We start from the raw sequence: 57,671 nt of genomic DNA, 5'->3' as shown, positions 1-57,671 counted from the left end.
CATGCGGCGCATCTACGCCGAGCGCCGCAAGCTTTTCTACGAATTGTGCCAGACCGAACTGGCCGATCACATGACCCTTTCGGCGGCGGAAGCCGGAATCCAGGTCGTTGCTTCGCTTCACGGAAGTTGCGACGATCGGGCGGTCGTGCAATGCGCCGACAAACTCGGTGTCAACGCATCGCCGCTTTCGAAATATTACTGGTCATCCTCCGGGAATGGCCTCGTGCTTGGCTATGCCGCCTGCAACAAGGCCGACAGCGAAGCGGGAATCCGACGTCTGCGCCAGGCCATCGAGCAGGTACGGACTTTGTTATAAACCCGTCGGCCTGCCAGGAAGCGGGAGCCGGCATCACCTCGAAATCCTTCGCCATGACTTGCCGAACACCTGGCTGCTGACCTCACCTGGCGGGGACGGGCGCTGAACGGTCTCGGGTCGGCGTCCGACGTCGGAGTTGTCCCGATTCAGTTCGATCTGGCCCTTGCGCAAATCGTAACATCGCATTGGCCCAGGACCTGATTGGCTCACAATGGCCAAGCAAATCCCGACCAGATACCCAGTCAACCGCCTCGCATGTGCCCCCCTGTGCAGGCATAGCGGTGTCTCTGTTCATCCGCCACAGATGCGTGGCGCATTAACATACCATCGAGCGAGCCTACCGCGCCTTCTCAATAATTGCCGTTGTAGTACCGGTCATCGCACGGCGCGGTGTAAATTCGGCCGTAGCGGTCCTGGTACCGGCAGAGCTGATCCTCACGACGCTGCGGGGTGGTGGCGGAGCCGACCACTGCTCCTAGCAACGCGCCGCCGGCCGCGCCGATCACGGTGCTCTTCGTGTTGCCGCCAATAGCCTGGCCGACCAGGGCGCCGCCGGCGCCGCCCAGCAGAGCGCCCGTAGTTGCCCGCTGCTGGCCTTCCGTCTGCGTTTCGCAGCCTGCCAGAGCTGCCGTCATCAGGACAGCCAAAACCGCTTTGTTGAGTCTCATCTGAGGAACCTCCTTGAGGCCGCGAGGGCCGATCGCGCCAAGTGCTGCGGCATTGCGGCGGAACGGCGGCGGGCTGTCTCACGAAGTGAGACATGGTTTCTCGCTGGTTGAACGTTGATCTAAAACGGGCCCTAATCAGCCAGATTGTTAGGCACGACGTTCCCGTGGCGGTGCTGACAGTTTCCCTGATTGGCGCCGGTCCGGCCATTTTCCCAGCAGCGGCGTTGCATTGCTCTCAATCACTGACGTGCCGAATATTGGGATGAGCGACGGCTCTTCAGCCTTTTTCCTACCTCCAGTTTTCAGCGCTGCGATTTCTTCATCGCGCCTCGTGATGCGGCTTTCCAAGTTCGCGATGCGCTCGGTTAGAAAGTAGCGGCCGGCGACGAATCCTCCGCTCCCGAACAGAACTGAAAAGGTGGCAAACGCTATGGGGTTGCCGATGACCAATGCGGCATTCGTTTGGAAGAAGGCGATCAGGTCGTGCATGTTGAACATCCTCTTGGGTTCCGGAGGGTGGAGTTCCGGTCCGAACGACCACGTCCTTCGAACTAGCCTCGCCGCCGCCGTTTTTTGGCGCCCGGCACAAGCCTCTCCTGCTCATCTGCTTTCAGGAATAAGGAATATATTCCTGTCTCGTCAAGGCCAATCCTTGACCTTTTGTTCTTATTTTGTTCACTGCTGGCCCATGACAGGAAGGCGAACGATGAGACTTCAGCTGGAGATCGAAGGAGGTTCCTCAACAGAGGAGCAGCGCGCCATCGAGGCTACTAAGGCTGTGTTTGCGGCGGCGCGCATCTCGTCCGAGCAGGCAGCAGATGGGATGTCCGCGGTTGAAACTTGGGGCGATGCAGGCTGTCACGACGATCAAGCTCCCGTGCAGGACGAGGATATGGATGGATGCCAACAAGGCGGCGATCGAGTTGTTGGATTGATGTGGGACTGCGATCCGCCTTCTCAGAAAGAGCCGAACTCATCGTCGTCGTGGCATTCGACCGCGGCCTAGATAGAGAACTGTTCACGGGTTACGGCCCGACTGATCAGCAAAGCGAGGAGCGGGTGATTAGGATCGCCAAGGCGCTCGCCTCGAAGCATGTCGGCGTGATTGCCTGAAGCCGAGATGCGGACGCTGCATTGGGCGACTACGGCCCACAACCCTCTTCGTCATCGCCGATGCCAGACATGGAATAAGCCCAGTCACTTTTGCGCCGCGCCTCCCGGGCGGAGTTGGCACGGCAGGATCCGGTCCCATCAAAATATCGCTGGGGGCGCGTATGACTGGAGCCGGACGAATATCGTGCCGCGGCAGACCCGGTTCCGTAGGTGGCCTGCGAGGTTCTACGGCAACAGAGCAGATCGGCTTCGCGCGTTACGCAGCATCCCTACCCGATTTTCGGCCCTTGGATTTGGTGCCGCCCTTGATGCCTTCCTTGGCAAGGCTCTTGCGAAGCACCGAGGCCAGGTCGATGACGTTTTCTTTTGGCGCCGGCGCCGGCTTGGGCGGTGCTTTTCCCTTGCGCTTGGCGTCGATCATGGCAATCAACGCATCCTCGTACGTGTCTTCGAACTTCGACGGATCGAACTTGGTGACTTTCTTGTCGATCAACAGCCCGGCTATTTCAAGAAGGTCTTCATCGTATTTAGGGCTTTCCAAGCCATTGAACACGGTCTTTTCCGACGTCATCTCGTCGTGAGTGCGCAGCTCGGTCAGCAGCATCCCCTTCTGGAAGGGCTGGATCAGCACCTCGCGCCCGCGCTGGTAGAGCACCACGCAAGAGCGCGCGGCCACGCGCTTGTTCGCCATCGCGTCACGAAGAACCGAAAAGGCTTCGAGCGAGGCGCCGTCCGCCGGGATCAGATAATAGGGCTTTTCCAGATATCGAGTGTCGACATCCTCAATTGCGACAAATGAATCCACCTCAAGTGTGTGGGCCGATGTCAGCTTGAGCTTCTTGATCTCATCGGGCTCGATCTTGATGAAATGGTCCTTGTCTACCTCGTAACCCTTGACCTGATCCTCGCCCTCCACGACATCGCCAGTCTCTTCGTCGACATAAGCGCTTTTGACGGGCAGCCCATCTTTCCGGTTCAGTATCTTGAAATGGATCTTCGAGGCCTCGCTGGTTGCACCGACCATCTTCACGCCGCACGAAACCGACCCGATCTTCAGGAAGCCTTTCCAAACCGCGCGGGGTGCCGCCATGACATCGCTCCTTGTCTGCCGTCAGTAAGAACACACGAAGTCGCCACCTGTTCCGTCGGCGCACCCCGGCTCCGCTACTCGGTCGCCGCCATCGGGCTGGTAATTACGACAGCGCGGACATCCCGGGGAATGCTGTGGACCGGTAGACGACCGCGTTCGCGCATGCGCGGCCGCGACGGCGCTGCCGGTGATGTGCCCACCGTGCAACCTCATTTAAGTCAGCTCGAGCCAAGCGTAAGCCGGCCTCTCCGCGCCTGTACATGGCGCATCGACTGACCATGTCCCCAGTCGGGTTTCCCTTGCAGCATGCGAATGGCCACCGCCTATATACAGATCCGCTTTCAACGCTCTAACCGGCGGTGTTAGAGACGTGGATTAGCTGAAACGCGAATTTCTCCTGCTAGCGTCCTTGCCTCTCCGATCGGTTGGCAAATGGCGGGGTTCAGAAGTCCTAATGCCGGCAGTGTCTTGACGCCAGCAAGGTGTTCGAGTTGCATCAAAACGGCGTCCACCAGGAGTGCAACGGCTCCAGATGACCTGCCCAGTGTCGCGGAAGCAGCCGCCTTAAGGGCGATCCCTGTCCGAAGAGATCGGTGGAAACGCGGCGGGCGAGTGCCAGGTCGTGTGCGGCCCGATTTTTCGGAGGCGCTAACATTGGTGATTCCGCTGGAGCAGCTTTCCGTGTTTGTTCGCAAACGGAAAATAGGCCGCCGTAGCGGAGCCTCAAAATGATGGACCGCATACGCCGGGTCGGAGGAAGTTTCGAGGCCGCAATGATCTTGATCATGGCCCTAGCAGCAATCGGAATCGTCTTGGTCATCACCACCGACATTTTGTGAGTTCTCAGACCTCATGGCCCTGGGCAGCGTTCGCTCGCTCGTCGAGTTGCGTTCCCAAACTGGTGGCTCGCAGACCTGATCTTGTCAGCACCGAAACTGGCAAAATGTCGAAACCCGGCAGCTACGCCTCGCCGTATCACTCCGGCGGACGCGCCGGCGTGATCGCCCTCCATGGGGTTCTCCGGCGCCATTGCACCGCACTGGGCTAACTCGACAGGAACAATCAACCGATCTTCTTGTTTGACGGCGATCGCGGTTGACCATCTGCCCTTTGCGCTGCCGCGGAACAAAATCCACAGGTGGCCGAGCCTGGAGACGGTCACCGCGCGGGGCGAAACTTCTGATCGTTCAGGTTTCGCAATCGGTAGCGGGAAAAAGAGATGCTGGACAAGACCTGGCGAATTACGAAATCGAGTGTGGCCGGCTTCATCGGCGACAGCGCTTTCAGTCATGGCGCCGCAATGGCGTTCTTCGCCGTGACCTCTCTGGGACCCATTCTGTTGTTGGTCGTGGCCGTAGCAGGCCTGGTATTTGGCCAAAGCGCCGCGCGCGATGCCGTCGCGGGACAATTGACGGGCCTGATGGGCGGTCAAAGCGCGGATGTCATACAAAGCGTACTGCAAAGTGCCTCCAACCGGTCGTCTGGTGCCATCGCCACGATTGTAGGCCTGGTGACATTGTTGCTGACAGCGTCGGGCGTGTTCGGTGAGATGCAGACCGCCTTGAATGAGATCTGGAAAGCAAAGCCCCAGGGGGGCTCCGTCTCTCGCTTAATCCGTGCACGGACGGCCAGCTTGGGACTGGTGATCGCCCTTGGCTTCTTGCTGATCGTTTCGCTTGCTGTGAGCGCCGCCATTACCGCGCTAGGCGACACGATAAATCGGCTTTTGCCGTTCGGATCAATCTTGATCGAAGGGCTGAATGTCTTGATTTCCTACCTGCTGATAGCAGTGCTCTTCGCCGCCATCTACAAGGTCCTGCCGGACCGCCATCTGGAGTGGCGCGACGTGTGGTTCGAGCGTTTGTGACGGCCGCGCTGTTCACGGCTGGCAAGAGCCTGATCGGCTTGTACTTGGGTAGCAGCGCGATGGGATCGTCATTCGGAGCCGCCAGCGCGTTGATCATTGTGCTGCTCTGGATCTACTACTCCTCGCTAATTTTTCTTCTTGGTGCCGAATTCACTCACGCCTACTCTTTTGAACATGGAAGCCGGCGACCCTTAGGTGAGGCTTCATCGGGTTGAGCCACGGCCGCAGAGCGGCCGGATACGGGGCGAAGACGCGATTGGCAAAAGTGCGGGATTGTTGTTCCTGGAGCGAAGACGGATCGCCAGGGCTACGAACCATCGACTTCGCCATGGGCGACCCAGGAACCACCCGTCGTTTTCGGACCCGTCGCCAGCGGTCCCCCCGCGATACTGACACGGGTTCGAGACGACGCATGGCACAGCGGGCCTTCGTCACTTACTCTCCTATGACCCCATCGAACATGTTGCCCTACGCCTCAACGCTCAGCCTCCGGAAAAGCCGAACTGGAACCTAAACGCACAGGGCTGGTTTGATGGCAAGAAAGGAGACCTCCATGATACGCTTACTCGTTCAACTCGGCGCTCTCTGTCTGGCGTACAATTTCGGCAAACAAATTGGCCGTGAGCAGGGCCGTCTTTCACCAACGGGCCAACCGCGACGCCGCTCCTTTTCGGAGGCGGGTGCCGCGCAGACTGGTGAGCGCAACGAACAAGGTTAGCCGCTTGCAGACTGCGGCCACCTGCGAACCGCAGCGCTTCTGAGGGACCACGCGACGTCGGGCCTCATGCTGGACGAGAAACCTTAGCGGCATGGCGCTCCGCGAGATTGCCCGGCAACTCATCGGGCGGGCGTTGGGCAGGCTTTGCACGAGTGTCAGCGCGACGAGGGCCAACGGTGCCTCCTCAACCTGGTAATTGCAGAGCGTCCGACAGTAATTACACCCCCACAGTCAATCCGCACTGTCAGCTTGTCGGCTTTGCGATCGATACGGATGATATCCCCGACGAGAACGACCTCATCTCCAGCGCGGGTTTTGGGTGGCGGGTCAACCGAATAGGGTTGACCATAAGACGGAATGTTTACTTGGGCACGTCCGCTGGGCAGTATTGAGGCGACGGTGCCCTTCAAGGCGACCTCGTCACCGATCTCAAATTCCCGGGGCACGCTATAATGTAGCATGAGCCTCCTCCGGCGCTTCAAGATATCAATGCCGGCAAACTGACTTGGTTGCGTGAAATCGTAAGTCTCTCTCATCGCCCGGTGAGGCCGAGCACCCTCTCCCCGGAGGGACACAATGCGCGCGGTTAGGAACTCCAACGCTCCTGATTGACCGCCCGCGATCCAGGAACTCACAAGCGCGCGCGGTAATCGCCCGGGCGCCGTGGACGTCGTACATGTCACCCCGAGCACCGCGTTTTCTTTCCAACTCGTCTTTTCGCGGCAGCTACATGCCACTTCCTGCGAACAAACGCGGTTTCGATCCTAGCAGCCAGGCTGCCATTGCCGCGTTAGGCGCTTTGCGCCAGATAGGCCACGGTCGCAGTCCCACAGCAGAGCCGTGGTGAGGTCATTCAAGTGATCTTCTCTGAATGTGGCAGCGAAGCGACCGTTACATTCTCTTCGCCGCAAGGGCTTCGCCGTGCCGACGATCACGTCTTGACGGATTGGGTTGGCGGCCGCTGCATGCCTTCGCCGCCGGCCCGGCGGGTTCCTGACCACAACGGGGCCACGGAGTCTGTAAGGGGTTATGAAAGCAGTGGATAGTTGCCGAGCAGAGGTGTTCCGGCACGGACTGTTGTTTTAGTCTGCCTCGCCGGATTAATACCCAAGGCGGCCATGCTCGAACGGTTTAGCCCATGTCAGTTTCTGCCTTTCCTGTCAGCCGAGAGCGTGCATCGGTTATGACGTCGCCGACGCAATAGCTCGGCTTCCGAATGACGAAGCGGCCGAGCTTTGGTTGGAAACGGCTACGCATCTGTTGTCAGTCGCGATTGAACGCGGGGATGACACAAACCAGGCGCGCACTGGGGTCGTTCGGTTCTTCGATGCGGTTCAACGGATGCGAACCACGGTTTCATCAAAATAGATGGAGACGACAATCGTAGGCTGTGAAAAGCCTACAACTATGAACAGTCTCGTTTCGCACATAGTTGGCGTTTACCGGTGCCCCGGTATCCCAGCATTTGTCTGCGTGAGAGAGGGAACCAGGTGCAGTTACCTATCGCAGGACGTTTACAGAGCGTCTGGATACCAGCCCGAATTCGAGGGGCTGCCTTGGGAATCGGAATACCGGGCCGCCAGAAACCCGACAATCTTAGCAACCGATGATACGAAGCGGTAAGTGCCTAACCATACCATCATGGAACCAAGCCCAATCCGGCAGGTTCACCAACGTTATGCCGCTATACTTCTTCGACACGATTGAGAATGGACAGATCACTCGCGATGATCTGGGTGTCGAGATGAGTCTATGCGACATGCGCGAGGAAGCGAAGCGGCTTCTGCCTGCAATCGTGGCAGACCACCCGCTGCCGGCAGACCTCAACGATTTTGCGGTATGGGTCCGCGACAAGTCCGGGTGCTGTGTCTATGAGGCGAGCTTAACGCTAATCACAAGGACGCTGCTTGCGCCAGCGTAGGCCGCCCAGGCTTTTTGGCCGAACCGTGGTGTCACCTGTAGGTCGTCCAAGCGTTGCATGACGCAGCTTTTCTCGCGCTCGGACCTTTCCACGCCTGACAAGGTTTAGCCGTTAGCGTTGTCATTCGGACTGGTCCGCCGAGCTTTCCTTGCATGGTTTTCGCAAGCGCTTTTGTTTGCTAGCCTTGAAAGCGCCGAAGGCGCGCCGGGCGCAGCAGTCCGTCGCCATGAGCACCATGGCAGGCCTGCCGGACTCGCGCTGCACTCCATCGGTCGCGTTTTGATTATCCGGCAGTTCATCTTTGGCCCAGTGCGATAGGGGCTGGTGCGACGCTTGGCGACCATGCCTTGGTTGACGAGGTGAAAGACAAGTCCACCTCCAGTGCGGCGAAACACACAGCCCCGCGTTCCTCCGAGGCATCGGAGCCGACCAGGGAGAGCACTCATGAGTCGACATGGAATGGTTCAGCCTTCAGCTTCAGGCACTCAGCCGCCAGCATCGACGCACGTCTATGGTGATGATCAACTCCAGCAGAGCCGGGCCCGGCCGCCCACCGGTCCCGACAACGTCCGGGCAACTATTTTTGCGCTTTGGCCATTTTCGGGCGGTGCGTTCTACGGGGCTCCGTTCGACTATGGCGGCCGCTATTGCGGCCCGCGCTACCACAGTGACTATCCTGGTTATATGGCTCGGTATCCGCACCGCTACTCTAGGCATCACCACCGCCATTGCCGGGTCAAGCTGTTGCACCGGGACCATTACCAACTGGGTGTTGGAACGCGTGCAAATTTGCCCTTACTGACGGCCCGCCTCGGCTTCACTGATTTCTTCTCGGTTAACTGGCCCTCGTTACTTTGGTCGCGCCGATCACCGCCAAGCGACGTGTTCGACGTGCGAAGTCCATCGACAGGCGGCAATTGCGTAAAACGGTGGCCGCCACGGCACAATGAGCGCAAGTGACATGAGCGGAGGATGGGAATGATCATCTTGGCTGGCCAGCCGCCCGGCTGAGACGAGGGTCCCCGAAACACTACGGGCAAGTTGCTATTCCTATCCGAATCTGCTCTCCTCTTCCAAGGACCAGTCGCAACGCAGTTTGCTGAATCCATGGTCCCTGTCCTTGATGGCGACCGACGTTTCCCCCGCCCCCCAACCGGCGTCGGTCGCCCTGCTCTTTGGGCAGTTCAATCGCCGATGGCCATGGTTTCCGAGAACGCGGCAGACCTCCCCGCGAGAGCCGCCGGACCGGCACAGGCAATCCATCTGAAGGCAGCATTCTTCTGCGCCATCGCGGTGCTCATGGACAAAGGACGTGGAGAAAATGTCCAGCTTCGTGGGAACTGCTCGCCACCGCCATAAACATTGTGGAAAGAACAAGCCGAGCGCGTCAGATGGCCCGAGATTGGACAGCCTATCCGATTAGACCGTCGGGTTTGTTGGAGCAGCCTTGAGCATTACCCGTGCGCTTTCTAAACCGGACTTTGGTCCCGGTTGCTTCCGACCGAAGACCAGCATCGGGAACCTTCGATTCTGCGTGAAGTTGGGTCGGAGCTCAAAATTTGTCCGGTGTGAGGCTGGTGGAAGATGGCACTCTCTCGACGACTGCTGATGTGCAACATGACGTTCGAATGTCCTCATTGCGGTTTCGCGCTGAAACGGGCAGGCAGTTGGTTTCAGGTCGTTTCCTCGCGCCGCTGCGAGGGATGTCAACGCCAGTTTCGAATCACTTATACCGACAAACTCACCCTCTTCGCCAAGCATGAGCAGGAGGCAGTGCTTGAGGCTCACAGCGCTAACCGCCAGATTGCATCGTAGTGATGCCTGTTCAAGTCACGGCATTCGAGATTACAACTCCGCCCTCCCCCGCCGCCAGCCAAAGGATATGGAACGATGCTAAGTGGAGCTGTCACATCCCCCGTGCCTTGGGGATGCGCGTCGCCAGCCTTCGAGCCCGAATGCAGGCGGCCGAGATCACTGAAGACGAATTAATGGCCTTCCAGAAAGTCGTCGCGATCATGGAAAACGGACTAGGCCGTATCGATGGCGACGATCTTATTGCGGCCTCCTTCGTCGACGATCTTTCGCCGGAGAACGTAGCCGACCACGCCGACATTCAGCCGACTCTTTGACTCCCGTGCCGAAGCAGCGACAAAGTCGCAGGCGAACTTGTGGCAGCGGAATCGCCCACGTTGATCGCCGTCATGGGACCCGACCGCGACGAGTTGCTGGCTAGGGGGGCGCTCCAGCTGCCATTCTTGCGGCGGTGTTCAGGCCCGCTTGGACCTTTCGGGATTGACGCTCAGAGTGCGGGTTCTCGTCGCAGCACTTGCTAGGTGGCTTGCGCCAGCATTGCTGGCGGGCTGATCGGACTAATGTGAGCTGCGACGTTGAAGTCTCGCAGGGGGCGTCTCTGCTCCTTGCGACCTCATGCAGCGCCCAAGTTAGATGTTCCTCGTATGCAATGCTGGCCGAAAACTGGCGCACAGTGGTTTATTTTTTGAGCCGTGACAGAGGCACACGCATGGAGATTACCAACCCACCGGCCGCCCAGTCGCGCGAAATTGTGCCGTCGAGCCCAGCAATGGTTGCTTGCTCAAGCTGGGTACCGAAGCCCGAGCTGTGAGCAGGTCCATAAATCTCCGGACCTCCGGTTTCGCTCCAGATCAGAAGAAGGCTTTTGGCATCAATCATACTCAGAACATCCAATTTCCCTCCAGCGCTTGCAAAACAACCGTGTTTGGCCGCATTGGTCGCGAACTCGCTGATAATCAGCGCCAGCGATGTCATGGCACTGCTTCCGAGGGGGACATCTACCCCCTTGATGCTTGTCCCGATCTGGGGCGCATTTTTGTACGGCGCAAGAACCGCGTTGAGCAGTGCCAAGAGGGTCGTCTCGCGTTGAATTTCGGCGTCGTCCCGGAGGTCTGCCAAAATAAGATCATGGGCACGGGCCAGTGAGGCCAGCCGGTCTCGCATGTCGCCTGCCAACTCGGCCGCACTGCTCGCTGACCGCTCACTCACCGAAACCAAAGCCGACGCGACAGAAAAAAGATTCTTCACTCGGTGATTCATTTCCCTCAGCAGCAGCTTTCGCCGTTTCTCGTTTCGCCTCCTCTCGGAAATATCCCTCGCGATCTTGGATGCGCCCAGAATTGTGCCACCATTCCCCAGAACAGGCGAGACAGTCACCGAAACCTCGACCAGGCTGCCGTCTTTGCGCTTCCGAATGGTGTCAAAATGTTCGACGCGCTCGCCCCGACGTATCCTCTCCAGAATGGCATCTTCCTCTTGCCGTCGATCTTCGGGAATCAGGATGAGTATCGATTGCCCGACGGCTTCTTCGGCCGAAAAACCGAAGATACGTTCGGCGCCGGTATTCCAACTGGTGATGATGCCTTCAATCGTCTTACTCAGGATCGCGTCGGTAGAGCTCTCGACGATGGAAGCAAGCCAAGCGCGTGCGTCTTCACTGGCCTTAGCGCCGATTTCTTCATCGGGCGGAGGCGGCACCAAATAGAGAGGCACAGCGGCTGGACCAATGTCACCCTGACCGAAACGCAAAAATCCATTCCTCTTGGCAGGCAAATGAACGGGCATCCGATCTCCTTGCTTCCAGAAAAATGCAGGCGTCGAACCGCGATAGCAAGTCTGCAGAGCGTCCCCAAAGCGAAAACTTGCAGTTAATTGTCGTGGAGAACGATCATGAAGGCCGCCAAGGTGACGGCGGATCAAAGGGACTCACCCGAAGGAACTACAGGATCATTGGTTCGGGGTGGTCGGTGAAGAGCAGGCCGCGGTCAGCAAATACAGTTTGGTCGGCCGGGATGGGCGTTCCGAGCACCCTTTCACATAGCTGCCGGTCGCTTCGATCTCGGTACTGCTGACCCCGATCGCCTTGGCCGCGGAGAAAAGATTTTGGATTGCGGCGGCCACCGAGATCACGTCTGGACTGGCCAAGCCTGACAAATTGCTGCTCACTCACTTGTCCACAAAATTGACGCCGGGAGTGCTCATGCAGCCCTCAGGCGACGAACGTAAGCGAAGCTTCGTTATTTCGGTGACACGCAGCCAGTTTTTTACCTTGTGCCTCAATGTGACCGGCCGGCCGAGGTGTGCTTCTGCCGCTTTGAATGGCACCTGGGCCATGACCTGCGAAGACACAACCGACCCGCCGGCCATGATCTCAACTCGATACTCGGCCACTCACGCCCCCGCGATTGTTACCCCACCGCGATATAATTAGTTCGAGCTAAAATGGTTCCGGAACTTCGGCGGAGCCAGATGTTGCAGCCCGCGTGGAAAGGCCCATTTGACCAGGGCGGCTCGGTGGCTTGATCTCGCAGGGCAAACCGCCGAGCCTAACTGGCAACGGTTGCCAGCTTATGTGAAATTAGCATCGTGGCCATTGGCCGGCGTCGTTCAAACACACGAGCAAAGAAGACAACGCGGCGTTAGGTTCCAGTGTCGCGCGTAGCGGCACCCACCCTGAAAATTTCAAGCTTCTCGCTGTAAGAGAGCCTTACCCTTTCGCCGCATCGCTTGCAGGTGAACGTCGTTACGGACTTGACCCAGGAGCCTTTCCTGACCAGTGGGTTTTTGCAGCTCGGACACTGGAAGGTCAGGTTTTTGTCAAGCAGCTGATTGGATAGAGCCATCTCATCTTCTCCCAAGATGAAGTGGCCGTGCAAGACTGGTGCCAAAAATGTGCGTATTAGAACGACACAATTGGCGGCGGATCGGGAGGCTTGCCAGGAGTCAATGTGAGGCTGGGCACTCTCGGCAGTCGAATCACTGCCTGGCCATCCCAGTTGGTAGCGGCCGCACCGGTCTCGGCGCAACCAGGCGCGCGTGCGCGAAGCTCCTGGGATCGTCTCCCGATAGATTTCACTACTTCGTCCGACACGTCACCTTTGGAGGGCCGCCTACACTATGTTCCGGCTGAGCCTACTGGCGTGTGTCTCTGGGGCATTCTTTGAACTCGCAGGCTGGACTGGAACCAAACCGGAAAATAAGTCTTTCCCAAGGGAAGGGCTACAACGGACCCGACACAATGGATGGACATTTCGAACTGGAACTAGCCAAGGCCAGACTGAGTGTGAGCCAAGCAGAGTCGGAACTGAAACGTGTCGAGCGGACAAGCGCTAGGCGTGGGCATCGATCTCGCCCTCTGCGACACGATAAGAGGCGCCCAGCGCCGCGTCAATGAAGCAAGAGAGCACCTGGCGAGGATCAAGGTCGGCGATTCACCTGAGGTTTGCCCACGCGGGCACGGAGGCTAGTTCGTCAGGATAAGCGGTTCGGTGGATTGATCGCGCATCGGCAGGAAGACCGAGCTTAACCGGCAACCGCATCGCTTATCATCTTTCCCAGCTGAGCCTCAGATGTGCGCCATCTGCCCCCAAAGGCGCAATTGGAAGCAATTCGGATGCGACGGCTCCGTTAACTCTGGATCACAATGGCACTTCGAGTTTTGCCGCAAAATTGCCGCCGACGGCAAAGCCCGACTGCGGCGTGTAGCCGGCGGATCAACTACTAATCGGTTGCCGGCAACCCGTGAAGCGCCCTATCATCGGCACGGGGTTGGGAATGTGATGGCGCCGAGGTTCATAGCAAAACAGCTTTCTTGGCCGGCTGGGTTCGGCGGATGGCTCGTCCGAGCCGGTATGAACCGGGGCAACGCCCGACTGAACAGCTACGCTCTCGACCAATTGCAGTTGGTTCCTGAAGACCGAGTGCTGGAAGTCGGATTCGGCGGCGGCGCAGCACTGCCGCGGCTCGTTCGTGGCGCGTCATTCGTCTGCGGTGTTGACCGCTCTCAGGATGTGGCGAGCGCTGCCGCTCGCAAGTTTGCCGATGCGGTGCGCGCCGGACGAGCCGAGTTTCACGTCGGGGCAGTTGAAAAACTGCCGTTGCGGGATGCGACATTCGACAAAGCCGTCAGCGTTCACACCGTATACTTCTGGGAAAGCCTCAAGGCCGGATCTTCGGAATTGGCACGAATACTCACGCCTGGCGGGCGAATCGTGGTGGGCTTCCTTCCCAAGGCGCGTATGGATCGGATGAACATGCCAGCAGACATTTTCACCCCACGCGAGCCTGACGAGATCATCGCTGCTTTGCAAGGAGTGGGGTTCAGCAGGACCGAGCTTCGAAAACCGACCAGGGAAACGGCATGGGTCGTCGCGACAGGTGTGCGAAGCTGAGCTGTCCGCGCCGATCCAGCGCGGCAAGAAAAAAGTGCGCAGGCGTGAGCCGGCGGCCTACGAGCATCTTTGCCGAAACACGGGGTGCCGGTGGCGGCGGGATTAGCTGCAAATTGGTTTCCGTCGAGCAAGCAGGCCCGTGAGCCAGTCTGGATCCATCTGCGGCACCGAGGAGAGAAGCAGTTCGGTGTAGGCTGCGTGGGGTGGCGCGAGTACCTCGGTTTTCCAACCCTGCTCCACCACCTGCCCCTGGTGCATAACCACGACCTCGTCGGCAATTGCTCTTACCGTTGCGATATCGTGCGTAATGAAGATGTAGCTAATGCCGAGTTCGTGCTGCAAGCGCATCAGGAGCTTCAAGATCTCTTCCTGCACAATCTGATCGAGTGCCGAGGTCACCTCGTCACAAATAATAAGTTCTGGGTTCGCGGCGAGCGCGCGGGCGATGCAGATCCGCTGCTTCTGGCCACCCGACAATTCACCGGGCAGCCGGTCGAGGAAGCTTTCGTCCATCTCGATCATGTGCATGAGCTCGCCGACCCGCCGGTCGCGCTGCTGCCCCTTAACGCCCAAATAGAACTCAAGCGGGCGTGCGATTATCTCCTCGACCGTCTGGCGGGGGTTAAGCGCGCTATCCGGCGACTGATAGATCATCTGGATACGGCGCAGCAGGTCTTTCGAGCGGCGTTTCAACGAGAGGGTGAGCGGCTTGCCATCAAAGGACATCGATCCAGACAAGGCAGGCAAGAGACCCGTGACGACGCGGGCGAGGGTCGATTTCCCCGACCCTGATTCGCCGACCACTGCGACCGTTCGGCCGCGCGGAACCTTGATCGACACATCCACCAGCACCTTGACCCTTCCGGCATAAGCGGCGGTAACATTGTCGATGGTCAGTAAATGGTCCTCGGTCCGAATCTCGGGCTTCGCAAGCTTGCGCACTGCCCAAAGCGTCCGAGTGTATTCCTGGGTGGGAGCCGTAAGTATCTGCCGCGTATCGGCTTCCTCAACCGTTTGTCCGTGCCGCAAGACCATAATCCGGTCCGCCATCTGCGCCACCACGGCCAGATCGTGAGTCACATATATCGCTGCTGTGTTAAATTCCTCAACAATCCTGCGGATCGACGCAAGGACCTCGACTTGGGTGGTCACATCCAGCGCAGTTGTCGGTTCATCGAACACGATCAGGTCGGGGCGGCAGGCCATGGCCATTGCCGTCATGGCTCGCTGTAGCTGGCCGCCTGATACCTGATGCGGATACCGAAAACCAATGGTCTCAGGCTGTGGGAGTTGGAGGCGCCGATAAAGCTCCACGGCATCGCGATTAGCTTTCTCTCGGCTGGCGATCCCGTGCGCAACTGCCGTTTCAACCGTCTGGTCGAGGAGCCGGTGAGCAGGGTTGAACCAGGCGGCGGCGCTTTGCGCAACATAAGCAATGCGGGAGCCCCGAAGCCGCCGACGACGGGCTTCGCTCATTGACAAAAGATCGGCACCGTCGAAAAGCACCGCGCCTCGGCTAATACGGCAGCCCGGCTTTGCATACCCCATTGCGGCAAGGCCTATGGTCGATTTTCCGGCGCCGGATTCGCCAATCAGCCCGAGCACTTCTCCGCGTTTAAGCGAGAGATCCACGCCGCGCACGATCGGGTGCCAGCGCTCGTCGGAGAAGCCTTCAACGTGAAGATCCCGGACCTCGAGCAGATCTGTTCCCTTTTCGCGCAGGGCGGCACGGCTAGTTTTCATCACGCAGTCCGCTCGTCGAATGCAAAAACCAGTCCACGACAAAGTTCACCGCTACTGTGAGGAGCGCAATGGCGCCGGCCGGCAGTAGCGGAGTGACATCACCATAAGTGATCAGCGTGGCGTTTTCCCGCACCATCGACCCCCAATCCGCCGACGGCGGCTGTATGCCCACCCCCAGGAACGACAAGGCTGCAATCGTCAGAAACACAAAGCAGAATCGCAGACCAAATTCCGCGATGAGCGGCGGCAGAATGTTGGGCAGGATTTCCTTGCGCAGGAGCCATGCTGCACCTTCGCCGCGCAATCGCGCGACCTCAACATACTCCATCACCGCCACGTTGAGCCCGACGGCTCGCGCCAAACGGAACACGCGGGTGGAATCGAGCAGCGCTATGATCAATATAAGGCTGGGTATCGACGAACCGAATATGGAGAGGAGCATCAGCGCGAAAATCAGGCTGGGGATCGACATCAACACATCCACAGCGCGCGACAAGATCTGATCTAGCCACCCTCGGTACATTGCCGCCAGAAGCCCGAGTGTCACACCGGCTGCAAAGGATATGACGGTTGTCGCGAAGGCGATGCCGATCGTGTTGCGGGCTCCGTAGATCAGTCGAGTGAGCATGTCGCGACCGAGTTGGTCGGTGCCGAACATGAACTCGTGACTCCAGGGCGCGAACGCCTCGCTAAAGACCTGCGTTTCCCGGTACGGTGCGATCAGTGGCGCAAAAAGGGCGACGAGAACGTAGCAGAGGGTTACCCCCATACCGAACCAGGCACTGAGCGGGGCCTTCTTCAGCGATGTCGTCATGCGAGATCGGCGTGTGCGCCTTATCCTGGGCGCCCTGGGGGGCTGGATGACGGGCTCCGCGCTTGTCATCGCGGGTGCAACAGCCTCGGGTTGGTAGCGATCGAAATGATGTCGGCGATCAGGTTGAGCAAGATGTAGGTTGCGGCGAAGACGAGGGCGCAGGCCTGCACGACGGGTACGTCTCTTGATTTCACGGCATCGACCATCAGTTGGCCGACGCCAGGGTAGACGAATACAACCTCGACAACCACGACGCCGACGATGAGATAGGCAAGATTGAGGCGACAACGGTCACGATCGGAGCCCAGGCGTTTGGCAAAGCGTGCCGAAGCACGACCACCATTGGCGTCATTCCCTTCAACCGAGCCATGTCGATATAGGGGCTTGAAAGCATGTTGATGATCGCCGCGCGCGTCATGCGCATCATGTGAGCGACGATGACGAGTGTAAGCGTGATCGACGGCAGGGCTGCGCGCCAGACGTGCTCCCAAAACGGCGTCTGATCGTTTATATTCGCCAAGGTCGGGAACTTCGGTACGACGTTCAAGGTCCAGTTGATCGAAGCCGCAAGCCATAAGGGCAGCGACTGCGCGAACTGCGTGCCCGCGAACGTATCGCGGGAGATGATCAGGAAAGCGAGCATGTAGGCGACGAAGAACTCAGGGAACGAAATTGTCGTGAGTGTCACCGTGTTTACAAGCCGATCGAACCAGCTGTTGCGGTAGAGGGCCGCAAGAATACCCAATCCCAATGCCAGCGGCACCGCGATGAGCGCCGTCATGACGGCCAGAAACATGGTGTTGTATAAACGCGGTGCGATAATCTCCACGACCGTGCGTCGGTAGCCGGTTCGACTGGCGAAGGACGACCCGAGATCCCCTCGTGCCATCTTGCCCATCCAGCTGAAGTAGCGTTCGACCGGCGGGCGATCGAGGCCCACCTCGTGCTGAAAAGCCGCTACGGTTTCGGGTGTAGCTGATTGACCAAGCATCGCCTTCGCAAAGTTGCCGGGCAGCATCGTGATCGCCGAAAAGATAATAATCGAGACGATGAACAGCGTAATCAGGCCGAGACCCAACCGTTGCAGGACCGTTTTTAAAACCGGATTCATACGCATGCTGCGCGCTTTCCCAAAAGCCCGCCGTCCATTGCGGACGGCGTGCTTGGCGAACATCTTATGCCTGTGCCATCCACCAGCGCTCGGCCATCTTCAGTCCGTCATTCTCCCAATTCGGCGCCACGTCGCCATGGGCTAGTTTCTTCGATTTGGCGCTGACGAAGTTGTTGAACACCAGCACTATGCTGCCACCATCGTCATGGGTCAGCTGCTGCATTTCGGCGTACATGGCGGCACGCTTGGCTTCGTCGGTTTCAGCTCGTGCCTTTACGAGCAACTCATTGAAGCGCGGGTTTTTCCAGAACGACTCGTTCCAACTGGATTCCGCTGCGAAGGCCTGCGTGAACATCCAGTCGGCCGTCGCGCGACCACTCCAGTAGGATGCGCACCAAGGCTTCTTCAGCCAGATGTTGTCCCAATAGGCGTCTTCGGCCTCGCGCACCACGTTGACGTCGATGCCGCACTGTGCGGCCGTCTCGCGAATGAGTGCGGCCGCGTCTACCGCACCTGCGAAAGCGGCATCTGCGACCGAAAGATCGATTTTCAGCTTCTCCATCCCCGCCTTCTTCAGATAATGGCGCGATTTCTCGGGATCGAAACTGTGTTGCGGCTCCGGGTTCTTGTAGAACTTGATCGCCGGCGCGATGGGACTGTCATTGGCAACGGTGGCATGCCCAAGGAAAATCTTGTCGGCGATCTCTTGACGGTTGATCGCCCATTTCAACGCCGTGCGCACATCCGGATTATCGAAAGGCGCCATGGTGACGTTCATCGGCAGCGTATAATGCCCGTAGCCGGTGATCTCGATGATGTCGATTTTGGGATTTCGCTTCAACATGCCGAGTGTCTTCAGATCGGCGCGGCCGATATAGTCCACCTCCCCGGTCGAGAGCGCAGCCATGCGTGCGGCCAAGTCGGTGATTGCGATGAACTCCACCTCGTCCAGGTAGGGCCTTCCGTTCTTGAAGTAGTTTGGATTGCGCTTGAGCTTGGCCGAAACGCCCGGTTGGAAGTTCTCGAGCACGAATGCGCCCGTGCGTGCGCCCGAAGCCCAATCCGCTTTCCCGTCAACGCTCGGCATGATCACGAGATGATAATCGCTCATGATGTAGGGGAAATCGGCGTTGCCGCTGTCGAGCGTGAAGACAACCGTTTGTGGGCCGTCGGCCCTGACGTCCTTGACGGAGGCAAGCAGAGACTTCGCGGCCGATTTGGTGTCGGCACCCATGTGATACCGCATGGAGGCCACGACATCGTCTGCCGTCACGCTTTTGCCATTGTGGAAGGTCGTGCCCTTGCGCAGCTTAAAGACCCAGGTCTTGGCGCCGTTGGATGCTTCGAAGCTTTCTGCAAGATCCGGCTGTACGCCACCCTTAGCGTCGACCTCCGTGAGGCCGTTGGACATTGCACCCGAAAAAGCAGTTTGGGAGAAGGTATCGGGATAGCCGGCCGGATCTACGGAATCAGTAGTCGCCCCGTGGGCCATGCCGAGCTTTGCGAAGCCTCCTTTTTGCGGTTCTGCTCGTGCCGCAGTGACAAAGAGCTGATCTGCGGCTGCGATGGCCAGACCTGCCGCCAATCCTAGATGGATGAACTCACGCCGCGAAACCTTGCCGCTCCCGACAAGACCTTTCGCGATGCGCAGTTTGTACTCTGATTCCGACATTGCCGTTCTCCCATTTGCGGATTTTCCGCGTTCTTTTTCCAACCGTCGTCGAGCACGCAATGCGTAAGTGCCCTGTCTTCGTCTTTTGTGTTCCTTCCTGTGCCTTCCGCTCTTGCCCGATCAGGCAGTCACATAGATGTTGCCGTCCTCGACCATGACGGGGAACGTTCGTGCACGCACGGTGGAATCGACCAGCGCCGAACCCGTTTTGATGTCAAACTCCCAGCCATGCCAGGCGCAGCGTACGATCTCGTTTTCCCGGTGATAGACGAAGCGCGCTTCGTCGACCGGCGCAGTGGTTCCGCATTGCGGGCCCTCACACAGCGGCGCCCCGCGATGCGGACAGATATTGAGTAGCGCGTGGAAAGTCTCTCCGATGCGAAACACGCCCACCGAAAGGCTGCGGACCTTTGCGATTACGGGTGTGCCCGTTTCGATCTCGTCGACGCGACAGATGAAGATTTTCTCGGCCATGTTCTGCTCCGTCAGGCAGCATTCGCGGTCAGGATGGGGGAAATGCGCTTGTAAACGTCGAGTGCATTTTGACCCATCACCTTCGTCCTCCAAGCGGGAGGAATGTGCAGCGTGTTGGCGTCGTCGTAGTCCCAATGCGGATAGTCTGACGCAAACATAAGCGTGTTTTCACCGTCCATTGCTTCCAGAATGGACCAGAGATGCTGCACATTCGCCGGCTGCTCCAGGGGCTGTGTGGAAAACCGAATATTTCGGCGGCAGTACTCGGACGGCAGCATCTTCAGCCAAGGCGTCTCCTTGCGAAGCGCCTTGTAATCGGCGTCGAGGCGCCACAGCACCGTCGGCACCCAGGCCACGCCGCATTCGACCACAACGAAATAGAGTTCCGGCCATTTTTCGAAGACTCCATGCGCAATCATGCTGGCGACATGGCTGATCGCCGACATGTGCAGGATGGCGTGTGTCTCCCAGAAGAATGTCGTGGGGGCAGGCGCGATGGCGTTCCAGTTGATTCCCCCATGGCCGCCGAGGTGGATGGCGAAGGGCAATCCCATTTCCGCGCAGGCTTCGTAGATCGGGTGGTAGAAGGGATCGCCGTACGGCCGCACAGAGCCTTGGGAGGCCAGAACCTGGACCATGCGCGGGTGGCTGCCGAGCCGACGGATCTCGGCCGCCGCCTGCTTCGGATCCTGAGGCGCGATGATAATCGAACCCATGAAGCGGTTGTCCTTCGGCAACCACTCCGCGACCTGATAGTCATTGTAAGCACTGACCAGCGCACTGGCATAATAGGGGTTGGCCAGCGTCGAGGCTTCAATCGGCTCGTCACCGGTGAGAATCGCCACGCCGACATTGTATTTGTCGAGATGCTTTTCTTTCATCATCCGGTAGTTGTCGGCTTCGGTCTCGGGCCGCACGTCCTTTCGCGAGAAATCTTGCGGATGGAACCAGGGCCGATGGCCATGCGGGAAGGATCCTCTAGGGCCGGTCTTTTCGCCCTCTATGAACATGTCCTTCCAGACGCCCGAGAGGTAGGGCTCGAGCACCGTGGCGCTGGACCAGTAGTTGTGGCAATCGCAGTCAACGATGAACACTTTAGCTTCGCTCCCTCTTTGCAGACCGCGTTCTGCTGGCCGTTAGTCTCTTTAGCTTCCGCCTTGACAAATGCCGGATCAAGCCAATGATCTCTGGGTAATGATCGGGTTTTTCGATTGAGGGTTAGTGCGTGCAGCTGGACCACATTGAGACGTTCCTCGACATCATCGAATCGCGGAACTTCAACCGGACTGCCGACCGGCTGAACATTACGCAGTCGACCGTCAGCAGCCGGATCAAGAGTCTCGAAAGCGCTGTAGGGTCGGAGCTTTTCCATCGTGGTCGCGCCGGTGCTGAACCGACAGCGGCGGGGCGACGTTTCGAAGCCTACGCGCGGGCGATGCTGTCGACTTGGTCGCAAGCGCGCCATGACGTGCGGGCCTTCAACCGGTTCGAAGGAACCCTGCGCGTGGCAGCGCAGGTTGGCATGACACGCTCAGTGCTGCCTGGGTGGGTGGAGGCGCTCTGTCGGGCCCTTCCCACAGCCTCGATCCATGTGGAATCCGACTATTCCAACCAGATGGTGACAGATCTGAGCATGGGGAATCTGGATATAGCCGTGCTCTACGCACCCCGCTATCTTCCCGAGATTGCTTACGAGCATCTGATGGTCGAGGAATATGTGATGGTGTCGACCTTCGCCAGGACAATGTCGCAGGTCAATCCCGACAGCTACATTCGGCCGGGCTACACCGTCGTACTCGAGAAAACGCATTCCGAGCTTATCCCCTCCCTCGCAATCTCGCGTCTCTCCATGGGATCCGAAAGCCTGGCAGAAGCGATGCTGCGGCGAACTGGGGGGAGTTGTTACATGCGCAACGACGATGCCCGCAGGTTTACGGCCGAGTGCCCTTCCTTCCTGGTCGAGGACGCACCGACGCTTTATCAGCCTGTCCACACGGCTATGCTCGCGCGGCGCAAACACGAACCGATTATTCGAAAGGGGCTTCGTGCGCTCCAGCTCGCGGTGATGTCGCTCGAGAGCTAAATCGAAATTCCCGATTGAAGACAGGGGTTCAACCCACTGTTCCCGAAACGGTCCCGCTGCCATGTTGGGGGCTCACTGAAGAGCCCGACCATGAACGCACACACTTCCTTTTCGGCTTTCGACTTCGCAACGATGCGGCAGCGGCAATGGGCCGACGATTCGTCACAGGCGATCCTCTGCCGCAGGGTCATCGACGAGACGCACGACGTGAAGACATTTGTCTTCACGTCTGCATCAGACCACATGTTCTGCTTCAACGCGGGGCAATACATTGTCCTCCACCTCACAATCGGGGGCGTTGCGGTGACCCGTTCCTATTCCGTTTCGTCGCCACCTACTCGACCGCTCGATTTGCACATCACGGTCAAGCGGACACCAGGCGGGCTCGTTTCCAATTGGCTCCACGAGAACCTGCGAGCGGGCGACGAAGTCAACGTCGAAGGCCCACTGGGGTCGTTCAAACTCGACGGCTTCAACAGCGACAAGCCTCTCTTTCTTGCGGGAGGCAGCGGGATCACGCCTCTTATGTCGATGCTGCGCACCTTGACGGACAGAGCGTCCGATCTCGACCTGCGCCTCATCTACAGCGCGCGCTCGCCGCGAGATCTCATCTTCAGGTTGGAACTCGATGCACTCGCTGCCCGGTTTCGTAACCTACGGGTGACATGCGTCTGTTCCCGGGCAGACCCCTCATGGGCAGGACCGACGGGCCGCATAGACGGCCCCATGCTCCGGCGCCTGGTCCCCGATCTTGGCGAGCGCACGGTCTACGCGTGCGGCCCCGAACAGTATATGAACGCGTTGCGAGACGGTCTTGGCCAGGCGGGTGTTGATCCACGGGGGTATCATGAGGAGAGCTTCGGGCGCAGCCTGGGCGGTGTTACTGCGGACGTAGCATCTGCTGTCTCGTCCTCGGTCCACTTCGCACGTTCGAGATTGGACCATCGTTGCGCTCCCGGGGAGACCCTGCTGGAGGCGGCGCGCAACTGTGGCGTCTATGTTCCCAGCGGCTGCCAACAGGGAATTTGCGGCACGTGCCGAATAGCCAAGCTCTCTGGCGAAGTCACCATGCAGGATCTCGGCGGACTCACCTCCGAAGAAATCTCAGCGGGCTTGGTTCTGGCCTGCTGCAGCCGCGCGAAAGGCCCTGTTACACTCGATCTTTGACTTCGGCTAAGGTTCCGAACGGGTCCTAGCTGGCTGCAAGCAGGCGGTTTGCGATTTGCTTAGCTGTGCTAGCAGCTCGCACGTGCTCCACCTCTGCCGCATTGGGCACGTCTATCAAAACCTCGAGGCCCCCAAAGATATCCAATTCACCCTCACATGCGACAGCAAATGAATGCTGTGCCACCCCCCGAATGTCCAGGGAAAGTATAAGAAAGTGAGTGTCTCGGACACACCAACTCGCCGGCTGCGGCTTGGGCAAAGTTTGTGTCAGTGCTTTCAAAAGCTGGCTCGGAAACGCCCAGGATGAAGAACACCGCGAGCTTGATCCGCGTATGCTGGGGATTCCCGAAGAAGCTGTCCGGCTCGCCTTGCTCGACGATCAGGCCGCATCCGAGTTCCATACGCCGACGACCGAGCATGGAGATGAACTGTTGCCGGCCGGCGGAAGAGCCAATAAAGAGAACGGCGGCTAGCTATCGGCTGGGCTGGGCGGCTTCGCAGGGCTATCGATCCACGTCGCCCAAAACAATGTCCAATGAACCTAGTATGGCGGTGACGTCGGCTAACATATGGCCACGGCAGAGCAGGTCCATTGCCTGCAGATGAGCGAAGCTCGGAGGACGCAGCTTGCATCGGTACGGCTTGTTCGTGCCGTCGGCCACGAGGTAGACGCCAAACTCCCCCTTCGGCGCTTCCACCGCCGCGTAGACCTCGCCGGCAGGCACACGAAAGCCCTCAGTATAGAGCTTGAAATGATGAATCAAAGCCTCCATCGAACGCTTCATGGCCGCACGTCTGGGCGGGACGACCTTGCCGTCGGTATTCGAAACCGGCCCAGGTCCCTCGCTTACCAGCAGGTCGACACACTGCCGCATGATCTTGGCCGACTGGCGCATCTCCTCCATACGCACCAGATACCGGTCGAAACAATCGCCGTTCCTGCCGACGGGTATATCGAAGTCCATCTCGGCATAGCACTCGTATGGCTGGGACTTTCGCAAGTCCCAGGCGGCACCTGATCCCCGCACCATCACCCCTGAAAAACCCCACGCCCAGGCGTCACTTTGCGAGATCTGACCGATGTCCACGTTACGAAGTTTGAAGATGCGGTTGTCCGTTAGCAGCCTGTCCAGGTCGTCCACGGTTTTGCGGAACGGGTCGATCCAATTGCCGATGTCCGTGATCAAGTCTGGCGGCAGATCCTGATGCACGCCGCCGGGACGAAAATACGCGGCATGCATACGAGAGCCGCTGGCCCGCTCGTAGAAGACCATCAGTTTCTCGCGTTCGACAAACCCCCACAAGGGCGGGGTCAGTGCTCCCACGTCCATGGCTTGGGTGGTGACGTTGAGCAGATGAGAAAGGATCCGCGAGATCTCGCTGAACAGAACCCTGATCAGCTGGCCACGCCGCGGCACGGCTAGACCCATTAGTTTCTCGATTGCAAGGCACCAGGCATGTTCCTGGCTCATCGGTGCCACGTAATCCAGACGATCGAAATATGGCAGCGCCTGGAGATAAGTCTTGGTTTCGATCAGTTTCTCGGTGCCGCGATGAAGCAGGCCGATATGAGGATCGACACGATCGACGACCTCGCCGTCGAGCTCGAGAACCAGCCGTAGCACGCCGTGCGCCGCAGGATGCTGGGGACCGAAATTGATGTTGAAATTTCGGACGGAATTCTCTGCCATCTAGCGGCTCCTTCGAGAAGGCCCGCCTAACTTCCTTCCGAGCCCGACGTTCCATCCGTGCGCCCGGTCGGCATTGTTCCACCAGAATTCGCCAGTCCAAACTCCGGCTCATGCCCAACCGCTTCGGCCAATTGACTGAGGAAATTCACCAGAGCAGCTTGCGGATCATCGAGTTCGCCGACGACCACTGAAATACCCCAACGCCCAAGCACCGCCTCCTCCACAGGGTTTCGGCTGGTCATGAAGATGAAAGAAGGAGGGCGATCTTTTTCATACCCGGATCGATGCCAGGTTTGCCACAGGCGATGCAACAGCAACCGGATGTTCGGGTCGGAGAGGCTATAGCCTATGAAGAGGATCGTGCTGCCAAGTGCATCGGAACGAAACCGCACATCGAGTGGGGAATTGAAGGAAAGCCGGTCGAGATAATCCGTTTCGGTCAGGACAAGAGAAGAATCCTCATCGAAGTCGCCATGGAACTTGACGATGTGGGTAACCCCCTGGCGGGCTTGCGCTACATCGCGTGCATTGGCCACCTTGACGTATCGCCGACCGTATATTTCGAACGCCAGTTCCAGATTCCGGTCGTAATTCGTGGTATAGATGATGGGAAAATTGAGCATCACGATGAGGCGATGCAACTCCGATTTTTCGATCCGGTCCTTGGCGACCGACCAGTTTCTGTCCATCCAACTGCGCAGCGGTCCGATGCTGCCATGCCGTATCCGATAGTACTCGGCTAGAGTTTGAAAACGTTCGCGTCGCATCGAAAACTCGTCGTCGATCCCAAGTTCTTTTGCCATCTGCTCGATCAGTTTCTCCCAAGACGGAAGCCCAACGCTGATCGAGACACCCGCCCCGACGAATAGGATCGCACTACCGCGGCCGATAGCTTTTGCCAGTGATGCGAGACCATCGCTCATGGACAGGTGCCGGTGCTGGATGAGGCGCTCCAAACAGTTGCGGCCATCGCAAAGGGCATTGAGGTTCTCTCACGCGTCACTGGCAATCGTTGGCGACCAAACCAAGAGAGCCACGCTGTGTTCCAGCGACGCGGTCCGAAACTTGCCGTGAGTGCCGTCGCGTTTGATGACCACTTGAGAGACCAGGGCGGCCGTTCCCCGACAACCACCTACCGAAGGGGACAACGGAAGCAGCCGGGGCGTGAGGCTTCCGTCAGACGATCGGCCTTTTTCTTGGCCAGCACCTGGGCTGAATTGTCCTTGACCAAAACAAATTGGCGGCCTTTAACAAATCTAAGTGCGGGCGAGCCTCATTCCTGTACATTCACCAAGGATGGAGGCCGAGATGAGCCAAAAGCGCCGCGATCTGGACTACCTTGTTCAGCACTATATTGACTGCAGGAGAGGCAAACCTTGGCCGCTGTCAGTATCGGCGGCCGTGGTGGCGATACGGACAGTTTTCCGCGAAAACCTCGTTTCTGATCGTGAATTGGCAACGCTTATCGCCAGAGCTGCGATCGACCGAGGACAGGTTGTCGAGTTCGACCTCAATGAGCCTGCACAGGCGGCATAGTGCCGATAGACGCAGGTAGCTCGACCACCACGGCAGGGACTCAACAGGCTGTAACTGGGGCCCGGCACGGATAGCTCTTCACGACGACCCCGGACTGCTCGTCACACTACGTGGCCGTTCGCAAACTCGGTCAGTCGCGCAGTTGCCTATTGCCGTGGCGCTCTGCAGCGCAACGCTGGCGGATCAAGTCAAAGGCAGTGGCACGACCTGATCAGCAACAACACGCCGATTGCGTAAGGGACGAACAAAAACACCATAGCCACCCAGTAGCCAGGTTGCGCCAGCGCCGCCAAATCTGATCCAAGCTGTTCCATTGGCTGTCCAACGCAGGACGGTCCAGCTTGTTCCCGGGTTACGACCTTAGAGCCCCCGGCGGGCATCCGGGTCTTACCATGATGGAGCTGCAGGCTCGGGCATTAGCCTCATCAGGTCTGATTATGCTTTCGCAGATCGTTGCGAAGTAACATTTGTGCGCCGTCAGCCCAAGAGTTGACAGTCGATAGCATATTCGACGCTTCCTCACCCGAACCGGGTTGGGCGGAATTTGGCCAACAAGGGATGTTCGTTTCCCGTGGCAATCTCGCCTGCAAGCAGTTCGCCCGCGATCAGCCCGAGCGTCGCGCCGCTGTGACTGAAGGCAACGTAATATCCCTCAGAGTCCTTCAGCCGACCAAATACCGGCTCCCCATCGCCCGGGATCGGCTTGGGACCGACCCCGTAGCTCTCCAACTCCAGCTTCGGATTGCCCTCGAGCACCTTCGAGGCTTCGTCGAGAAGCCCCTGGAGGGTCGAAGCCTTGACGCCATACGTGCCGTCGGAATTTACGAGTACCTCTTCTTCGGACCATGCGGAATCAAGAACGAGAGCTCCGTCCGGCGTCGGGCGAACAGCGACCCGCGGCGTGTTGAGCACTGCCCGAAGTGGAAGGGCGACAGGCTTGGTCCTGACCAGTAAAGCGATCGGCGTTGCGTCCGCGATATGCTGCCCGGTTTGCGCCACCGAGCGCGGCACGTCACTCCCCGTTGCCAAGAGAACCGCATCGGCAGCAAAAGTGGCGCCCATCTCCGTCGCGACGCCATTGGCGCGCCCGGCGGCGAGCGTCACGGTTGCGCGCCCCGCGTCGGTAACGAGCTGACCGCCCCGCTCCACGAATTCCCCAACCAGCAATTTGATCAACGACGGAAGATCGACCCAGCCTTCGCCCGGATTGAAGATCGCACCCTGGCGCGTGACCGCGCTTGCCGCGATGCCCGGTGTAGCCGAAGGAATGTCGCCTGCGAGCAAATGGCGTGCGTCATATCCAAGGCTCTTTTCATGTGCCAAAGCTTCCATGATCTCGTTCGAGGCGTCGTCCGCATCCCAGGTCAAACCACCGTCGAAGCGCAGCCAGGCAGCATCCGGGTACTTTGCCGACAAGGTTCTGTACCGGTCGATGCCGATCATGCGCAGCTGATGATATTCAGCCGAGCGCTTGCGTGCGGAGTTGAGCCAGGAAAGCGAGCGTCCGGACGCCCCACTGGCCAGCGGTCCGTCGTTGATGAGGATAGTTTCGACGCCGAGCCGCGACAGATGAACGGCGGACGAGACACCAAAAATGCCGCCCCCGACAACAACAACTTTTGAGACCGCGTGTGTAGCCATGGAATGTTCTTTCGCTGTAGATAATGAATCGTGTGAGCGGAATCGGGTCGTCCTGGTCTCTTCGGCTTCGGATCAAAGCACTTCGGCCAGGAAGCGCTTTAGACGCGTGCTCTTGGGGGTGTCGAAAATCGCTGCGGGTGTGCCGGACTCAATGACGCGGCCTTCGTCCATGAAAACGACCTGGTCCGCAACTTTGCGGGCAAAGCCCATTTCATGAGTGACTACGACCATCGTCATGCCGCGCTGGCCGAGGTCCGCCATCAGATCGAGGACGCCTTTGACCAGCTCTGGATCGAGGGCGCTGGTCACTTCGTCAAACAGAATAACCTCCGGATCCATCGCAAGGGCGCGGGCGATTGCCACACGCTGCTGCTGACCACCCGAAAGACTGCCAGGGCGATGGTGTTTGCGTGCGGCAAGGCCGACATCGGCAAGACGCGCCTCGGCGATGCGCGAGGCTTCCTGCACCGGGATGCCCTTGACCTTGGTCAAAGACAGCATGACGTTTTCAAGGGCGGTATGATCCGGAAAGAGATTGAACTGCTGAAACACCATGCCGACGCGCCGCCGCAGCTTCTCGGGTTTCATCGCCAAAATGCTCGCTCCGTCGAGCAACACGTCGCCGCCCTTGGGTTCGACCAGACGATTGAGGCAACGCAACAGGGTCGACTTGCCCGAACCCGAGGGTCCGATGATGCAGGTGACCGTACCCGCCTTGACCATCAGGCTAACGCTCCTGAGGACGTCGAGCTCGCCATAGGCCATATCCAGCTTGCTGACGGCGAGACTGCCGCCCTTGAACCGAGGATGCGCCGAATGAGAGTCGGAACCTACCTCCGGCGATGGGCTGCAGGTGGCGCTCTCCAGTTCGCTCACCTCGGCCAGGCCGCTTGTGACCACGCCAGCTTTTTGCTTTCCAGTTCTTAGCCGGTTGTCGATGTGATTGACCACATGGGTCAAGGGCACGGTGATGACGAGATAAAATACGCCCGCCAGCAGCAAAGGCGACAGATTTCCGGTCACTACCGCCTGGTCCTGGCCGACACGGAAAATTTCGCGCTCCGATGTGAGCAGGCCGAGGAAATAAACCAGGCTCGAATCTTTGACATTGCCTATGAACTGGTTGACCAGGGCCGGCAGGACGCGGCGGATGCCTTGCGGGACCACGATCAGGCGCATGCCTTGGCCGTAGCTCATGCTGAGCGCCCTGCAGGCTTCCATCTGGCCGCGTTCGACGCTCTGTATGCCCGACCGGAAGATCTCGCCGATATAGGCGCCGGCGATCAGGCTGAGTGCAAGAATGCCAAGCGGATAAGGCGAAGGCCCGAAGATTTCACGGCCTATGCGGGCGAAGCCCTGGCCGATCAGCAGGATTGTGACGATCGCCGGAAGCCCGCGGAAGACATCCGTATAGATCCGGGCGGGAATGCGCAGCCAACGCGATTGGGAAATGCCCATGATCGCCAGGACCATGCCTATTGCGACGCCGAGCACCGTCGAAGCGGCCGCAAGCACGAATGTGTTTTTCAGTCCGATGGTGATCATGCTGGGCAGCACGTCGGCCATGGCTTGCCAGTCGAGAAAACTGCGACGCAGATTTTCAAGCCAGTTCATTCGGTCCCCTTCTCATTGCGCGGGTGGGAGCTCATCGAAGTGCGGCCAGCGAGGTTTCCAGCCGCCGGCCCTTGGCCGCCGGCTGGGGTGTTCACATCTTGGGGAGATATTGATCGGGCATCGGCGAACCGGGGAACCACTTTTCATAGAGAGTCTTCCAGGTGCCGTCCTGCATGGCTGCATGCAGGGCAGTGTTCAGTGCAGTACGCAGCTTGTCGTTGCCCTTGCGAATGACGAAGCCCGCAGGCGCATCGAACGACGGAACATTGACCGCAATCTTCAGCTCCGGGTAGCGCTTGCCATAGTCCTTGGCCGCCTCATAATCGAGAAAATGAGCGTCGACGGTGCCGTTGTTGAGCGCTGAGACGGCCGAGTTGTTGTCCGGAAATTTGACCAGATCAGTTCCAGCAAAATTTTTTGCTGCGTAGATTTCCTGCAGCGTGCCCTGCACGACGCCAAGACGCTTGCCCTTGAGCCCGTCAGCCGATGTGATCGTCTTGTCCGCAGTCAGCACCGACAGGTACCCGGCGAGATAGCCGTCCGAAAAATCGACCGTCTTCTTACGCGCTTCCGTGGTGCCGATTGCGGCCACCGCGACGTCGAAGCGCCCATTGGCGACCGACGGCATCAGGGCCGAGAATTCCTGACCGGTGAAGATCACCTGATCGGACTTGAAACCTAGCCGGCTCGCGACATTCCGGAACAGTTCAATGTCGAAACCTGTGAAAGTGCCATCGGCCTGGGTAAAGGCGTAAGGCTTCGCATCACCCATTGTGCCGACGCTGATGACCTTGGCGTCGATAAGCCCGTAGGGATTGTCTTGCGCCGCACTGGCCTGCGAAACGAAAGCGGCAGCGACGCACGCAATTGCAAGAGCCACTCCGCCAGCCCGGACCGGCGCTATTAGCCATTTCATAATTCCAAACCTGCTCACGTCTTCTCTCCACTCTGAAGGTCAGTTGTTCTTGGTATTGACTTGGGCCGCCTCTCGGCCGACTCGTCATCCGCGGCTGCGAGGTCCCTGCGGACGTACCGCAAAAGAGACCGGTTTCCATGTTATGAGACCGGTCTCAATCGTAAAGCTATCGCCCGATTGACCTCCCGTCAACATTTCTTGTAGTCGTTCGTACGATGACGAAAGTCCCATTTAGAGCCAGACCCAAAACGGTCGCCGATGTAGCGCGAGCGGCAAATGTCTCAAAAGCGACGGCCGCGCGCGTGCTGGGCGGGTATGGGGTGGTCAGCGACACGGTCCGTGAGAGCGTCACGGCGGCCGCCAAGGCCCTGGATTATCGGCCGAACGAACTCGCCCGCAGCATGACGACCGGAAGATCGGGCATCATCGGGGTGGTCGTCGGCGACATCGAAAATCCGTTCTTCAGTCTGGCCGTGCGAGGCATCAGCGATGCGGCCAAAGGCGCCGGTTTCAACGTCATTTTGGCGAACTCCGGCGAGAAGATCGAAGCGGAAAAGGCGGCTGTACGGCTATTGATCGGCAAGCGCGTCGACGGGCTGATCGTGACACCCTCGGAGTCACGCGACATCACCCATCTGCGCGACATCCATCGTTCCGGTCGGCCGCTTGCCCTGCTTGACCGAGCCCTGCCCGACCTGGATGTCGACACGGTCACGGTTGACGACCGCAACGCCGCCATGCAGGCGACGCGAGTGCTCATAGACGCCGGTCATCGCAATATCGCCTATGTCACTGCGGTCGATGCCAAGGGCAACGAATATATTGACCTTCGGCAAATCTACACGTCGTCGGTCCGCGAGCGCATTGATGGCTTCCTCACTACGTGCAGAGGGGCCGGCGTCGATCGACCTGAGCGCCACGTCCGGCTCGGCGCGACGAGCTCCGAAGCGACACTCAGGATCACTGGCGAACTGCTCTCCCAGCCGGACCGGCCCACCGCGATCCTTGCCTCAGACAGTGTCATTGCGCTGGAAATCCTGCGGACTATCCGCCAACGCGGCATGAAGATCCCCGACGACATTTCGCTGATCACCTTTCACGATGCGGACTGGACCGGTGTCACAACTCCGCCGATCACCGTCGTTGACCAGCCGGTCTATGCACTTGGCCATAGCGTCGCGGAACTGCTCATTCGCCGCCTGAAAGGCGATATCCAACCGCCGGAAAGGCTGGTCCTGCGGACCGCGATCATCGCACGAGGCTCGGTGGGTCCACCACATCCGTGAGCCCACCACAGTTGACACAGCGCCATATCTTCACCTCGAATGGAACCAAGGAGACGACGACACCGATGGCTAAGAGCCCTAGAGGCCTCACCGGACGTTCGCTTGTGGCGTAGCGACCCCGCATGGAAGTCGTTGGTGCAAAAGAGGTGACGAGCAAAGCCGCACCAAGCAATTCACGTGGCGGGCAAATCCCCAACCAGAAGTGACTTGGCCCAGTGCAGTCGGAGCGCACATCAGGCGGCCATGTCCGCCCATCTCAGTTCCGAGAGGCTGTTGTCGCACAAGGATGGCGAGACTGGCAGTACGCAACCCGTGCGCCTCCCGTTAACCCGCAAGCGGCACCGCTCTTGAAGCTAGCCCTTCGCGATCGCCCTATGCAGCACTGAAGGAAATCGTCTCGACGATGTCCGGGCGTGGAGACCTGCCCTCTGGCCACCCTTGGACCGGAACTGACTGGTTCCGCCGCTTCGGAACAAAGGCGAGCGTTCATCATTCCTTGCTGGAAGGGATGAGGTTTCAGCAGGCAGGGATATGGACACGAAAACTTTGATCCTGGGAACCTTGGCGCTTTGCCTTGCGGCTCCAACCATCTCTTCGGCCGCCGAGGCTGACGTGGTGATCTCCGCCCATCACCGGCATCACCATAACGGCATCAGATACAATGATGAGGGAGTTCGTCTTCATTACCGACCTCTCCGCCAAATTGCGTTCTATGACAGCGGTGATCATGAATGGCGCCACCGCCACGACCGCCGCGACACCGTCACCGTGACGAATTCCGTCCACCGTCATAACCAAAACCGTCCCGTGGTCATTCAGCAGGACGGCGGCGACAACGACTAACTGCCTGCGGACCCCCGGCTCCATGCCTCAAGGAAGGAGCCGGGTCAATCATGCTGGTGGTAGGCGGACCACTGGAGCGGCGTTTTGGAGATGCCAGAGGTGGCAGTTCTAGTGCTTATCAACGATGGAGCTGGAGCGGTCGCCGCACTCGACGACATTGCCACGACCGTACATGTCGGCTTGCTGAAGCGCGGAATCGAAGCAGAGGTAAGACTGGTCGCGGGCGGCCAGATCAGCGAAGCCGCCTCGCAATTCGTAAGCCAACAGACGAGGTCAGGTGAAAACATTCTGGTCGCCGGCGGCGGGGATGGCACACTCAGCTCTGCCGCGGCCGTCCTCGCCGAGACTGAGGTGGCCTTGGGTGTTCTCCCGCTTGGCACCCTCAATCACTTTGCAAAGGACCTCGGCGTGCCACTGGAACTTGAAGCGGCGATGGATGTAATCGCGGCGAGACGCCCGGTGCTCGTCGACGTCGCGGAGGTGAACGGTCGCGTTTTCCTGAACAACTCGTCGATCGGCCTCTATCCATTCTTTGTCGCGGAACGCTCTGCAGAACAGAAGCGACGTGGAGCGGGGAAACTAGCGGCAATCGGTCCCGCTCTTGTCAGGACGTTCAGGGCGGTATCTTGGCAGCTTGTGCGTATCAGCGCCGACAGCGGTGCGGACCAGGTGCTGACACCGTGCGTTTTCGTCGGCAACAATTTCTACGATGCCGGCGATTTTGGGCGCCGCAAAAGCCTGTCTTCGCGAGAACTGTGCGTTTATGTCGTCAGGCAGCGAACGTGGCTGGGACTGGCATTGCTCCCGTTCAAGATCGCTCTCGGCCTGATCGATACGCATCGCGACTTGGAACTGCTTCGGCCGTCCCGAATCGAGATCACCTCGAACAGAAGAGAGACCCTCGTTTCGGTGGACGGCGAGGCAATAAGGATGAAGATGCCGCTTCACTTTCAAACTCGAGCAGCGGCACTAAAGGTCCTCTCATTCCGCGACCCGGATACGAAGTAACCCCAGGTGGGAGATTGTGTTTGCAAACACTTGTGCACCTGTCCGACCTACATTTTGGCACCACGGACACCCGCATAGTAGATGCGATTGGCGCCGAGGTCTGGGCATGCGAACCAGATTTGGTGGTTATATCCGGTGATCTGACCCAACGAGCTCGCCGGGCGGAATTCCGTCAAGCACGAGAATTCCTCAATGCGCTTCCCACCCCACAAATTGTGGTGCCTGGCAATCACGACGTACCGCTCTTCAACGTCTTCGCGCGAACGCTCACGCCTCTTGCTCGATACAAGCACTATATCGAGGCAGATACGGATCCTTTTTATATTGATGACGAACTCGCAGTGGTCGGTATCAACACTGCACGGTCCTTTACAATCAAGGACGGCAGGATCAATGCCGGCCAGCTTGCTGCCATGACTGCCCGGTTTGGAGGCCTGGCTGACGAGACCACCAGGGTAGTCGTCACCCATCACCCGTTCGAAGGGCGAACAATCGGCCACGGAACCGGAGTCGTCGGACGAGCCAAAATGGCCATGGAGGCGTTCTCGAAAAGCCGCGTCGACATAATCTTGTCGGGCCATCATCACCTCCAACAAGCCAATCTCAGTACCGTTCGTTATGCGAAAGCGCGATATGCAGCGTTGCTCATACAGGCAGGGACCGCCGTCTCAACGCGCCGTCGCGACGCAGCCAACTCGTTCAACGTAATCCGCGTCGAACGTCCACGGATACGCCTTGAATGTCGTGCTTGGCAGCCGCAGGCGGGACAGTTCTCCACTTCGGCGAAGTATTCGTTCGGTCTGGGTCAAGATGGATGGGCGCTGGACGAAGCGTGACCCAGCAGCGGCCCAACCTGTTCGGACTTGACTTGATGGCGCCTCGGCAGCGAGCGGGGTACAAGGATTGACGAGACTTATCGGTTCGCTAGCTTGAACGGATGGAAATCAACCCGCCCTCTTCGTCAAACGGCTTTCTGCGAGGCTTTCGCAGCGACGCTATTTGGCTGATCGCCTCATTGCTTGTGGCTGGCGGCCTTGTCCTCGGATTCAGCCTCCTGGCCGAGGAGGTTATCGAGGGTGACACGAGCACATTCGACCGCGCCGTTCTTATGGCGTTTCGGAGCGCCGATGATCCAACGAATCTGATTGGCCCGCCGTGGCTGGAAGAAATGGGCCGCGACGTCACGGCCCTCGGCAGCGTTGCGTTCCTGGGTTTTGTCTCGCTGGCGGCCATAGGTTACCTGCTGATAACGCAAAAGCGCAGATACGTCTGGCTGGTCGCCGCCGCCGTGGCTGGTGGTGAGGCCCTGAGCACAGTTCTCAAGGTCGCGTTTGATCGCCAGAGGCCCGACATTTTCCACACCACCAGAGTATTTACCGCCAGCTTTCCGAGCGGCCACGCGATGTTGTCCGCTGTCACTTTCCTTACGCTTGGAGCTTTGCTGGCCAGGGCAAGTCCTGATCGCCGGGTGAAAGGGTATTTCGTTGGCCTGGCGGTGTTCCTGACCATCATGGTCGGATTGAGCCGGATCTATCTCGGCGTCCACTACCCCACGGATGTACTTGCAGGATGGTGCGTGGGATCAGCTTGGGCAATCCTTTGCTGGTCGGCGGCCCATTTTATCGAACAGCGGCGCGCGTTCTGATCCCCTCACCTACCCTGTAGTCACGAAAAAATGCCAACGCCCGTTAACTCAGTGAGAGCCAGACGTCTATCCCGTGGCCGGCCATCTGCGAGATTGCGCGAAGCATTCTAAAGCCTTGGCGTCCATCGGTCGGCCGAGCGCGTAGCCCTGCAGCAGGTCGCAGCCGAGCTCTTTCAAGATGCGCGCATGCTCCATCGTCTCGACGCCCTCGGCCACCACTTCGATTCCGAGCGATTTCCCGATCTCGATGATGGATGACACCAAACGGCGTTGCGGCAGCGAGCTGGTGATGGGTGTGATCAGCTGGCGATCGATCTTCAGTCGCCGCGGCTGAAGCTTGAGCAGACTGACGATCGAGGCGTAGCCGGTGCCGAAATCGTCGATCTCAATGTCGATACCGAGGTCCTTAATGTGCTCGATGTTCCAGGCCACGAGGTCGTCATTCTCATCGAGGAAGATGGACTCGACAAGTTCGAAGGAGACCGTACCTTCGCCGATGTTGAGCTTGCGTAGGCCATCGATCAGGTCCTTGTCCTCAAGCCGGCGTGCCGAAACGTTGACCGAAACGTGTGGAATGTCGAGGTGTTGAAGCTGCCAGCGCTCAAAGTCGGCCAACGCCCTTTTGAGGACCGTTCGGTCGATCAGCGCGACGACGTTCAGTTCCTCCGCTACCCTGAGAAAGACGTCGGGACCCAGGATCCCGCGCGTCGGGTGCTGCCAGCGTGCTAAGGCTTCCACGCCGACAATGTCCAACGTTTCGGCGTCAAACTGCGGCTGGTAGAAAACGATGAATTCGTTGCGCTCGAGGCCACCCAGGATCTCGTCGGCGGTCCGCTTGGTCTGCACGATTTCACTTTGCAGCTCGTCGTTGAAGAACTCGTAGCGGTTTCGGCCCCGGCTCTTCGCCCGGTAGAGGGCGAGATCGGCATTGACCAGGAGCTGCCGTGCGTCGAACCCCTCGCCCGTATTCGCCGCAATACCGATGCTGACGCCGAACCGGCATTGGTGGCCACGAAAATCGACGGGTTGCCGCATCTCATCGATGATGCGGTCGGCCAGCGCGGCGAGCTCGGCGTCGTCGCGCCCGGCGCAAATCACCACGAACTCGTCGCCGCCAATGCGTGCCACGAAGTCGGCTGGTCCCGCATTAGCCGTGATGACCTTCGAGGCATGCATCAACATGGCGTCACCGGCCGCGTGTCCGAGCGTGTCGTTGATCTGCTTGAATCGGTCGAGATCCAGATGCAGGAGCGCAGTTCGTTCTCCCCGACGCGTGCTCGTCGCCAGCATGTCGTCGAGATAGCGGCGGTTCGGCAGCCCGGTGAGCGAATCGTGGAGCGCCACATGTTCGATGCGCCCCTTGGCCACTTCAAGCTCGGCGTTCCTGAGTTCCGACAGATGCCTTTCTCGCACTAGGTTTTCATTGAGCTCGACGTCGCTTGTCACGTCCCATTCGGCGCCGATCATCCTGGGCGTCTCGTTGCGCTCCTGGAAATAGGTCGCGCGCGTGCGCACATGCCGGATCTCGCCATTCGGATGGACAATCCGGTATTGCGAGGAATAGGGGCCCTTCACCGCCGCCGCGGCATCGAAATCCTGCTGCGCCCGTTCGATGTCCTGCGGATGAATCACTGACGCCCAGTCATCATAGCCGCGCGGCTTCCGGTCAGCCGGCTTGCCGTAGATTTCGTTGACTCGGTCGTCCCACACCAGCTCGTTGGTGGCGATGTTGTGCTCCCAGACACCGATCCCCGACGCATCCAGCGCGAGTTCCAGGCGACCGGACAATCGCCTGAGCTCGGCGAAGTTTTTCTGCCTTTCGCCGAACAGCCGCCCCGCAACGAGAATGGGCAGCACGACAAGCGCACCGGCCAATAGCATGATGGCCCGCAAGATCCAGGCATTCTTCGCCGATGAGGCCCAGCCACCTTTTGGGATTGCGGCGATCTGCCAGGAACCGGAGGGCAGGTGCACCGTCTCGGTCACTGGGTTGGCGCGCGTTATACTCTCGCCACCGAAAAAGCGATCACCAGTCCCGCCAAGACCGTCCTTGCCGGTCAGGGCGATCTCGATATCGAGATCGGCGTCCAAAAGGCCGCTTGCTTTATAGAGGCGCTCGACATCAACGACGGCCGAGACGATGCCCCAGAAGCGCTCACCACCGCCCGCCGTCTTCACGAAGACCGGAAAGCGGCCAATGAAGCCATGGCCGCCCTGCGCCAGGTCGACCGGACCGGCCAGCACGGGCGCCCGCAGGTCGCGCGCCCTGAGGGCGGCGGTGCGTTGGGCATCGTTCTTGCGGTAATCCAGGCCGATGGCCTTTTCGTTGCCAACCATTGGATACATGAGCGAGATAATGAGGTCCGGCGCGCCAGCGATGTTGCGCAGTTGAGATTCCTGCTCAAGCAGGTTGCTTGCCAGCGCCGCAAACCTCTGTTGCCCCATATAGGGCTCGGTCACGATTGCCGAAACGAGGCCGCGCGTAAGCTGGAGATTGCCGTTGATGTTGCCTTCCAGCTTGGTCCTTATGATGTTCACTTTGGCCAAGACGTCGGCGCGCGCCAATTGGTCTGAAACGATCCTGTTTTCCCGGTCCGCCAAAACAGCGCAGATTACAAGCACCACAAAAGCGATCGCCGCCGGCACGTTTGCCGAAGAAAAAAACGAGTGTCTCAACCGGCTGAGACTGGATGCGGTGCTGGCCAATTGACCCAAATACCTTTCCCGGGACTAACCCTCGGCCGACCCTAGTAGAAAGTACTTAAATTTGGTTTTCCATGATGCCGGGCAATTTCAGCATTGGGTGGCGATAGCAAGGAGGTCACGTCCGGCGTGGGATCTCAGACAGCGGCACTCTTGGAAGCAGCGCTCCCGACGAGCATCCCGACCTGCCCGGACGAGCAAGACGCCGCGCCTGGCTGGGTGCATCGGAAGGGCAATTTGACGTGCCTGCAGGTTGGGAGCGGGACGGCGGCCCCCCGCGCTCTCACTTTCGATATCGCGCCATAATAGCGCTGAGCCAGTTGAACAGACTGATTTCCTCAGGTCGCCCCTCCGCCTCCTGAATGGCGGTGCGGAGCGTGAGCTCCACCAGATCATCTGCAGCCTCGACGGATTGCGCTCGATAGGAGCGGGCGACCAATCTGAGCGCGGCAATCAGGCGTGGATCTGTTGCGTCGGAAAGTTCATCTGCCGCAACCTGGAGAATTTTTCGGCTATCGGTTTGGTCTTGAAGCATGACATCCATCCCTGTTCTGGGGGGCGGTTCGTCACCGGAGTCGCGCTGACCATCGACGGATGGCGCAAACGCGTAAAACACCAGAGTCAACTTTGAAGCGTCCGCAGGCCGGACTGATAGAGCCGTTTACAGACTAAGCCGGGTATCGGACCGAGCAAGCTCAAATGATAAGTGAAGGGGAGTTGGTACCAATCCGACAATCGAAATGCTGCCGGCTTGCTTTGAAGCGTCTTCACTTGGACTTTCTCGCTGCTTTTGAGCCTTGTGCGCTTGCAGCAGATGTTTTGGCATCTTTTGAATGGGCCGCGACTGGCGCCAGCACCGGTCGCCTTCCGCGAAACCTGGTCTCTGTAGCGACGTCTCGACCCCCGCTGTGTCGCGTACCGGCTGGGTCATCTCTCCGCAATTTCCAGCAGCAATGAAACAATGGGCTAAGCCTTGTCCTGACGTTCAGCAAATCACGGCTCGGCCGTCGGAGCACTAGGACGGCTCGATAGCAGCATTTGAAGAGAGAGGCTCAGCCTGACCAGCTTCTTGTCATTCTCGTCCCGGATTTCAATCGCCAATTGATGCCCGTCGACGTCCTTCAGGGAGTCTCGAGTCAAGTCGATCAGACCTGCTAGCGCCTCGTTTCGTGCGGCTTCGATCCCCCCACATTCGATGCCTGTCTCATCTTTGATGACCGCATCGCTTTCGTAGGTGTCAAAGAAATATCTCGCCATAGAACCCACCTCCACCTCACAAGCTCGTCGCGTTCCTTTGGTGCAGGTAGGCGGTCTCAAAGTCTCCGGCTCGAACGAGGCCAGGCCAGTCAACAGCGTGAAATCGGGAGCCCTCGGTAACAATCAGTCCGTCGCCTCGAAGATCCTGCAGCGTTCGGTTCACGTGCACGGTCGACAAGCCCAAGGCGTCGGCAAGTTCCGCCTGCGTAATCGGAAGCTCCGCCACATGGTCCTTGATGAGCCCCATAGCGCGAAGGCGGACGATGAGTTCGCACAGAATATGCGCCATGCGGGCATACGCGTCGCGCCTTCCAACGTTGGTGACCCACTCTCGATATATAGCCGCGTCGATCAGCGTCGAGCGCCAAAACACCGTCGCAATCGAAGGATGTTGGTCGCAAATGGCCCGCAACGCATCATGCCGCATGAAGCCAACGCTGACGCGCGTGAGTGGTGAGAAGGTACAATCCAAAACAGACAGGTGCATTCCGTGGAGATCAGGAATGTCGCCCGGAACAAAGAACGATGTGATCTGCCGTTTACCCTCCCCAGTCAATTTTGTGGACCCCACCAGACCCTCCAGGATCACAAATGAATGGGTGGGGCGATCTCCTTCGCGCACAATGTCCTGATCGGCCTGAAAGTCCCGCTTCTGGAATTCGATCCCCTCTAAAATGCCGATATCTGACTGCGTCAGATCACAGATTGTCTGAAGCTTACGGATCAAAACGTTCGGGGAAGTGGCCTGTGTCAATTTTCGTGACCGGATTGCGTTACGTGCCGAACTTGGGCTGGGCGCTAATGTTCCTTGCACCCGGTCTGGGAAGGACCTGTTAAAGGGCCCGAGGCGTTTGCCAACTCAACGGCTGCAGTTCCGGGGCGCCTGGACCCTTGGCCAGAGCTTTCGCCTCTCGGACGAGGATGCGCAATTCGTCCCGAGCAGCGAAATGAACTCCAGTGCTTGTGCCGCCGTCACTCCGGTCCCTTTCACGAGCTTTTGGACAATGCCGCGCACAGGCTCGAGCGTCATAGGAGGGAATCCTGGGGGCGTCCTGACTGTAGACATTTGACGTACATTCCAGGTTCGTTTCTCTCCCCTCGGGAAGCCGACGGCGTCGAAGTGCGTAGCGAGGAATGCTGAGCAGTTTCCGCTCACGCTTTTCTTTATACTGCGGCCGTCACGGGCATCGAGCCGGAACAAATTGGGTTGATTTCGGTTCGGAGAACCTGATCGAGGGATCTCATGACCTCCACCTTCAATTCGCCAATGCGTCCAATTTTCATCTCCGGGCCCCGATGCGCACGAGACGTAGAACCCCAGCCCTCTCGCTCGACGTCTCGCAGCGGCAGACACCTCCTCCTCGGGGAGGCTTAGAACTGGTTAGGAACCGGCAGACCTGGCTCGCGCAGATATATGGGCGGCCGTGATGTCGCCGTCGTCGCGGTTGGCCGCGCTGAGACGCATCCTGGGGAGCAGCCTGGGGCCGTCCGATGCATCAAATGGGCTCGGGCTCGATGGCGAGAAGAGAGTTCGGTGACTGATCTGACGCCGGAGCAATCGCGGATAGCGCGAGGTCTGCTGAATGGCCGCAGGTGCGGCTCGCTGCGAAGGCAGGCCTCAGCGAAGGTGCGATACGAGATTTCGAAAGCGGTCGGCGAGTGCCTGGCCCGCGTAAACTTTCAGCGATTCGAAATGCATTTGAAGCGGGCGGCATTCGGTTCTCCACAGATGGCCCGATCAAAGCACAAGGTGAAGCAGGAGCACTGGAGCAGTGCCCTGCGACCCGAGAAGGCGGTTAGGGAAATGCAGGCCGCCCCTTTGAAACCCAAGCAGGCCAAATGCTGTAGCCGCGCGTGCGGTAGCACAGGGCAGGAACGACGCCTTAGCCAGCCATGCGCTGCAGGCGTTTGGAGCGGGGGTGCGGCGGCAGCACCGGAGCAGAAGTTCGGGAAAGCCAACAAAGCCGCGGGATGAACCGGGAGCGAGCCGGCGGCCGCGGGTTGCCATCGGCATCGACGCAGTGATCGACATGGTTCCGACCTCTGCCACAGCGAAGGAGAACCTCATGCCTTCATCCACAGCCGGATCAGCCATGCGGAGCCCGATCTGGCCTTTTCAGCAGAGCTATGCCCAGTTACCGGATCATTTCTTCGCGCGTGCCCCTCTCCACCCGGTTTCAAACCCCAGGCTAATCCGGCTGAACGAGCCCCTAGCTCTGGAGTTAAGGCTTGATCCCGATCACCTCGGGAGCCCTGCTGGGATCGCCGTGCTTGCCGGGAACAATTTTCCAGATGGACTGCACCCTATAGCTTTAGCCTACGCTGGCCACCAATTCGGCAACTTCGTCCCCCAACTGGGCGACGGACGCGCAGCACTGCTGGGCGAGGTCGTCGATATGCACGGCGTGCGTCGGGATATCCAGCTGAAGGGTTCAGGACCGACCCGATTTTCGCGCAACGGCGATGGCCGTGCTGCGCTTGGTCCGGTGCTTCGTGAATACGTGGTCAGCGAAGCAATGGCTGCGCTTGGCATACCGACCACCCGAAGTCTTGCGGCGGTGCTTACCGGGGACCCAGTCTACCGCGAGCGTCAGCTGCCAGGGGCTGTGCTGACCAGGGTGGCGGCGAGTCATATCCGTATCGGCACTTTCCAATACTTTGCCGCCCGCAATGATGTAGAAGCGCTGAAGCTCCTTTGCGACTATGCCATCCAGCGTCATTTTCCCGAGGCGGCCAGGAAACCGAGACCTTACCTGGCTCTGCTCGAGGCTGTGATCGCGGCGCAAGCGGAACTGGTGGCGCGGTGGATGTTGCTCGGCTTCATCCACGGCGTCATGAACACCGACAACATGTCGATATCCGGAGAGACGATTGACTATGGACCGTGCGCGTTCATGGATTCATACGATCCGCAAGCGGTGTTCAGCTCCATCGATCAATATGGCCGCTACGCCTACGGCAACCAACCTCGGGTGGCAGTCTGGAATCTGGCACGCTTCGCCGAGACCCTGCTGCCGCTCCTGAGCGAGCGCGAGGGTGAGTCAATCTCGCAGGCCGAGCAGGCACTAGGGGAATTTCACGCTCGCTACGAAGCTATTTTACATCGCGGGTTCAGGACAAAGCTTGGGCTGCTGAATGAAGCTGACGGTGACTTGGACCTTGCCAACGATCTGTTGGATGTGATGGCGCGTGGGCGAGCGGATTTCACGCTCACCTTCCGCTTGCTGGGAGATGACCTCGACATCCCTGGCGCCCAAGCTACCGCGAGGCGGCTGTTTGAGGATCCCGGCCCCTTCGATGCCTGGTCGATGCGCTGGCGAAATCGCTTGGCGCGGGACGGCGGCGCCACCTCGACGCGCAAAGCCGCGATGCACGGCAGCAATCCCAAGTTCATTCCTCGCAACCATCGCGTAGAGACAATGATCAAGGCTGCGGTGGAGGACGATGACTTCCGAATCTTCGAGCAATTGTTGGCAGTCGTGTCACGGCCGTTCGAGGAACAGCCCACGCTGTCCTATTATGCGAAACCACCCAAGCCGCACGAGCGCGTTCTGCAGACCTTCTGTGGCACGTGACATCCCCGCCATGCCGCGAGACGCCACCGACGCGGGCGAACTCTGTAGGGCCGGGTCAAGCTAACGAGACAGGCCTCAGGACGCGGGCGGGCGAGGCCTCTCGGAGCCAGGCGAAGGATCGATTGCGTCCGCCACCATCTCCCTCTTGGAACTGGGAAGGACCCTCATCAGCAGGATAAAAGTGGCGAGCACGAGGCAGACAGCGTTGGTGACTATGATGGGCCATTCGCCTTTAATGATGCCGAAAGTCAGCCACAGCACGAAGCCCAGCACAGTGATGGCATACATCCACGCGGATATGCCAGCCGTGTCCCGGGTCTTGATGATCTTCCAGGCTTGCGGGGCAAAACTGGTCATTGAGCACAGCGCTGCCAGCGAACCGATGAGCGTGACCTTTTCCACGCAACCAACCTCCGACTATCGGCTTCATTCGCACGCCCGAAAGGCCCGCTTGTTCGACCTCGGCGATACCGGCAAAGTCTTTGGGTACCGAGGGCACAGTGCTTCCCCGGTTGGAAGCCGCCCAGCGAGAGCCAATCACAGCACTGGCCGAGATGGCCAGGGACGCCCTGCCGCATGGGGATGTTCCCACACAATCTGTCAGCAGATCAGAGCGGCTTCTGAGGGTGGTGATCAGGTTCGAAGCTCAGCCGCTTTGAGCCGCGACAGCAAGTCGCGGAACGCTTGGATAAGGCGCCGTGTCTCCTCAATGGTACGAAGCAAGTCTTCAGCGCTCGCCCGCGCCCGACGGCTACCGAGGTGAGCTGCTTCCAAATAGATCTTGCGTGCTTGCCGGGGATCACTCATCGCTCGACTTTATAAGTTGGAAGCAAGCGGAAGAAACTAACGTGTGTTAAGGCAAGCGGATCTTTGTGATACCCCACCAAGTAGCAGTGCGTCTGGGCAACAACGAGCCCTGACACGTCGTCCGTCTCGCCGGCGGCTGACCGGTGACGCTGGGCGGCAGAAGGTGCGGTGCGTTGACGAAGCCAGGGTTGAGGCAGTTCGAACCCTGTCCAGAGGGATCTTCCAACATGTAAATTTACAGGAAATGAGCTTGAGGGCGACGCCGCCGGATCGCCCAGATTGCCGCCGAGGCTCAGATAGACGGTGTTATTCGGGCCAGACAACGGTCACCTCGACGTAATCGAGCACGCCAGGCACCGGCGCATTGGGCTTGCGAACGGTGACCTCGGCTTTCCGGATCTGGGGAAAGCGCCCGGTGAGAGCCTTCGCGACTTCCAGGGCCAGCGCCTCGATCAGGAAGCGCCGGTGTCCGGTGATGATCTCCTCGATGACGGTGAAGGCGACGCCGTAGTTGACGGTTTCCCCGATGGCGTCATCGACGAGCGCGCGTCCCGGCTCGACGGTGAGCGAGGCATCGACATAGAAGCGCTGCCCCAGCGCTTCTTCCTCGTCCAGCACGCCATGCCGGGCAAAGAAGGCGCAATTCTTCATGCGGATGACATACATGGCTCAGCGTTCCGATCCGGTTTCCCGCGCCAGCATAGCATCCGCCACCGCCAGCGCGTCCACGTTGATTGCGACATCATGGACGCGAAACAGATGCGCGCCCTTGAGCCGGAGAATGACGCTGGTCGCCGCCGTGCCGGCCGCCCGGTCGGCGGCGTCGCGGCCGGTGACGGTGCCGATGAAACGCTTTCGCGACGTACCGGCCATCAGCGGGAAGCCGAGCGCGCCAAGCTCGGCAAACCGTGCCATCAGATCGAGGTTTTCCTCCGCCGTCTCCTTGGCGAAGCCGAAGCCGGGATCGAGCACGATATGGCCGTCGGCGACACCTTGCCCGCGCCCGATCTCAAGCGATTTTCCCAGGAACGCCAGCTGGTCGGCGATCACATCGGGCAGCTTGTCGCGATCCCGTCCGGTATGCATGATGACGAGCCCGGCGCCGGTATCGGCCGCCACCGCGCAATGTCTGGCTCGCGCTGCAGACCCCAGACGTCGTTGACGATATGCGCACCGCTCGCATGAGCTAGGCGTTTATCTTGTCAAAGTGGCCGTCAGGAAGTGCAGACCGTCAGCTAGCCATCGTCCTTTGAGGACAGCCGAGCCACCGTTGACTGAGTTTGAATCAGCGGTTTGGCGCACTGAGTCCGAAGCTGCCTTGCAGTATACCTCAGACGTGAAGCGGCATGCACTCGGTCATCGTCTGGGCCACACCATTGCCGCAGGCGCTAGACCAAAGCCATCGGCAGATACCGAATCACAACCTGCTTTTGGCGGAACCGCCGCTCCAATTCCGAACGCCGCCTTTGCCAATCGGGCAGATCGACTTCGTGAGTCATAACCTCGAAGATGACGATCTCGTCTGCTTCCTGCCTCCACACACCTTCCGCAGGCGCGCGCAAATACGCGGTGACACCGTCGAAGCGGAGCGCGAGCTCCTCCTTCACACGGTCAAACTCTTGCTTGGCGAAGGGCTTTCCTGCGTTGTCGGCGCGAGGTAGCAGAATCTGGACCAGATGCATCTTTGCCCCTAAACCTCGCAATGCTTGCCTAGAGCCACTTCTTTGGAATGCTTGACCTATGGTCGTCGACGGGCACAGCCGTCCAGCCTCGTGCGAGCTCTGCGCAGGTCTTTACCCCGTTGATCCTACCGAGTATCGGCGGAGCATGAGACGGTGGGGAGCCAAATACCGTGCTCCGAGCCATCTCCTGTGGGCCCTAGCTTCAGACGTCGAGCAGGCCGAGGTACAACCTGTCGGTGCTAACGTCGGTCCTGGTCTTCTCCGGGACGGAAAAAGGATTGGAGTTCCTGCATGTCGACGCTTTCATCGCCGTCCTCGTCGACAGCGTTGAAAATTCGCCCAATGAAATCCTGAACCTCCGTCCGCGACAGTGTACCATCACCGTCGGTGTCCATGATGGCGAACGTGATCCTCATTTTGGCACCCTGCATCATATCGGCTCCCGCCCTGCGGCCGTGCTTCATACGTCCCGTATCACGATCGCTCATCTCGTCGTCCTGAAGCCTTGGGCCCCTGTGTCGCCAATCTGCCTCGGGGTCTCGATCCTTTGCTGTTTTTTCCTGCAGCATCTCATCCATCATCTCGCGCATCATTTGACGCATTGCTTGCTGGTTCTGTCCGGCTTCGTCCGCCGTCCGATCCTGGGCTGGTGATGCGGGCTTGGGAACATCCGCCGATTGCGCAAAGGCGGACGGGGCGAGCATAGCGAACGCGGCCGCCAATACTGTAGTCGTGAATGCTCGTGTCATTGGGTTTCTCCATTAACTGCCACGCCGACCACCCGGCGTGCTGTCCAAACCAGCAGGTCGGTTCATGGTTCCTAGGCATCGGGCGCAAAAGCGGCATAGCTCCGATCACCTCAGCAAAGCGCTGGCTGTCTTTGTCGGAATCGACCTTACCGATCACCTGATCGCTGCGCAGATTTGCCAGCGGCGCAACAAAGATCGGTCTTCACCGATTTTGCCGAACTCATTGAACCCACATCGACAAAGGTGGCGCAGATTCCGCAGCCAGTTCCGAGAGTGCGGCTGGATGAAACATTCCAAGTTGGCGGCAACGGCATCGTCTCCGGCCAACACCGGCCGCTTCCCGGTCGCGAACGCCGCATGGGTGATGCCCTGCGAACTACCGTTCAGCAACCTGACGGCTTAGATGGCCACGAAGCAGGCGGATGTTGCGGTTGTTCGACTTGTAGTAAATATCGAAGACCGATCCGAGGACGGGCACGCTTCCCAAGACGGTATCAAACAGCACATTGGCCAACATCCGAGCAACCAACAGCTTCCCAGCGCCGCATTTGCGGGCTCGCAGCACAATGTAAGCCGAGATCAACCGGTTGCTGTATCTCCCAGCACAGGCACCAGGCCTACCAGAGCATCCAGTCCGAACCGAATTGGCGTTCCCGGGATTCGCCAGCGCGAATCAAGCAACACTGCCAAGAGGTCGAGCTCGGCGATTGCCCTCGCAGTCTGGCGATCCACAATAGGCGTTTCGCTTGTCCCTACTTTCCGGCTGCCATTGCTCGCTCGATCCAATCTCCTCGGTTTCGCACCTCTCCAGTCCGCTTCCGTCATCTGGAATTAGCTTTGTCTCGGCCGGGAAGGCACGTCGTCGAGCAGGTTGGGCTGGTCTGGGACTTTTGTTCGGTGGTCTGCTGGGAGGGTGCCGTCGGGGGTCATCTGGTTAACCGCATCGGGCAAATCCCTGGTAACCCTTGCAATCAGCTCCTCGCGCGAGAGGCCGGTCTGGCGGGAAAGTGCTTCCAGTGTCTGAGCGTCAATCGCCGTTTCCACCTCGTGCGGCTCGATCGGCTGGTTCGGCCCAGTGCCAACCCAGGAGTCCACCTTCGACCCGGCACCTGCATTTCTAAAGCGGTCAAGAATATCGCCCAGCGCGGTGCCGGATAGGCCCTTCGACACCTGGTCCAGTATCCCGCCTTGCGGATTAGTGGGATCGCGCTCTCCCGCTCCGCGGATCGCCTCCGCGATCTTGTCGCGGTTTTGATAAGCCAAAACCCCCAGCATAGCGATCGCAAGTCTTCCTAGATTGGCCACTCGTTCCTCCTGTGGTTTCGAACATGGAGAAGGTCTCGCCCTGCCAAAAGTTCCCGCAATTGCCAGCAATATCAGGAACGGCTTGGCAATCGCGACCGCTCCATCGCGCGAGACGGAAGGTCAAGTTTGGTAACGATAGAGCGCCCGAGCCGGTGCTTAAAGTTTCAGCTTTGCCCTCAGTGCATCTATGCGCTTAGACGCCTCTGCCTTGCTGAGGTTGTCTGCAAAGCTTTCCTGATCCTCAGCCTGCTCACACAGGGTTTTCAGATAGGAGGCCTGGGACGGCGTCATCGGGTCGTCACCACTCACCCATTGGTCGGGATCTTTCTCGACGTTTGCATCGGTTTTTGCGCGCAAGTCTTCCATTGCAATCTCCTGTCGTAGCCTAGGGAATGCGTTTGATCCCTTTTTGTTCCAATCGTTTTCTCAAGGCTGGGGCTCGCTTAGGTTGGGCTGGGGCGTCAGGCACGGCGGCGCCAGCATGCGCAAGTGATATACCATCCGGCTTGCACATTGCCGCGCTCCCGGTCAGGGACCGTGGACGCCGAATGTTTGACGCAAGCGTCTCCTCGGAGACGCGTCACCCCCGCATTGGTTCAACAGGGCCGGATCCCAGCATCTCCTCTTGGGGGGCGGGTCTGCTGAAACCAGTCAGACAATTTGCGGCTTGGTTCAGGCATCGGCGTCAGATCCGGCGCGACATCATGAAACTGCTGCAATTGGACGACCGCCTGCTTGCGGACATCGGCCTAAGTCGCGGAGAGATCCTTTACGCGGCTGTTCAACACGGCCGTCTGCCGGAACAGCAGCCAGCGCACCTGGCGAAATAGTGCACGATCGGACGCCGATCTCGATCATTCGGAATCTCGGCCCTACCTGGAGGGCGGCGAAGCTCGTGCCGCCATTCTCAAAAATGTCCGCGCACACCCGCCCACACGGAGATCCAGCATGACGTCGGGAAGAACCACCGCAACATCCGAGCTCGATGTTCGTATCCACGCCAACCAGCGCCAACTCGCGGCCGATATCCGACCGTCCTACGATTTCATCGTTTGCGGATCAGGATCATCGGGATGGGTGGTGGCGCGCCGTCTCGCGGAGACCGGCGACGCCTCGGTGCTGTTGCTCGAGGCCGGCGGGACCGATGACGTGCAACGCGTCTGGGACCCGGGACAATGGCCGGCCAATTTCGGCACGAGACGTGATTGGGGATTTGAAGCCTTGCCCAATCCATTGCTCAACGGCCGTCGGCTGCCGCTCTCCATGGGCAAGGTGCTGGGCGGCGGCTCGAGCGTCAACGTCACTAATTGGGCGCGCGGGCACCGGAACGACTGGGACTATTTCGCCAAACAAGCCGGCGATCCGGGTTGGGGCTACGATGCCGTTCTCGGCATCTTTCGCGGCATCGAGGACTGGCAAGGGGTGCCGGACCCCTTGCGGCAGGGCAAGGGCGGTCTCGTCCATGTCGAGCCGGCGCGTGATCCGCATCCTGTGGCGCCGGCGGTAGTGGACGCCGCCAGAACCGTCGGCATTCCGACCTTCGACGACCACAACGGCCAAATGATGGAAGGCAACGGCGGTGCCGCCCTGTTCAATCTCCGCATCCGCGACGGCCGCCGCCAGTCGGTCTTTCGCACCTATATCTACCCCTATATGGACCGGCAGAACCTCACCGTGCTCACCGGCGCCTTGGTGACGCGCGTCCTCCTGGAGGGTAAAAGCGCCGTCGGGGTGGCGTTTGTCCACGAGGGCGTTATCCATCGGACCTTGGCACGCTGCGAGACAGTTCTTTCGCTCGGTGCCATCAACACGCCCAAGGTGCTGATGCAATCGGGTATCGGCGATGAGCGCGACCTGACCGCGGCCGGCATCGAGGTGGTGCAGCATCTCCCGGGCGTTGGGCGCAATTTTCAGGACCACATCGCGGTTCCCTGCGTTTTTGAATATCGGACGCCGCTCCCGCTTCGCAACAGCGGCGGAGAAGCGACCTTCTTCTGGAAGAGCGATCCGTCGCTCGCCACCCCGGATTTGCAGGGGATCGCAGCGCCACAATTGGATTTCGAGGCGTGGAGAGATACCGCCGCCTCCTGGCTCGTGGACGCTGCTGGCCAGCCTTGCACGCCCTGGCAGCCGCGGGAGATTGCGGATCACGGGGCCAAAGCCGTCAGACCATATCGAGATCGCAGCCGACACGCTCCGAACGATGTGCGGGCGCTACAATCCGGAAGGCTCCGGACCCAACGCCTTTGCCGGTTGGGCTCGTGGGAGAGTTTCCGTTTTCGACTCCGGAAGTCGCCCATTTCGCTACCATCGTCGCTTTGAAACATCATTGGCTCCATTTTTGTGGCTTCTCTGGCAACAAACGACTGGCCGTCGTCTTTCTAAGGTGTGAACCGGCCAATCGCAGGGACGTGATGAATCGCGTCTCGGCGTTAGCGAACAGGTCCCGCCAGTTCGCTTGACTGACTGGGACGCACCGCGGAGGCGGCGGCTTGCGCGCCGCCCTCAATCCGAAGCCGCGTCAGGCGCTTTGCCGCCCCGCAGCTTCCAGGATGAGCTGGGCAATCTCGTGCGGATGAGAAATCAGCGACAAGTGGCTTGCCTTCACTTCGATGGTCTTTGCGTTCATGCGCTTGGCCATGAAGCGCTCGAGATCCGGGTTGATCGTGCGATCCTGGGCCGAGACGGCGTACCAGCTCGGCTTCGAGCGCCAGGCCGCCTGTGTCGTCTTTCCGGTGAAAAGCTTGTCTGAAATCGGTGCTTGGGCGGCATAAAGAATGCGCGCCTTCTCGCGAGGAATACCGCCGGCGAAATCCCGCAGGAAAGCCTCCTCGTTGAGCTTGCCATAGCCTCCGGACCAGACGAGGCCGGCAGAGGCCGGCGGCGCCGCGAAAGTCTTGGCGAGTGCGGTATAGTCTTCGCCGGCGTCGGGTGCACGCGCCGCGACGTAGACGAGTGAAGCGATCTTCGGATCCACCCCTGCCTCGGTGACGATCATGCCGGCAAAGGAATGTGCGACAAGCACGGTTGGTCCGTCCTGAAGCGCGATCGCGCGCCGCGTTGCCTCGACACCGGCCTCCAGAGTGGTCAGCGGATGTTGGACGGCGGTTGCGTTGAGGCCGGCCTTCTGAAGAATGCCAATTACCTCCGACCAGCACGAGCCATCGGCATACGCGCCATGCACCAGGACGACATTGCGAATTTTGGAGCCTGTCTGCGCTCGGGCCTTCTCGGCGCCGGCCAGCAGGGTTGTTGCCATTCCAGCGGCAAGCGCGGTCGAGAAAGTACGCCTGTTGATCATGATTGTGGGTTCCTTGGGAGGACAGCTGAGTTGAATCCAACTCGCATCGAAACTTCGAGCGAGGCGAGCCGCAAACGCTTGCCGCTCATACCCAACCTTCGCAGCCCGCCCAGTGTTCGTTACAGTCGTCACCGCTTCGTGATGACATCATCTCCTGGACTTAAGCCAGCAAAGGTGCCACGAAACTTTCGATGACGGCCGGTGGCGAAGTCGCCAAGGAATATGGCTATGTCGTTCTGATGGCATGCCTACTTGGGCTTGTCTCTGGGCACCCATTTGAAGTGATCGCCATCTTTCTCGATGGACCCGATGCCTGGAGACGGGAAGTGCGGCGCAAAGATTTATCCCCGCTTGGACGACCTTGACCGAAACTAGTTCAACCTTCGGCACTGGTGAGCCATTCCAGCGCCTCGCCGGTCAAAGTGCCTTTGATATGCGCCACGATTATCTCGATGGCCTGATCGCGGGAAACGTCGTCACCCGCAGCCTTGCGGAGCCACATGCCGTCAATCAGCGCACCGACCGCCAACGAAGCTGCGCGCAGGCTCGTGGGATCAAGCACACCCGCGAACGCCGAACTCGGGTTTGACTTCAGGCGCCGATAGAAGATCGCCTGCAAAAGCGCGAATTGAGAACTGCTGGCAGCCGCCGCGCAGACGGACAGCCAAGCCTTCGCCACGTTCGGTTCGAATGCATTCTCGGGGAAGTTTCCCTCGACCACGGCGATGAACCGCTGCCAGGGTGTCTTCGCTGCCCTCAATTTCGCGACGACGTCCTCCATCAGGATCCGATTGTTGTGCCGCACTATCCCGAAGAGAACCTCGTCCTTGCCTTTGAAATAATAAGCCAGGATGCCCGGCGACATGCCGGCTTCACGGCATATGCGGGCCGAAGTCATACCTTGCAGCCCATGCACGAGGAACACACGGTGCGCGGCGGCGACCAGTTCGACACGCCGGATGTCCTCGATTTTCGTTCGCTTCCTCAAGCCCGTTTCCAATCCGAAATCGTGGATGGTGCGAATGCGCGATAGTCAGGAGGAACAGTGCACAGCGGGAAATTGTAGAGCTTGGTGTCGATGCCACGGCTGATCGATAAATCCAGCGCCTTGCTCACCAAGTCGAAGCCCAAGGAACTATCGAAAAACAGAGAATCCCAGTCCTTGCGAGCATAGCCGATATTTTCGAGCTGCATGATTGCCCACGTGTCGATGAATGGCAGGGCAACCGTCACGAACCTGGCTAGGTCCAGCAGCCCGGGTGCGTTGGGCTTCATAAGTACGGTTCGCAACTCGATTTTTGCCCCAGCCTCGCAAAGGATAGAAAGGTTGTTCCTTACCTGATTGAAGGCTCCTGGCTTTCCGACGACATGATCGTGGGTCGCGCTGTCGCTCGAGTAGACGGGAACCCCCCAAAGGATTCGGCTTAAATCCAAATCACGGAGCCTAGCGAGATCATCGCGTTCAAAATGCTGCGCGTTGGTCAGGATGTGAAAGTTGATGTCACGCCGCTGCTCCATCGTCTTTCGCAAGAAGTGGAATAGCTCCGATTTGAAAAGCGTCGGCTCTCCACCTGACAGGCCAATGATTGAATCCTCCGGCGTCAGAAGCACGGCCGTCTCGAAAAAAAGAAACATGTCGACGTGCTGCTTTTTCGGTGGCTGCGAGCACATCACGCACAGCTGGTCGCAGCGTTCGGGGCTCAAAAGTGTGTTGTGGCGAGAGTTCGCCCGGATTAGCCGATGTGCCGTTTTGCGGGATGGCACGACAAACACAACATCACCGTCCACCTCGGATGGATCGACCCCAAACAGGTGAAGGCTGCCTGCCGCCCCCGTAAAGAGCGCCTTTTCGCCGTCGGCGGTTTCCAATACTGCATCCAGACAACTGACGTTGCCCAGCGGCTCAGGCATTCCTTCGCACGACCGCAGCCGAACCACATATGGATCTACAACGTCAGTCTCGATCTTGAGCCGGAGCGGGATCATGTATGCACAGGGATCATGTATGCACAGGGATCATGTGATCCCCCCACGAGGGCACACGGGTCCATTTGGCGACCGATCGAAGCGCGGCTTCATCCCGCCGACTGATAACCTCCACAACCTTGTCGAAGAGGCGCAGATGTCGCTGGCAGAACCAGTATCGGTGCGAACGAGGTCAATTCGTCCGACCCTCGACAGATCGTCTACAACGTCTGTCCCGCAGAAGGGCTGATAGACGCAGTGGATGCAGTCCTGATCAAAGGTGTTGAGCGAGGCACTATTGAGCAACCCGATCTTTGCCTGGTCGATGCCGGCCGTCACCGTGCCGATCGACAGATCGACGTACCCTATACGCGAAAGCATCCTTGCCTCGTCTGTCGGGTAAAGCTGCCCGTCATGATCAATGACTATGTAGTCCGAAGCGAAGAAGTTGGGATTGCGAAGATCGACATGATCGTCAACCCCCGATCTGAGGAATCTCCTTAGGCAGTGGCTGAAAGAATATTCCTCGACGTAACGACCAGTGCGGTGGTTGCGATCAATCAGGTAGTCGATGAAGCTGGAATGAAGCGTATTCCACTTGGCTATCGAATGCGGATCGCTTCTTCGGCGGCGAGCAAATCCTTGGTGGTTTATCGGCCTGAGATAGATCGATTGCATCCCGTAGCGCTCGAAATTGCCGACTAGCTCCTCGAAATCCGGCGGCTCATCAACGTCGATCGTCGGAAGCGCGGATACCTTACCCGGTCCAAGACGACGCACGGCTTCGGCGAGGTTTTTGAAGAACGTGTCGGTTGTCGGATCATCGTGGGTGCGCTGGCGCTGATGGGTATCTCGATCTCCGTCGAGCGAGGTGCTGACGAAGGTATCGGCTTGCTCTGGGTAAGCCCATTCTCGATCGCCCAGGCGTTGCAGATTTGTGCAGACCACAAACTGGCTGCCCGGAAACGTCGCCCGGGTGAATGAGCGTATCTATTCAAGCAGATCAACACGCAGCAAAGGTTCGCCGCCTTGAAACTCGACCTTAATCCGTGGCCCTTTCATTTCTCCGATAAGCCGAGAGCCGCGTTCAGCGTCTCGTCCCTCCAGTCGAAACCTCGTGCTGTTTCCGGCGCTCGGGAAACCTGACAGTAGCCGCACGTCAAATTGCAGCGTAGCGTTGGCACGAGGATAACGTACGAAAGTTCCTGCTGCTCTTTGATTGGCGTCGAGCCCATCGAAAGGAAAATGCCGTCCAGTCGGGGTCGCCTTCCCGTTCGAAGGAATGGCCATTTTCACGGAGAAAAGTCTGATCGGCCGACGTTAGATTGTTGCCGACATACCGTTCGAGAAATGACTGATCGCTGAGGAAGAACCCGCCGGCATGGTCGGTTAAGAGAAATTCGCCGCCGCCACACTCGCGAAACTTGAGTGGCCATACGGTCATTTCGCAGTCACCGCTTCGATCAAGGCTTGCCGAAGTGGCAGTGTCTCAACGTAGATCTTCTCTCGGTAGACGGCATGGAGCACGCTTTTGCGCACGTCGTCCAAATCATTCGAAGAGATGCAAGCGACGTCGATCAGCCGATACGACAAAGCGAAGGGATGGATATTGAGCTTGGACACGAACTAATGCACCATCCACAAAACTGCGAAAGTTCTGCGGAATCTCAATTGTAAACTGCTCTGCGCCGTGCAGCCCCACTTGGCCGGAAATCTCCACCCCAGCCATTATACTTCAAATTCAGAGTTTGAATATCGAAGGATGGCTTTATTCAAAAAACATATGCCAGGGGAGGCCGTAGGCTCAACGATTCCCAAAAGTCTCGTGTGCTCTCGTCGGCGACCCTACACATATCTCAGCATAGGCTCTCGCACGGAATGCCATCCTTGTCGCGGTCGAGTTTCCCGCCCCAGGGGCAGTTGGCCAGATACCAGTTCGCCTCGTCGCAGGAGCTGATCTGCGGGCAGGTTCGGCGCGGCTGGCAGAAGTAGCTCTGCGCCACCTGAGGGCCGCCGATAATACCGAGCGGTTGGCTGCTAGATGGCTTAACGCCGTCTCTGTGCTCTGCCCGCCATTCCCAAGGCGCCTGAAATGCGCCAGCCCACAGACCGATCTTTGCCGCTTTGGCCTTCGCCTGTTGCCCTGCATAGGCCCCGTGACTATATTTGGGCCAATCCAACGCCAAGCCATTCTCGACCAGCCAGCCGGCCACGCTCTTGCCGTCTGTACGGTAGCAGTCGCCTACATAGCGGCCGTAGCGGTCCCAAGAGACGAATGTGCAGTGCGTGGGCCTGGAGAGGGTCAGGAACGTAACGAGGGCAACGGCCGACTTGACGCCGCACTGATATCGAAAGCCCTTGGAGTCGTCACACTGCTGCGCGGTCTCGGGCGCGTCAATGCCGTTGAAGCGGATGCGCTGTCCGTGAATCTCGATCGTGTCGCCGTCGATCACCGAAGCAATCCCGGCGATCGGGTCCGGTGAACGTCCAATCCAGTGGGAAACATTCAGGTCGGGTGCGTCTTCACTGTGCTGCAGGACGAACTGCGTCACGTAGGCGGCAATCGCCGCTATCGTCACGAACACCAGCCGCTTCGGAATGCTCGCCAGCAGACGTGCACGTCGTCGTTGTGCGCCTCTGCGTTTGCGCCATTGGTCGGACCGATTGTCGTATCGGGATTTGTCCACGCCCTCACTCCCCAAGAGGAATAGGCGACGCCGCCCGCACAAGCCAACAGAGGCCGCGCCGGCGCCCTAGGGTGTGGTCGCCTAACGGTCATCAATTCCCCGCTGTCTTGCTCCCCGAAGCCACCCCCTTAAACAGGGCCAGCGAGTCTACCCGATCCAGCATTGAACACATCTTGTTCGGGGAATCGAAATTGAAGCCCAAGCATTTCTGATCCATCGCACATGCCATGACACAATCGGCATATGCGCTAGGGACGTTCGAATAGGACTCACCCACCACAACGGTGTTCTTGTAGAAAACGAGACTGGAGTATTGAAGTTTACCCCCAACAACCTGCTTGGCTGCCATGGTGGCATCTGGATCCTTCACCAAAACAGATGCGTCCCCTTTCATGAAACATGCAGAGTGCTTTTTGTCGTATGTGATGGCAGCGCAGCGATTGTCGCCCTCGCATTGGGTCTGACATTGGTCGAATGATACATTCCATAGCGGCATACTCGGGAGGTCGGAGCCCATCGCATCCCAGCCATCCTGGGCAACGAGTTTGTTGGCCGCCTCGGCTCGGCCCGCTGGGGCCTCGTAGTCATTGGCGCTGAAGCTGCTTTTGTCGAGCCATACGCATTTCGAAGCGAGTTCCAAAGCTGATGCGTCATTCACACCGATGGACGCGAGAGTCATCGAAGGCGACACCGGCGCCTGCGGCCGCGCCGTTGGGGAGGCCCGGTTCACCAGGTCCACATTTACATCGACGCCATTAACAAGCCGGCGTGTGTAACACCAGGCATGGTCCCAAGTCGCATCGTGTTCGTCATTGAAATGATGGCCAGAAACCAAGGACCAATGCGAACCCTGCCAGTCGATTTCTCGAGTGAGGAACTTGTTGAAGTCCGCGGTTACGACGTCAGGTGGTTTTGGAGCCTGAGTCGGAGTTGTCGTGTCCGGTTTGGGAGTCACTTCGGGGGCAGGCGCTTCCGTCCGCTCCGTCTTACTGTCCTGGGGTAATTTCTCCGTTGTTGGTATCCTGTCGTCGCGTTTTTCGGTTTGCGTTGTGTCGACGACGGGAGGCAGCTGGTGGTCTCGCCCGAAGAACAGCGCCGCCCCGTAACCGATACCAACAGCAGCGATCGCGATCGCACCGCCCGTCATCATCCTCCTGAAGGCGTTTGCGCGGGCTATCTTGTCATGCGCTGCAGCCTCAGCCTGCAGCGTCGGGATGGCCGCCTGTTTGACGACCAGATCAACAGCCCGCTCAAAAAGGGCCGTGTTATGCCGGATCAGCACGTTTGCGACCACCCTTTGCAGACACCTTGACGAGATCGGCGACCTCCGCAGGCAAATCCTCGTTCAGCGCCTTTCGAAGAGCATCAGGATCGTCGGTCAAAACCGGCACATAGAGGATTTCTTTCACGACCTTCTCGACGGGAACCTCAACCCGTTTCTCGACCTCCCTGTCGACAACCACTTCAAAAGGGACCTTAACGGTGCGAACACGGCGCCAGCGCCATCTTAATAGCACTCGTCTGATCAGTCTCGACAGCCGGCTCTCAGAGCGGTCTTCGGCCTGTGCTGCAATTCTCTGCAAGCCGAGAGCCACCATGGCAGTGATCGGACCGGCCAATCCGGCAATTACGGCGAGCGAGCCGAACCAGATTGCCGCAACCTTTCCTGCTTGGGCCTCGCTTACTTCCTCCGGCTTTTCGCCGTACCAGCGAGCTGCGATGCGTCGAATCTGGTCTGTTCGAGCGAGCGGGATCCGCTTCTTTTCAAGTTCGCCCAATTGGCTCGCAATTTCGTCGCGCCGCGCCTGATTTGCAGCCAATACCTTATCCTGGGAGGCCTCCGCCGATTGGGCGGCAGCCAACGTACTCCGCGCCTGGTTGAGGCGCTGCTCCCAATCCGCGGCCGTGGCGTCCAGCGACTTTTCGAGGTCACTTCGCCGGTTTTGAAGCACCTGCTTCTGGTCGGTGGTCATCTCGGGGCTTTCGGCCCTCAAGCGGTCGAACTCTGTTCGGGCGGCCGCGATCTCTTGATCTATGGCGACGATTTGCGGTTCGTATTTCGCTTCCATCTTGGTGCGAGGATTGGCAAGTTTTCCGATCTCGTCTTCCCAGTGCTTCACGGACGCAGCATCGCCAGATTCTCGAGCGTCTTTGATCCGCTGGACGAAACTGTCCCTCTGTCTTTCAAATTCCTCTACGGCCTGCTTAACTTTGCCGTCTCGTTCGGCAATCAAGTCCGCTCGCCTTTGCTCGCTCTCGCGAACCTGTTCTCTTGCTCTGGCCGCCTCCGGCGTCAACACAGTGGCAGCCTGGAGTTCCGAATCGACATCGGCGATGCGGTCTTGAATCTCCTTGCGAGCTTTGTCGGCAAGCGCACTCACCTCTTCCAGATCCGCCCTTGCCTTCGCGACCTGGTCAGTCTGCTGCGCGGTCTGATCGGAGGCGGTCAGCTTCGCGCTCTCTCTGTTAAGCGTGTCGATCCCATCGGCCAGCTCCTCAT

General features: G+C 59.1%; 52 protein-coding genes and 2 pseudogenes (2 of these 54 only partly in view). 20 read left to right on the top strand and 34 right to left on the bottom strand.

The annotated features are described in order from the left end of the window. Window positions 1–316, top strand: the 3' end of a protein-coding gene (locus FJ527_RS22065) for a PLP-dependent aminotransferase family protein (protein ID WP_246677769.1). 1,127 nt of this gene lie to the left of the window's left edge; only the last 316 of its 1,443 coding nucleotides appear in the window; its start codon lies off the left edge, out of view; the stop codon is at window positions 314–316. A 350-nt stretch (window positions 317–666) separates the two neighbouring features. On the opposite strand, the gene FJ527_RS22060 is transcribed toward FJ527_RS22065, so the two are convergent. Further along, window positions 667–984, bottom strand: a complete 318-nt coding sequence (locus FJ527_RS22060) for a YMGG-like glycine zipper-containing protein (RefSeq protein WP_015316698.1) — start codon at window positions 982–984, stop codon at window positions 667–669. A gap of 147 nt (window positions 985–1,131) precedes the next feature. After that, the gene (locus FJ527_RS22055; protein WP_140620465.1) at window positions 1,132–1,473 is read right to left on the bottom strand and encodes a hypothetical protein; all 342 of its coding nucleotides are present in this window, start codon (window positions 1,471–1,473) and stop codon (window positions 1,132–1,134) included. 217 nt (window positions 1,474–1,690) lie between these two features. Here FJ527_RS22055 and FJ527_RS29385 point away from each other — a divergent pair, with 217 nt between their 5' ends. Beyond that, entirely contained in the window at window positions 1,691–1,990 is a 300-nt protein-coding gene (locus tag FJ527_RS29385) for a hypothetical protein (RefSeq protein ID WP_181166436.1), read from the top strand. Window positions 1,991–2,353: 363 nt separating this feature from the next. Here the strand turns inward: FJ527_RS29385 and FJ527_RS22045 are convergent, their stop codons facing one another. Continuing rightward, a complete protein-coding gene (locus tag FJ527_RS22045; RefSeq protein WP_140620467.1) occupies window positions 2,354–3,187 on the bottom strand; it encodes a Ku protein in 834 nt (277 codons plus the stop codon). Window positions 3,188–4,406: 1,219 nt separating this feature from the next. Between FJ527_RS22045 and FJ527_RS22040 the strand changes: the two genes are divergently transcribed. From FJ527_RS22040 to FJ527_RS22015, 3 genes are all read left to right on the top strand, one after another. Then, entirely contained in the window at window positions 4,407–5,054 is a 648-nt protein-coding gene (locus FJ527_RS22040) for a YihY/virulence factor BrkB family protein (RefSeq protein ID WP_281406539.1), read from the top strand. After that, window positions 5,024–5,269 carry a YhjD/YihY/BrkB family envelope integrity protein gene (locus tag FJ527_RS29855; RefSeq protein ID WP_348642620.1) on the top strand — a complete coding sequence of 82 codons (246 nt, stop codon included), beginning with the start codon at window positions 5,024–5,026 and terminating at the stop codon, window positions 5,267–5,269. Before FJ527_RS22040 ends, FJ527_RS29855 begins: the two co-directional genes overlap by 31 nt. A gap of 4,379 nt (window positions 5,270–9,648) precedes the next feature. After that, on the top strand, window positions 9,649–9,822 hold the full coding sequence (locus tag FJ527_RS22015) for a hypothetical protein (protein WP_318013337.1): 174 nt from the start codon (window positions 9,649–9,651) through the stop codon (window positions 9,820–9,822). 361 nt (window positions 9,823–10,183) lie between these two features. Here the strand turns inward: FJ527_RS22015 and FJ527_RS22010 are convergent, their stop codons facing one another. Continuing rightward, window positions 10,184–11,290, bottom strand: coding sequence for a PAS domain S-box protein (locus FJ527_RS22010; RefSeq protein WP_140824029.1), 1,107 nt, complete (start codon window positions 11,288–11,290; stop codon window positions 10,184–10,186). A gap of 162 nt (window positions 11,291–11,452) precedes the next feature. Next, window positions 11,453–11,671, bottom strand: a complete 219-nt coding sequence (locus FJ527_RS22005; RefSeq protein ID WP_140620481.1) for a DUF768 domain-containing protein — start codon at window positions 11,669–11,671, stop codon at window positions 11,453–11,455. A gap of 1,685 nt (window positions 11,672–13,356) precedes the next feature. On the opposite strand from FJ527_RS22005, the gene FJ527_RS21995 reads away from it, so the two are divergent. After that, window positions 13,357–13,896, top strand: a complete 540-nt coding sequence (locus FJ527_RS21995; RefSeq protein ID WP_181166435.1) for a methyltransferase domain-containing protein — start codon at window positions 13,357–13,359, stop codon at window positions 13,894–13,896. 102 nt (window positions 13,897–13,998) lie between these two features. On the opposite strand, the gene FJ527_RS21990 is transcribed toward FJ527_RS21995, so the two are convergent. The 6 genes and pseudogenes from FJ527_RS21990 to FJ527_RS21965 all read right to left on the bottom strand — a co-directional run bounded on the left by FJ527_RS21990 (window position 13,999) and on the right by FJ527_RS21965 (window position 20,804). Continuing rightward, window positions 13,999–15,639, bottom strand: a complete 1,641-nt coding sequence (locus FJ527_RS21990) for an ABC transporter ATP-binding protein (RefSeq protein ID WP_140620485.1) — start codon at window positions 15,637–15,639, stop codon at window positions 13,999–14,001. Beyond that, window positions 15,629–16,453 (bottom strand): ABC transporter permease, encoded by an 825-nt coding sequence (locus tag FJ527_RS21985; protein ID WP_181166434.1) that lies wholly within the window; start codon window positions 16,451–16,453, stop codon window positions 15,629–15,631. The genes FJ527_RS21990 and FJ527_RS21985 overlap by 11 nt, the downstream gene beginning before the upstream one ends. Before the next feature lie 65 nt (window positions 16,454–16,518). After that, window positions 16,519–17,564, bottom strand: a pseudogene (locus FJ527_RS21980) (ABC transporter permease). A gap of 64 nt (window positions 17,565–17,628) precedes the next feature. Beyond that, on the bottom strand, window positions 17,629–19,236 hold the full coding sequence (locus FJ527_RS21975; RefSeq protein ID WP_140620488.1) for an ABC transporter substrate-binding protein: 1,608 nt from the start codon (window positions 19,234–19,236) through the stop codon (window positions 17,629–17,631). Window positions 19,237–19,356: 120 nt separating this feature from the next. Then, window positions 19,357–19,710 carry a Rieske (2Fe-2S) protein gene (locus tag FJ527_RS21970; RefSeq protein ID WP_140620490.1) on the bottom strand — a complete coding sequence of 118 codons (354 nt, stop codon included), beginning with the start codon at window positions 19,708–19,710 and terminating at the stop codon, window positions 19,357–19,359. A gap of 11 nt (window positions 19,711–19,721) precedes the next feature. After that, window positions 19,722–20,804, bottom strand: a complete 1,083-nt coding sequence (locus tag FJ527_RS21965; protein ID WP_140620492.1) for an amidohydrolase family protein — start codon at window positions 20,802–20,804, stop codon at window positions 19,722–19,724. 131 nt (window positions 20,805–20,935) lie between these two features. On the opposite strand from FJ527_RS21965, the gene FJ527_RS21960 reads away from it, so the two are divergent. The 3 genes from FJ527_RS21960 (at window position 20,936) to FJ527_RS21950 (ending at window position 23,433) form a co-directional block, all read left to right on the top strand. After that, complete coding sequence (locus FJ527_RS21960) at window positions 20,936–21,793, top strand: LysR family transcriptional regulator (RefSeq protein ID WP_140620494.1); 858 nt, start codon at window positions 20,936–20,938, stop codon at window positions 21,791–21,793. A 90-nt stretch (window positions 21,794–21,883) separates the two neighbouring features. Then, window positions 21,884–22,960, top strand: coding sequence for a hybrid-cluster NAD(P)-dependent oxidoreductase (locus FJ527_RS21955; RefSeq protein ID WP_140620496.1), 1,077 nt, complete (start codon window positions 21,884–21,886; stop codon window positions 22,958–22,960). A gap of 251 nt (window positions 22,961–23,211) precedes the next feature. Continuing rightward, on the top strand, window positions 23,212–23,433 hold the full coding sequence (locus FJ527_RS21950) for a hypothetical protein (protein ID WP_140620498.1): 222 nt from the start codon (window positions 23,212–23,214) through the stop codon (window positions 23,431–23,433). A gap of 30 nt (window positions 23,434–23,463) precedes the next feature. Here the strand turns inward: FJ527_RS21950 and FJ527_RS21945 are convergent, their stop codons facing one another. Beyond that, the gene (locus tag FJ527_RS21945) at window positions 23,464–24,651 is read right to left on the bottom strand and encodes an NADH-quinone oxidoreductase subunit D (RefSeq protein WP_140620500.1); all 1,188 of its coding nucleotides are present in this window, start codon (window positions 24,649–24,651) and stop codon (window positions 23,464–23,466) included. A 26-nt stretch (window positions 24,652–24,677) separates the two neighbouring features. Next, window positions 24,678–25,574: an SIR2 family protein gene (locus FJ527_RS21940; protein WP_224643708.1), complete on the bottom strand. Its 897-nt coding sequence runs from the start codon at window positions 25,572–25,574 to the stop codon at window positions 24,678–24,680. A 385-nt stretch (window positions 25,575–25,959) separates the two neighbouring features. On the opposite strand from FJ527_RS21940, the gene FJ527_RS21935 reads away from it, so the two are divergent. After that, a complete protein-coding gene (locus FJ527_RS21935; RefSeq protein WP_140620502.1) occupies window positions 25,960–26,187 on the top strand; it encodes a hypothetical protein in 228 nt (75 codons plus the stop codon). Between the two features lie 519 nt (window positions 26,188–26,706). Here FJ527_RS21935 and FJ527_RS21930 read toward each other — a convergent pair. The 3 genes from FJ527_RS21930 to FJ527_RS21920 form a co-directional block, all read right to left on the bottom strand. Then, window positions 26,707–27,828, bottom strand: a complete 1,122-nt coding sequence (locus tag FJ527_RS21930) for an FAD-binding oxidoreductase (protein WP_140620504.1) — start codon at window positions 27,826–27,828, stop codon at window positions 26,707–26,709. A gap of 72 nt (window positions 27,829–27,900) precedes the next feature. Beyond that, window positions 27,901–29,442: an amino acid ABC transporter permease/ATP-binding protein gene (locus tag FJ527_RS29850; protein ID WP_140620506.1), complete on the bottom strand. Its 1,542-nt coding sequence runs from the start codon at window positions 29,440–29,442 to the stop codon at window positions 27,901–27,903. Between the two features lie 91 nt (window positions 29,443–29,533). Beyond that, on the bottom strand, window positions 29,534–30,358 hold the full coding sequence (locus FJ527_RS21920) for an ABC transporter substrate-binding protein (RefSeq protein WP_140620537.1): 825 nt from the start codon (window positions 30,356–30,358) through the stop codon (window positions 29,534–29,536). Between the two features lie 215 nt (window positions 30,359–30,573). Between FJ527_RS21920 and FJ527_RS21915 the strand changes: the two genes are divergently transcribed. The 5 genes from FJ527_RS21915 (at window position 30,574) to FJ527_RS21895 (ending at window position 35,140) form a co-directional block, all read left to right on the top strand. Next, the gene (locus tag FJ527_RS21915; protein ID WP_140620508.1) at window positions 30,574–31,644 is read left to right on the top strand and encodes a LacI family DNA-binding transcriptional regulator; all 1,071 of its coding nucleotides are present in this window, start codon (window positions 30,574–30,576) and stop codon (window positions 31,642–31,644) included. Between the two features lie 531 nt (window positions 31,645–32,175). Next, window positions 32,176–32,487 (top strand): hypothetical protein, encoded by a 312-nt coding sequence (locus FJ527_RS21910; protein WP_140620510.1) that lies wholly within the window; start codon window positions 32,176–32,178, stop codon window positions 32,485–32,487. Window positions 32,488–32,586: 99 nt separating this feature from the next. Next, window positions 32,587–33,495: a diacylglycerol kinase family protein gene (locus tag FJ527_RS21905; protein WP_210241259.1), complete on the top strand. Its 909-nt coding sequence runs from the start codon at window positions 32,587–32,589 to the stop codon at window positions 33,493–33,495. A gap of 20 nt (window positions 33,496–33,515) precedes the next feature. Continuing rightward, window positions 33,516–34,331 (top strand): metallophosphoesterase, encoded by an 816-nt coding sequence (locus FJ527_RS21900; RefSeq protein WP_140620513.1) that lies wholly within the window; start codon window positions 33,516–33,518, stop codon window positions 34,329–34,331. Between the two features lie 101 nt (window positions 34,332–34,432). Then, window positions 34,433–35,140, top strand: a complete 708-nt coding sequence (locus tag FJ527_RS21895; RefSeq protein WP_140620515.1) for a phosphatase PAP2 family protein — start codon at window positions 34,433–34,435, stop codon at window positions 35,138–35,140. Window positions 35,141–35,206: 66 nt separating this feature from the next. Here the strand turns inward: FJ527_RS21895 and FJ527_RS21890 are convergent, their stop codons facing one another. Then, complete coding sequence (locus FJ527_RS21890; protein WP_246677768.1) at window positions 35,207–37,600, bottom strand: EAL domain-containing protein; 2,394 nt, start codon at window positions 37,598–37,600, stop codon at window positions 35,207–35,209. 43 nt (window positions 37,601–37,643) lie between these two features. Between FJ527_RS21890 and FJ527_RS29695 the strand changes: the two genes are divergently transcribed. Continuing rightward, complete coding sequence (locus FJ527_RS29695) at window positions 37,644–37,850, top strand: hypothetical protein (protein WP_246677767.1); 207 nt, start codon at window positions 37,644–37,646, stop codon at window positions 37,848–37,850. 276 nt (window positions 37,851–38,126) lie between these two features. Here the strand turns inward: FJ527_RS29695 and FJ527_RS21885 are convergent, their stop codons facing one another. From FJ527_RS21885 to FJ527_RS21875, 3 genes are all read right to left on the bottom strand, one after another. Continuing rightward, entirely contained in the window at window positions 38,127–38,468 is a 342-nt protein-coding gene (locus FJ527_RS21885; RefSeq protein WP_140620519.1) for a hypothetical protein, read from the bottom strand. Between the two features lie 368 nt (window positions 38,469–38,836). Then, complete coding sequence (locus FJ527_RS21880) at window positions 38,837–39,100, bottom strand: hypothetical protein (RefSeq protein WP_140620521.1); 264 nt, start codon at window positions 39,098–39,100, stop codon at window positions 38,837–38,839. 16 nt (window positions 39,101–39,116) lie between these two features. Beyond that, window positions 39,117–39,854, bottom strand: coding sequence for a Crp/Fnr family transcriptional regulator (locus FJ527_RS21875; protein WP_140620522.1), 738 nt, complete (start codon window positions 39,852–39,854; stop codon window positions 39,117–39,119). 839 nt (window positions 39,855–40,693) lie between these two features. Between FJ527_RS21875 and FJ527_RS29935 the strand changes: the two genes are divergently transcribed. Both FJ527_RS29935 and FJ527_RS21865 read left to right on the top strand, forming a co-directional pair. Next, entirely contained in the window at window positions 40,694–40,900 is a 207-nt protein-coding gene (locus tag FJ527_RS29935; protein WP_246681399.1) for a helix-turn-helix transcriptional regulator, read from the top strand. Window positions 40,901–41,166: 266 nt separating this feature from the next. Continuing rightward, complete coding sequence (locus FJ527_RS21865; protein ID WP_246677766.1) at window positions 41,167–42,675, top strand: protein adenylyltransferase SelO; 1,509 nt, start codon at window positions 41,167–41,169, stop codon at window positions 42,673–42,675. 75 nt (window positions 42,676–42,750) lie between these two features. Here the strand turns inward: FJ527_RS21865 and FJ527_RS21860 are convergent, their stop codons facing one another. The 7 genes and pseudogenes from FJ527_RS21860 to FJ527_RS21820 form a co-directional block, all read right to left on the bottom strand. Beyond that, the gene (locus tag FJ527_RS21860; protein WP_140620524.1) at window positions 42,751–43,077 is read right to left on the bottom strand and encodes a SemiSWEET transporter; all 327 of its coding nucleotides are present in this window, start codon (window positions 43,075–43,077) and stop codon (window positions 42,751–42,753) included. Window positions 43,078–43,788: 711 nt separating this feature from the next. After that, entirely contained in the window at window positions 43,789–44,148 is a 360-nt protein-coding gene (gene folB / locus FJ527_RS21850) for a dihydroneopterin aldolase (protein ID WP_023773903.1), read from the bottom strand. Between the two features lie 3 nt (window positions 44,149–44,151). Then, window positions 44,152–44,675: pseudogene (folP, locus tag FJ527_RS21845) on the bottom strand (dihydropteroate synthase); the annotation flags it as partial. A gap of 195 nt (window positions 44,676–44,870) precedes the next feature. Then, the gene (locus FJ527_RS21840) at window positions 44,871–45,164 is read right to left on the bottom strand and encodes a hypothetical protein (protein ID WP_140619272.1); all 294 of its coding nucleotides are present in this window, start codon (window positions 45,162–45,164) and stop codon (window positions 44,871–44,873) included. 239 nt (window positions 45,165–45,403) lie between these two features. Then, window positions 45,404–45,913: an EF-hand domain-containing protein gene (locus FJ527_RS21835; RefSeq protein WP_140619270.1), complete on the bottom strand. Its 510-nt coding sequence runs from the start codon at window positions 45,911–45,913 to the stop codon at window positions 45,404–45,406. An 831-nt stretch (window positions 45,914–46,744) separates the two neighbouring features. Further along, window positions 46,745–47,218: a YidB family protein gene (locus tag FJ527_RS21825; RefSeq protein WP_140619268.1), complete on the bottom strand. Its 474-nt coding sequence runs from the start codon at window positions 47,216–47,218 to the stop codon at window positions 46,745–46,747. Between the two features lie 156 nt (window positions 47,219–47,374). After that, window positions 47,375–47,584: a DUF3072 domain-containing protein gene (locus FJ527_RS21820; protein ID WP_140619266.1), complete on the bottom strand. Its 210-nt coding sequence runs from the start codon at window positions 47,582–47,584 to the stop codon at window positions 47,375–47,377. Window positions 47,585–47,610: 26 nt separating this feature from the next. Between FJ527_RS21820 and FJ527_RS29930 the strand changes: the two genes are divergently transcribed. Beyond that, window positions 47,611–48,048 carry a DUF1127 domain-containing protein gene (locus FJ527_RS29930; protein ID WP_348641177.1) on the top strand — a complete coding sequence of 146 codons (438 nt, stop codon included), beginning with the start codon at window positions 47,611–47,613 and terminating at the stop codon, window positions 48,046–48,048. Window positions 48,049–48,298: 250 nt separating this feature from the next. Beyond that, window positions 48,299–49,540: a GMC family oxidoreductase N-terminal domain-containing protein gene (locus tag FJ527_RS21810; RefSeq protein WP_348642619.1), complete on the top strand. Its 1,242-nt coding sequence runs from the start codon at window positions 48,299–48,301 to the stop codon at window positions 49,538–49,540. Window positions 49,541–49,739: 199 nt separating this feature from the next. On the opposite strand, the gene FJ527_RS21805 is transcribed toward FJ527_RS21810, so the two are convergent. The 7 genes from FJ527_RS21805 to FJ527_RS21770 form a co-directional block, all read right to left on the bottom strand. After that, window positions 49,740–50,522, bottom strand: a complete 783-nt coding sequence (locus FJ527_RS21805) for an alpha/beta hydrolase (protein ID WP_140619319.1) — start codon at window positions 50,520–50,522, stop codon at window positions 49,740–49,742. Window positions 50,523–50,895: 373 nt separating this feature from the next. Beyond that, on the bottom strand, window positions 50,896–51,507 hold the full coding sequence (betI, locus tag FJ527_RS21795) for a transcriptional regulator BetI (protein ID WP_181166433.1): 612 nt from the start codon (window positions 51,505–51,507) through the stop codon (window positions 50,896–50,898). Next, window positions 51,504–52,430, bottom strand: coding sequence for a radical SAM protein (locus FJ527_RS21790; protein ID WP_140619262.1), 927 nt, complete (start codon window positions 52,428–52,430; stop codon window positions 51,504–51,506). The genes betI and FJ527_RS21790 overlap by 4 nt, the downstream gene beginning before the upstream one ends. A 105-nt stretch (window positions 52,431–52,535) precedes the next feature. Beyond that, window positions 52,536–53,432, bottom strand: coding sequence for a hypothetical protein (locus tag FJ527_RS29685; RefSeq protein ID WP_246677764.1), 897 nt, complete (start codon window positions 53,430–53,432; stop codon window positions 52,536–52,538). A gap of 908 nt (window positions 53,433–54,340) precedes the next feature. Then, complete coding sequence (locus tag FJ527_RS21780) at window positions 54,341–55,171, bottom strand: thermonuclease family protein (protein WP_246677763.1); 831 nt, start codon at window positions 55,169–55,171, stop codon at window positions 54,341–54,343. A 91-nt stretch (window positions 55,172–55,262) separates the two neighbouring features. Further along, window positions 55,263–56,465, bottom strand: a complete 1,203-nt coding sequence (locus FJ527_RS21775; RefSeq protein WP_140661299.1) for a PAN domain-containing protein — start codon at window positions 56,463–56,465, stop codon at window positions 55,263–55,265. Continuing rightward, on the bottom strand, window positions 56,437–57,671 hold the 3' portion of the coding sequence (locus FJ527_RS21770; RefSeq protein WP_140619259.1) for a hypothetical protein. The gene runs 343 nt beyond the window's last position; the window shows 1,235 of its 1,578 coding nt (coding positions 344–1,578); its start codon lies off the right edge, out of view; it ends in the stop codon at window positions 56,437–56,439. The genes FJ527_RS21775 and FJ527_RS21770 overlap by 29 nt, the downstream gene beginning before the upstream one ends.

The sequence above is a fragment of the Mesorhizobium sp. B2-4-18 genome (genome assembly GCF_006441385.1).
GTDB classification, from domain to species: Bacteria; Pseudomonadota; Alphaproteobacteria; order Rhizobiales; family Rhizobiaceae; genus Mesorhizobium; species Mesorhizobium australicum.
The sequence above is the reverse complement of the archived record's forward strand: the minus strand, read 5'-3'. Positions and strand labels throughout refer to the sequence as shown.

Excerpts from the sequence above, each read along its gene's own strand:
- FJ527_RS22060 (WP_015316698.1), bottom strand. The coding sequence starts at position 984 with ATGAGACTCAACAAAGCGGTTTTGGCTGTCCTGATGACGGCAGCTCTG.
- FJ527_RS22055 (WP_140620465.1), bottom strand. The coding sequence starts at position 1,473 with ATGCACGACCTGATCGCCTTCTTCCAAACGAATGCCGCATTGGTCATC.
- FJ527_RS29385 (WP_181166436.1), top strand. The coding sequence starts at position 1,691 with ATGAGACTTCAGCTGGAGATCGAAGGAGGTTCCTCAACAGAGGAGCAG.
- FJ527_RS22045 (WP_140620467.1), bottom strand. The coding sequence starts at position 3,187 with ATGGCGGCACCCCGCGCGGTTTGGAAAGGCTTCCTGAAGATCGGGTCG.
- FJ527_RS22040 (WP_281406539.1), top strand. The coding sequence starts at position 4,407 with ATGCTGGACAAGACCTGGCGAATTACGAAATCGAGTGTGGCCGGCTTC.
- FJ527_RS22015 (WP_318013337.1), top strand. The coding sequence starts at position 9,649 with ATGCAGGCGGCCGAGATCACTGAAGACGAATTAATGGCCTTCCAGAAA.
- FJ527_RS22010 (WP_140824029.1), bottom strand. The coding sequence starts at position 11,290 with ATGCCCGTTCATTTGCCTGCCAAGAGGAATGGATTTTTGCGTTTCGGT.
- FJ527_RS21995 (WP_181166435.1), top strand. The coding sequence starts at position 13,357 with ATGAACCGGGGCAACGCCCGACTGAACAGCTACGCTCTCGACCAATTG.
- FJ527_RS21990 (WP_140620485.1), bottom strand. The coding sequence starts at position 15,639 with ATGAAAACTAGCCGTGCCGCCCTGCGCGAAAAGGGAACAGATCTGCTC.
- FJ527_RS21985 (WP_181166434.1), bottom strand. The coding sequence starts at position 16,453 with ATGACGACATCGCTGAAGAAGGCCCCGCTCAGTGCCTGGTTCGGTATG.
- FJ527_RS21975 (WP_140620488.1), bottom strand. The coding sequence starts at position 19,236 with ATGTCGGAATCAGAGTACAAACTGCGCATCGCGAAAGGTCTTGTCGGG.
- FJ527_RS21970 (WP_140620490.1), bottom strand. The coding sequence starts at position 19,710 with ATGGCCGAGAAAATCTTCATCTGTCGCGTCGACGAGATCGAAACGGGC.
- FJ527_RS21955 (WP_140620496.1), top strand. The coding sequence starts at position 21,884 with ATGAACGCACACACTTCCTTTTCGGCTTTCGACTTCGCAACGATGCGG.
- FJ527_RS21945 (WP_140620500.1), bottom strand. The coding sequence starts at position 24,651 with ATGGCAGAGAATTCCGTCCGAAATTTCAACATCAATTTCGGTCCCCAG.
- FJ527_RS21940 (WP_224643708.1), bottom strand. The coding sequence starts at position 25,574 with ATGAGCGATGGTCTCGCATCACTGGCAAAAGCTATCGGCCGCGGTAGT.
- FJ527_RS21935 (WP_140620502.1), top strand. The coding sequence starts at position 25,960 with ATGAGCCAAAAGCGCCGCGATCTGGACTACCTTGTTCAGCACTATATT.
- FJ527_RS21930 (WP_140620504.1), bottom strand. The coding sequence starts at position 27,828 with ATGGCTACACACGCGGTCTCAAAAGTTGTTGTTGTCGGGGGCGGCATT.
- FJ527_RS29850 (WP_140620506.1), bottom strand. The coding sequence starts at position 29,442 with ATGAACTGGCTTGAAAATCTGCGTCGCAGTTTTCTCGACTGGCAAGCC.
- FJ527_RS21920 (WP_140620537.1), bottom strand. The coding sequence starts at position 30,358 with ATGAAATGGCTAATAGCGCCGGTCCGGGCTGGCGGAGTGGCTCTTGCA.
- FJ527_RS21915 (WP_140620508.1), top strand. The coding sequence starts at position 30,574 with ATGACGAAAGTCCCATTTAGAGCCAGACCCAAAACGGTCGCCGATGTA.
- FJ527_RS21910 (WP_140620510.1), top strand. The coding sequence starts at position 32,176 with ATGGACACGAAAACTTTGATCCTGGGAACCTTGGCGCTTTGCCTTGCG.
- FJ527_RS21895 (WP_140620515.1), top strand. The coding sequence starts at position 34,433 with ATGGAAATCAACCCGCCCTCTTCGTCAAACGGCTTTCTGCGAGGCTTT.
- FJ527_RS29695 (WP_246677767.1), top strand. The coding sequence starts at position 37,644 with ATGTTGCCTTCCAGCTTGGTCCTTATGATGTTCACTTTGGCCAAGACG.
- FJ527_RS21880 (WP_140620521.1), bottom strand. The coding sequence starts at position 39,100 with ATGGCGAGATATTTCTTTGACACCTACGAAAGCGATGCGGTCATCAAA.
- FJ527_RS21865 (WP_246677766.1), top strand. The coding sequence starts at position 41,167 with ATGCCTTCATCCACAGCCGGATCAGCCATGCGGAGCCCGATCTGGCCT.
- folB (WP_023773903.1), bottom strand. The coding sequence starts at position 44,148 with ATGTATGTCATCCGCATGAAGAATTGCGCCTTCTTTGCCCGGCATGGC.
- FJ527_RS21840 (WP_140619272.1), bottom strand. The coding sequence starts at position 45,164 with ATGCATCTGGTCCAGATTCTGCTACCTCGCGCCGACAACGCAGGAAAG.
- FJ527_RS21835 (WP_140619270.1), bottom strand. The coding sequence starts at position 45,913 with ATGACACGAGCATTCACGACTACAGTATTGGCGGCCGCGTTCGCTATG.
- FJ527_RS21820 (WP_140619266.1), bottom strand. The coding sequence starts at position 47,584 with ATGGAAGACTTGCGCGCAAAAACCGATGCAAACGTCGAGAAAGATCCC.
- FJ527_RS29930 (WP_348641177.1), top strand. The coding sequence starts at position 47,611 with ATGCGTTTGATCCCTTTTTGTTCCAATCGTTTTCTCAAGGCTGGGGCT.
- FJ527_RS21790 (WP_140619262.1), bottom strand. The coding sequence starts at position 52,430 with ATGCCTGAGCCGCTGGGCAACGTCAGTTGTCTGGATGCAGTATTGGAA.